This is a genomic window from Sulfurimonas sp., assembly GCF_028713515.1.
Lineage (GTDB): Bacteria > Campylobacterota > Campylobacteria > Campylobacterales > Sulfurimonadaceae > Sulfurimonas.
On sequence record NZ_JAQTOD010000002.1, the window covers coordinates 1 to 56,007 of the forward strand.

65 protein-coding genes and 2 tRNA genes (1 of these 67 only partly in view) are annotated in these 56,007 nt (G+C 35.3%); 27 read left to right on the top strand and 40 right to left on the bottom strand.

Going from position 1 to position 56,007, the window contains the following annotated elements:
* Position 1: 1 nt before the first annotated feature.
* The 4 genes from PHV22_RS04115 to PHV22_RS04130 all read right to left on the bottom strand — a co-directional run bounded on the left by PHV22_RS04115 (position 2) and on the right by PHV22_RS04130 (position 3,337).
* Positions 2 to 1,090 (bottom strand): efflux RND transporter periplasmic adaptor subunit, encoded by a 1,089-nt coding sequence (locus tag PHV22_RS04115; protein WP_299945930.1) that lies wholly within the window; start codon positions 1,088 to 1,090, stop codon positions 2 to 4.
* The gene (locus PHV22_RS04120) at positions 1,083 to 2,231 is read right to left on the bottom strand and encodes a TolC family protein (protein ID WP_299945933.1); all 1,149 of its coding nucleotides are present in this window, start codon (positions 2,229 to 2,231) and stop codon (positions 1,083 to 1,085) included. The genes PHV22_RS04115 and PHV22_RS04120 overlap by 8 nt, the downstream gene beginning before the upstream one ends.
* The gene (locus tag PHV22_RS04125) at positions 2,228 to 2,551 is read right to left on the bottom strand and encodes a hypothetical protein (protein ID WP_299945936.1); all 324 of its coding nucleotides are present in this window, start codon (positions 2,549 to 2,551) and stop codon (positions 2,228 to 2,230) included. Before PHV22_RS04125 ends, PHV22_RS04120 begins: the two co-directional genes overlap by 4 nt.
* A 402-nt stretch (positions 2,552 to 2,953) precedes the next feature.
* On the bottom strand, positions 2,954 to 3,337 hold the full coding sequence (locus PHV22_RS04130; protein WP_299945939.1) for a DUF302 domain-containing protein: 384 nt from the start codon (positions 3,335 to 3,337) through the stop codon (positions 2,954 to 2,956).
* A 97-nt stretch (positions 3,338 to 3,434) separates the two neighbouring features.
* Between PHV22_RS04130 and PHV22_RS04135 the strand changes: the two genes are divergently transcribed.
* On the top strand, positions 3,435 to 3,743 hold the full coding sequence (locus tag PHV22_RS04135) for a helix-turn-helix transcriptional regulator (protein WP_299945944.1): 309 nt from the start codon (positions 3,435 to 3,437) through the stop codon (positions 3,741 to 3,743).
* Positions 3,744 to 3,785: 42 nt separating this feature from the next.
* Here PHV22_RS04135 and PHV22_RS04140 read toward each other — a convergent pair whose 3' ends face one another.
* The gene (locus PHV22_RS04140; protein WP_299945947.1) at positions 3,786 to 4,580 is read right to left on the bottom strand and encodes a cation diffusion facilitator family transporter; all 795 of its coding nucleotides are present in this window, start codon (positions 4,578 to 4,580) and stop codon (positions 3,786 to 3,788) included.
* 192 nt (positions 4,581 to 4,772) lie between these two features.
* On the opposite strand from PHV22_RS04140, the gene PHV22_RS10185 reads away from it, so the two are divergent.
* The gene (locus PHV22_RS10185; protein ID WP_367187071.1) at positions 4,773 to 5,024 is read left to right on the top strand and encodes an ArsR/SmtB family transcription factor; all 252 of its coding nucleotides are present in this window, start codon (positions 4,773 to 4,775) and stop codon (positions 5,022 to 5,024) included.
* A 317-nt stretch (positions 5,025 to 5,341) separates the two neighbouring features.
* On the opposite strand, the gene PHV22_RS04145 is transcribed toward PHV22_RS10185, so the two are convergent.
* Entirely contained in the window at positions 5,342 to 5,587 is a 246-nt protein-coding gene (locus PHV22_RS04145) for a helix-turn-helix transcriptional regulator (RefSeq protein ID WP_299945950.1), read from the bottom strand.
* 82 nt (positions 5,588 to 5,669) lie between these two features.
* Here PHV22_RS04145 and PHV22_RS04150 point away from each other — a divergent pair, with 82 nt between their 5' ends.
* The 4 genes from PHV22_RS04150 (at position 5,670) to PHV22_RS04165 (ending at position 8,059) form a co-directional block, all read left to right on the top strand.
* Complete coding sequence (locus PHV22_RS04150) at positions 5,670 to 5,945, top strand: EexN family lipoprotein (protein WP_299945953.1); 276 nt, start codon at positions 5,670 to 5,672, stop codon at positions 5,943 to 5,945.
* Positions 5,946 to 5,973: 28 nt separating this feature from the next.
* Positions 5,974 to 6,252, top strand: coding sequence for a hypothetical protein (locus PHV22_RS04155; RefSeq protein ID WP_299945956.1), 279 nt, complete (start codon positions 5,974 to 5,976; stop codon positions 6,250 to 6,252).
* A 32-nt stretch (positions 6,253 to 6,284) separates the two neighbouring features.
* Positions 6,285 to 6,407, top strand: coding sequence for a hypothetical protein (locus tag PHV22_RS04160; RefSeq protein ID WP_299945959.1), 123 nt, complete (start codon positions 6,285 to 6,287; stop codon positions 6,405 to 6,407).
* 149 nt (positions 6,408 to 6,556) lie between these two features.
* Complete coding sequence (locus PHV22_RS04165; RefSeq protein ID WP_299945961.1) at positions 6,557 to 8,059, top strand: hypothetical protein; 1,503 nt, start codon at positions 6,557 to 6,559, stop codon at positions 8,057 to 8,059.
* 86 nt (positions 8,060 to 8,145) lie between these two features.
* On the opposite strand, the gene PHV22_RS04170 is transcribed toward PHV22_RS04165, so the two are convergent.
* A complete protein-coding gene (locus tag PHV22_RS04170; RefSeq protein ID WP_299945964.1) occupies positions 8,146 to 8,877 on the bottom strand; it encodes a helix-turn-helix domain-containing protein in 732 nt (243 codons plus the stop codon).
* Between the two features lie 250 nt (positions 8,878 to 9,127).
* Here PHV22_RS04170 and PHV22_RS04175 point away from each other — a divergent pair, with 250 nt between their 5' ends.
* From PHV22_RS04175 to PHV22_RS04195, 5 genes are all read left to right on the top strand, one after another.
* Entirely contained in the window at positions 9,128 to 10,363 is a 1,236-nt protein-coding gene (locus PHV22_RS04175) for an AAA family ATPase (protein WP_295022305.1), read from the top strand.
* Positions 10,356 to 10,562 carry a helix-turn-helix domain-containing protein gene (locus tag PHV22_RS04180; protein ID WP_295022304.1) on the top strand — a complete coding sequence of 69 codons (207 nt, stop codon included), beginning with the start codon at positions 10,356 to 10,358 and terminating at the stop codon, positions 10,560 to 10,562. The genes PHV22_RS04175 and PHV22_RS04180 overlap by 8 nt, the downstream gene beginning before the upstream one ends.
* Positions 10,563 to 10,795: 233 nt before the next feature.
* Positions 10,796 to 11,917: a site-specific integrase gene (locus PHV22_RS04185; protein WP_295022303.1), complete on the top strand. Its 1,122-nt coding sequence runs from the start codon at positions 10,796 to 10,798 to the stop codon at positions 11,915 to 11,917.
* Positions 11,918 to 12,055: 138 nt separating this feature from the next.
* A complete protein-coding gene (locus PHV22_RS04190) occupies positions 12,056 to 12,328 on the top strand; it encodes a hypothetical protein (RefSeq protein WP_295022301.1) in 273 nt (90 codons plus the stop codon).
* A 3-nt stretch (positions 12,329 to 12,331) separates the two neighbouring features.
* Complete coding sequence (locus PHV22_RS04195; RefSeq protein ID WP_295022299.1) at positions 12,332 to 12,505, top strand: hypothetical protein; 174 nt, start codon at positions 12,332 to 12,334, stop codon at positions 12,503 to 12,505.
* Between the two features lie 12 nt (positions 12,506 to 12,517).
* Here the strand turns inward: PHV22_RS04195 and PHV22_RS04200 are convergent, their stop codons facing one another.
* A complete protein-coding gene (locus PHV22_RS04200) occupies positions 12,518 to 12,949 on the bottom strand; it encodes a hypothetical protein (protein ID WP_295022298.1) in 432 nt (143 codons plus the stop codon).
* Between the two features lie 90 nt (positions 12,950 to 13,039).
* Between PHV22_RS04200 and PHV22_RS04205 the strand changes: the two genes are divergently transcribed.
* Positions 13,040 to 13,393, top strand: coding sequence for a helix-turn-helix transcriptional regulator (locus PHV22_RS04205; RefSeq protein WP_295022296.1), 354 nt, complete (start codon positions 13,040 to 13,042; stop codon positions 13,391 to 13,393).
* 14 nt (positions 13,394 to 13,407) lie between these two features.
* Here the strand turns inward: PHV22_RS04205 and PHV22_RS04210 are convergent, their stop codons facing one another.
* The gene (locus PHV22_RS04210) at positions 13,408 to 14,010 is read right to left on the bottom strand and encodes a mobile mystery protein B (RefSeq protein ID WP_295022294.1); all 603 of its coding nucleotides are present in this window, start codon (positions 14,008 to 14,010) and stop codon (positions 13,408 to 13,410) included.
* Positions 14,010 to 14,390, bottom strand: coding sequence for a helix-turn-helix domain-containing protein (locus PHV22_RS04215; protein ID WP_295022292.1), 381 nt, complete (start codon positions 14,388 to 14,390; stop codon positions 14,010 to 14,012). Before PHV22_RS04215 ends, PHV22_RS04210 begins: the two co-directional genes overlap by 1 nt.
* Positions 14,391 to 14,801: 411 nt before the next feature.
* Here PHV22_RS04215 and PHV22_RS04220 point away from each other — a divergent pair, with 411 nt between their 5' ends.
* A complete protein-coding gene (locus PHV22_RS04220; protein WP_295022290.1) occupies positions 14,802 to 16,109 on the top strand; it encodes a hypothetical protein in 1,308 nt (435 codons plus the stop codon).
* A 51-nt stretch (positions 16,110 to 16,160) separates the two neighbouring features.
* Here PHV22_RS04220 and PHV22_RS04225 read toward each other — a convergent pair whose 3' ends face one another.
* Both PHV22_RS04225 and serB read right to left on the bottom strand, forming a co-directional pair.
* Positions 16,161 to 16,475, bottom strand: a complete 315-nt coding sequence (locus tag PHV22_RS04225) for a hypothetical protein (protein WP_295022288.1) — start codon at positions 16,473 to 16,475, stop codon at positions 16,161 to 16,163.
* A complete protein-coding gene (serB, locus tag PHV22_RS04230) occupies positions 16,475 to 17,098 on the bottom strand; it encodes a phosphoserine phosphatase SerB (protein WP_295022287.1) in 624 nt (207 codons plus the stop codon). The genes PHV22_RS04225 and serB overlap by 1 nt, the downstream gene beginning before the upstream one ends.
* 108 nt (positions 17,099 to 17,206) lie before the next feature.
* On the opposite strand from serB, the gene PHV22_RS04235 reads away from it, so the two are divergent.
* Positions 17,207 to 18,118 (top strand): methylenetetrahydrofolate reductase, encoded by a 912-nt coding sequence (locus tag PHV22_RS04235; protein ID WP_295022285.1) that lies wholly within the window; start codon positions 17,207 to 17,209, stop codon positions 18,116 to 18,118.
* A 27-nt stretch (positions 18,119 to 18,145) separates the two neighbouring features.
* On the opposite strand, the gene PHV22_RS04240 is transcribed toward PHV22_RS04235, so the two are convergent.
* Positions 18,146 to 20,593 carry an EAL domain-containing protein gene (locus tag PHV22_RS04240; protein ID WP_299945974.1) on the bottom strand — a complete coding sequence of 816 codons (2,448 nt, stop codon included), beginning with the start codon at positions 20,591 to 20,593 and terminating at the stop codon, positions 18,146 to 18,148.
* A gap of 109 nt (positions 20,594 to 20,702) precedes the next feature.
* On the opposite strand from PHV22_RS04240, the gene serS reads away from it, so the two are divergent.
* Positions 20,703 to 21,953, top strand: coding sequence for a serine--tRNA ligase (gene serS, locus PHV22_RS04245; RefSeq protein WP_295022281.1), 1,251 nt, complete (start codon positions 20,703 to 20,705; stop codon positions 21,951 to 21,953).
* A 31-nt stretch (positions 21,954 to 21,984) separates the two neighbouring features.
* On the opposite strand, the gene PHV22_RS04250 is transcribed toward serS, so the two are convergent.
* The 4 genes from PHV22_RS04250 to PHV22_RS04265 are packed head-to-tail and all read right to left on the bottom strand — an operon-like array spanning position 21,985 to position 25,058.
* Positions 21,985 to 23,340 (bottom strand): methyltransferase domain-containing protein, encoded by a 1,356-nt coding sequence (locus PHV22_RS04250; protein WP_295022279.1) that lies wholly within the window; start codon positions 23,338 to 23,340, stop codon positions 21,985 to 21,987.
* 1 nt (position 23,341) lies between these two features.
* Positions 23,342 to 24,220 (bottom strand): rhodanese-like domain-containing protein, encoded by an 879-nt coding sequence (locus PHV22_RS04255; RefSeq protein WP_295022277.1) that lies wholly within the window; start codon positions 24,218 to 24,220, stop codon positions 23,342 to 23,344.
* 14 nt (positions 24,221 to 24,234) lie between these two features.
* Complete coding sequence (locus tag PHV22_RS04260) at positions 24,235 to 24,588, bottom strand: DsrE/DsrF/TusD sulfur relay family protein (RefSeq protein WP_295022275.1); 354 nt, start codon at positions 24,586 to 24,588, stop codon at positions 24,235 to 24,237.
* Positions 24,585 to 25,058 (bottom strand): rhodanese-like domain-containing protein, encoded by a 474-nt coding sequence (locus PHV22_RS04265; RefSeq protein WP_295022274.1) that lies wholly within the window; start codon positions 25,056 to 25,058, stop codon positions 24,585 to 24,587. Before PHV22_RS04265 ends, PHV22_RS04260 begins: the two co-directional genes overlap by 4 nt.
* 288 nt (positions 25,059 to 25,346) lie before the next feature.
* Here PHV22_RS04265 and PHV22_RS04270 point away from each other — a divergent pair, with 288 nt between their 5' ends.
* Positions 25,347 to 25,715 (top strand): ArsR family transcriptional regulator, encoded by a 369-nt coding sequence (locus tag PHV22_RS04270; protein ID WP_295022273.1) that lies wholly within the window; start codon positions 25,347 to 25,349, stop codon positions 25,713 to 25,715.
* A 36-nt stretch (positions 25,716 to 25,751) separates the two neighbouring features.
* On the opposite strand, the gene rimK is transcribed toward PHV22_RS04270, so the two are convergent.
* Both rimK and PHV22_RS04280 read right to left on the bottom strand, forming a co-directional pair.
* Complete coding sequence (gene rimK, locus PHV22_RS04275; protein ID WP_295022271.1) at positions 25,752 to 26,684, bottom strand: 30S ribosomal protein S6--L-glutamate ligase; 933 nt, start codon at positions 26,682 to 26,684, stop codon at positions 25,752 to 25,754.
* Positions 26,681 to 27,118: a RimK/LysX family protein gene (locus tag PHV22_RS04280; RefSeq protein WP_295022269.1), complete on the bottom strand. Its 438-nt coding sequence runs from the start codon at positions 27,116 to 27,118 to the stop codon at positions 26,681 to 26,683. The genes rimK and PHV22_RS04280 overlap by 4 nt, the downstream gene beginning before the upstream one ends.
* A 103-nt stretch (positions 27,119 to 27,221) precedes the next feature.
* On the opposite strand from PHV22_RS04280, the gene PHV22_RS04285 reads away from it, so the two are divergent.
* On the top strand, positions 27,222 to 29,564 hold the full coding sequence (locus tag PHV22_RS04285) for a hypothetical protein (RefSeq protein ID WP_295022267.1): 2,343 nt from the start codon (positions 27,222 to 27,224) through the stop codon (positions 29,562 to 29,564).
* Positions 29,565 to 29,573: 9 nt separating this feature from the next.
* Here PHV22_RS04285 and PHV22_RS04290 read toward each other — a convergent pair whose 3' ends face one another.
* The 7 genes from PHV22_RS04290 to PHV22_RS04320 form a co-directional block, all read right to left on the bottom strand.
* On the bottom strand, positions 29,574 to 30,260 hold the full coding sequence (locus PHV22_RS04290) for a phosphatidylserine decarboxylase (RefSeq protein ID WP_295022266.1): 687 nt from the start codon (positions 30,258 to 30,260) through the stop codon (positions 29,574 to 29,576).
* Between the two features lie 23 nt (positions 30,261 to 30,283).
* Positions 30,284 to 32,251 carry an ATP-dependent zinc metalloprotease FtsH gene (ftsH, locus tag PHV22_RS04295; protein WP_295022264.1) on the bottom strand — a complete coding sequence of 656 codons (1,968 nt, stop codon included), beginning with the start codon at positions 32,249 to 32,251 and terminating at the stop codon, positions 30,284 to 30,286.
* A gap of 5 nt (positions 32,252 to 32,256) precedes the next feature.
* Complete coding sequence (locus tag PHV22_RS04300; RefSeq protein WP_295022262.1) at positions 32,257 to 33,087, bottom strand: 50S ribosomal protein L11 methyltransferase; 831 nt, start codon at positions 33,085 to 33,087, stop codon at positions 32,257 to 32,259.
* Positions 33,087 to 33,461, bottom strand: coding sequence for a response regulator (locus PHV22_RS04305; RefSeq protein WP_299945984.1), 375 nt, complete (start codon positions 33,459 to 33,461; stop codon positions 33,087 to 33,089). Before PHV22_RS04305 ends, PHV22_RS04300 begins: the two co-directional genes overlap by 1 nt.
* 70 nt (positions 33,462 to 33,531) lie before the next feature.
* Complete coding sequence (hisA, locus tag PHV22_RS04310) at positions 33,532 to 34,248, bottom strand: 1-(5-phosphoribosyl)-5-[(5-phosphoribosylamino)methylideneamino]imidazole-4-carboxamide isomerase (RefSeq protein ID WP_295022258.1); 717 nt, start codon at positions 34,246 to 34,248, stop codon at positions 33,532 to 33,534.
* Between the two features lie 8 nt (positions 34,249 to 34,256).
* A complete protein-coding gene (gene hisH / locus PHV22_RS04315) occupies positions 34,257 to 34,868 on the bottom strand; it encodes an imidazole glycerol phosphate synthase subunit HisH (RefSeq protein ID WP_295022256.1) in 612 nt (203 codons plus the stop codon).
* A complete protein-coding gene (locus PHV22_RS04320) occupies positions 34,868 to 35,770 on the bottom strand; it encodes a PDC sensor domain-containing protein (RefSeq protein WP_299945989.1) in 903 nt (300 codons plus the stop codon). The genes hisH and PHV22_RS04320 overlap by 1 nt, the downstream gene beginning before the upstream one ends.
* Before the next feature lie 283 nt (positions 35,771 to 36,053).
* Between PHV22_RS04320 and PHV22_RS04325 the strand changes: the two genes are divergently transcribed.
* On the top strand, positions 36,054 to 36,935 hold the full coding sequence (locus tag PHV22_RS04325; protein WP_295022252.1) for a lipid A biosynthesis lauroyl acyltransferase: 882 nt from the start codon (positions 36,054 to 36,056) through the stop codon (positions 36,933 to 36,935).
* A gap of 8 nt (positions 36,936 to 36,943) precedes the next feature.
* On the opposite strand, the gene PHV22_RS04330 is transcribed toward PHV22_RS04325, so the two are convergent.
* From PHV22_RS04330 to panB, 3 genes are read right to left on the bottom strand one after another with little or no spacing between them, the layout of a single operon-like run.
* A complete protein-coding gene (locus PHV22_RS04330; RefSeq protein WP_295022250.1) occupies positions 36,944 to 37,993 on the bottom strand; it encodes an AI-2E family transporter in 1,050 nt (349 codons plus the stop codon).
* Positions 37,990 to 39,003, bottom strand: a complete 1,014-nt coding sequence (gene ruvB, locus PHV22_RS04335; protein ID WP_295022249.1) for a Holliday junction branch migration DNA helicase RuvB — start codon at positions 39,001 to 39,003, stop codon at positions 37,990 to 37,992. The genes PHV22_RS04330 and ruvB overlap by 4 nt, the downstream gene beginning before the upstream one ends.
* Positions 39,004 to 39,789, bottom strand: a complete 786-nt coding sequence (gene panB, locus PHV22_RS04340; RefSeq protein WP_295022248.1) for a 3-methyl-2-oxobutanoate hydroxymethyltransferase — start codon at positions 39,787 to 39,789, stop codon at positions 39,004 to 39,006. It lies immediately after the preceding gene.
* 83 nt (positions 39,790 to 39,872) lie between these two features.
* Between panB and PHV22_RS04345 the strand changes: the two genes are divergently transcribed.
* Both PHV22_RS04345 and trpA read left to right on the top strand, forming a co-directional pair.
* Entirely contained in the window at positions 39,873 to 40,274 is a 402-nt protein-coding gene (locus tag PHV22_RS04345; RefSeq protein WP_295022246.1) for an Hpt domain-containing protein, read from the top strand.
* A 5-nt stretch (positions 40,275 to 40,279) separates the two neighbouring features.
* Positions 40,280 to 41,020 carry a tryptophan synthase subunit alpha gene (trpA, locus tag PHV22_RS04350; RefSeq protein ID WP_295022244.1) on the top strand — a complete coding sequence of 247 codons (741 nt, stop codon included), beginning with the start codon at positions 40,280 to 40,282 and terminating at the stop codon, positions 41,018 to 41,020.
* Positions 41,021 to 41,041: 21 nt separating this feature from the next.
* On the opposite strand, the gene PHV22_RS04355 is transcribed toward trpA, so the two are convergent.
* The 5 genes from PHV22_RS04355 to PHV22_RS04375 all read right to left on the bottom strand — a co-directional run bounded on the left by PHV22_RS04355 (position 41,042) and on the right by PHV22_RS04375 (position 43,413).
* Positions 41,042 to 42,331, bottom strand: a complete 1,290-nt coding sequence (locus tag PHV22_RS04355; RefSeq protein ID WP_295022242.1) for a putative glycoside hydrolase — start codon at positions 42,329 to 42,331, stop codon at positions 41,042 to 41,044.
* A 145-nt stretch (positions 42,332 to 42,476) separates the two neighbouring features.
* Positions 42,477 to 42,553, bottom strand: a tRNA-Arg gene (locus tag PHV22_RS04360).
* A gap of 60 nt (positions 42,554 to 42,613) precedes the next feature.
* Positions 42,614 to 42,838 carry a hypothetical protein gene (locus PHV22_RS04365; RefSeq protein WP_295022241.1) on the bottom strand — a complete coding sequence of 75 codons (225 nt, stop codon included), beginning with the start codon at positions 42,836 to 42,838 and terminating at the stop codon, positions 42,614 to 42,616.
* 4 nt (positions 42,839 to 42,842) lie between these two features.
* Positions 42,843 to 43,070, bottom strand: a complete 228-nt coding sequence (locus tag PHV22_RS04370) for a hypothetical protein (protein ID WP_299945996.1) — start codon at positions 43,068 to 43,070, stop codon at positions 42,843 to 42,845.
* 124 nt (positions 43,071 to 43,194) lie between these two features.
* Positions 43,195 to 43,413, bottom strand: coding sequence for a cold-shock protein (locus PHV22_RS04375; protein WP_295022239.1), 219 nt, complete (start codon positions 43,411 to 43,413; stop codon positions 43,195 to 43,197).
* 378 nt (positions 43,414 to 43,791) lie between these two features.
* Between PHV22_RS04375 and PHV22_RS04380 the strand changes: the two genes are divergently transcribed.
* The 4 genes from PHV22_RS04380 to PHV22_RS04395 all read left to right on the top strand — a co-directional run bounded on the left by PHV22_RS04380 (position 43,792) and on the right by PHV22_RS04395 (position 48,181).
* Positions 43,792 to 44,622, top strand: a complete 831-nt coding sequence (locus PHV22_RS04380; protein WP_295022237.1) for a mechanosensitive ion channel family protein — start codon at positions 43,792 to 43,794, stop codon at positions 44,620 to 44,622.
* 88 nt (positions 44,623 to 44,710) lie between these two features.
* Positions 44,711 to 45,502, top strand: a complete 792-nt coding sequence (locus PHV22_RS04385) for a hypothetical protein (protein ID WP_299946000.1) — start codon at positions 44,711 to 44,713, stop codon at positions 45,500 to 45,502.
* A gap of 122 nt (positions 45,503 to 45,624) precedes the next feature.
* Complete coding sequence (gene uvrB, locus PHV22_RS04390) at positions 45,625 to 47,607, top strand: excinuclease ABC subunit UvrB (protein ID WP_299946003.1); 1,983 nt, start codon at positions 45,625 to 45,627, stop codon at positions 47,605 to 47,607.
* 7 nt (positions 47,608 to 47,614) lie between these two features.
* Positions 47,615 to 48,181 carry a DedA family protein gene (locus PHV22_RS04395; RefSeq protein WP_295022233.1) on the top strand — a complete coding sequence of 189 codons (567 nt, stop codon included), beginning with the start codon at positions 47,615 to 47,617 and terminating at the stop codon, positions 48,179 to 48,181.
* 16 nt (positions 48,182 to 48,197) lie between these two features.
* Here PHV22_RS04395 and pckA read toward each other — a convergent pair whose 3' ends face one another.
* Positions 48,198 to 49,790 carry a phosphoenolpyruvate carboxykinase (ATP) gene (pckA, locus tag PHV22_RS04400; RefSeq protein ID WP_299946006.1) on the bottom strand — a complete coding sequence of 531 codons (1,593 nt, stop codon included), beginning with the start codon at positions 49,788 to 49,790 and terminating at the stop codon, positions 48,198 to 48,200.
* A gap of 158 nt (positions 49,791 to 49,948) precedes the next feature.
* Here pckA and PHV22_RS04405 point away from each other — a divergent pair.
* From PHV22_RS04405 to PHV22_RS04415, 3 genes are all read left to right on the top strand, one after another.
* Positions 49,949 to 50,024 (top strand) — tRNA-Val (locus tag PHV22_RS04405).
* Positions 50,025 to 50,153: 129 nt separating this feature from the next.
* Positions 50,154 to 51,248: a site-specific integrase gene (locus PHV22_RS04410; protein ID WP_295022229.1), complete on the top strand. Its 1,095-nt coding sequence runs from the start codon at positions 50,154 to 50,156 to the stop codon at positions 51,246 to 51,248.
* 316 nt (positions 51,249 to 51,564) lie between these two features.
* Complete coding sequence (locus PHV22_RS04415) at positions 51,565 to 52,428, top strand: hypothetical protein (protein WP_295022228.1); 864 nt, start codon at positions 51,565 to 51,567, stop codon at positions 52,426 to 52,428.
* 279 nt (positions 52,429 to 52,707) lie between these two features.
* Here the strand turns inward: PHV22_RS04415 and PHV22_RS04420 are convergent, their stop codons facing one another.
* The 5 genes from PHV22_RS04420 to PHV22_RS04440 form a co-directional block, all read right to left on the bottom strand.
* The gene (locus PHV22_RS04420; protein WP_299946010.1) at positions 52,708 to 53,394 is read right to left on the bottom strand and encodes a nucleotidyl transferase AbiEii/AbiGii toxin family protein; all 687 of its coding nucleotides are present in this window, start codon (positions 53,392 to 53,394) and stop codon (positions 52,708 to 52,710) included.
* Complete coding sequence (locus PHV22_RS04425; RefSeq protein ID WP_299946012.1) at positions 53,381 to 53,953, bottom strand: helix-turn-helix domain-containing protein; 573 nt, start codon at positions 53,951 to 53,953, stop codon at positions 53,381 to 53,383. Before PHV22_RS04425 ends, PHV22_RS04420 begins: the two co-directional genes overlap by 14 nt.
* A gap of 124 nt (positions 53,954 to 54,077) precedes the next feature.
* Positions 54,078 to 54,743: a hypothetical protein gene (locus PHV22_RS04430; RefSeq protein ID WP_299946015.1), complete on the bottom strand. Its 666-nt coding sequence runs from the start codon at positions 54,741 to 54,743 to the stop codon at positions 54,078 to 54,080.
* Between the two features lie 5 nt (positions 54,744 to 54,748).
* The gene (locus tag PHV22_RS04435; protein WP_299946018.1) at positions 54,749 to 55,924 is read right to left on the bottom strand and encodes a restriction endonuclease subunit S; all 1,176 of its coding nucleotides are present in this window, start codon (positions 55,922 to 55,924) and stop codon (positions 54,749 to 54,751) included.
* On the bottom strand, positions 55,917 to 56,007 hold the 3' portion of the coding sequence (locus PHV22_RS04440) for a class I SAM-dependent DNA methyltransferase (protein ID WP_299946021.1). 1,397 nt of this gene lie beyond the right edge of the window; 91 of the gene's 1,488 nt are visible here — the last part of the coding sequence; its start codon lies beyond the right edge, outside the window — the gene reads right to left on this strand; its stop codon occupies positions 55,917 to 55,919. Before PHV22_RS04440 ends, PHV22_RS04435 begins: the two co-directional genes overlap by 8 nt.

Consider the following 56,007-nt stretch of genomic DNA (forward strand, 5'->3'; position numbering starts at 1 on the left):
CTTATTCCTCGCCAATAGCTGATTTCAACAGCATTGATTTAACGTAATAGCTTTTATCGCTAACGTAGCGTTCACCGGCATTCAACCCTTTAATGGCGATATATTGGTCGTCTTTAGCAATGATTTCCACCACTCTCGCTTCATAGGGGGCTTTTTCTTCCTCATGCTCATCGTTCTTTTCTTTTTTTACGTGCACTTTAGTAACAGTCGGGATAAAGACAACCCATTCGTTTTGAAAAAAGGTAAGCGCCGATTTTTTCACCGCGAGGTAGTTTTTATCTTTTTGGGTATAGATGGTCGCTCCGACATACTGATTCAAATACAAAGATGAAGATTTATCGAGCGAAGCCAATGCACTGATTCGCTGAGTTGCTTCATCAATACTCGGCAATACACGATTGATTTGTCCATATATCACAGAGGGTGTATTACTTTTCACCAAAACCTTTTGTCCCTTTTGCACCTGAGCCGAATATTTGAGAGGGACAAAACATTGCAGATAAAACGCATCGGCGTTAATAATGATTGCCATCACTTTTTCGTCTTTGATAAACGCACCCACCGGTTCAAGAATCTCACCGATCCGTCCTGATGCAGAGGCATAGACATAATGGGAATTACCGCTGTTTGTCAGTGATGATGGATTAACGTTAGAACCTTTGATCTGGACTTCGATCCCTTTGATCTGAGAAAGCAGTGCATCCCGCTCGATTTGTTTGGTCGTCATCTCCTGCCGCGAGAGCATCCCCCGTTCATACAACGCTTTATCGGACTGAAAATTTTTATCGAAATGAGCGTATTGGGTTTTTAACGACTGATAATCGATGGAAAGTTTGGAGAGGGCAACCGAACGCAACCGTGCGATTTTATCCCCCTTTTTAACCGTATCACCGGCACGGACGTAATATTCTTCGATGTACCCTTCCAGCGACGTTGTAATAGCATGTTGGTCATTCTTTTGCTGAATCACTTTGGCGTTTACGTCAATCGTGGCACCAAATGGTCGTGATTGCACCGTTTCAGTCGGTATCTGTACGGCACCGAAAAGTACTGCTGAAAATAGTAGTACACTCGTTAAAATTTTACTCATTATAAGCCCCTTGTAGGTAGTTGTATTCGATAGTGGAACGATTAATTTGTGATTGGAGAGAAATGATCTCTTCTTGGGTCGCAATACGGCGATTTTTGATCTCATAGAGTTCTAAAAGATTAACATTAGCAATCGCATAGGCATCCTGATACATCCCCAAGAGTTCTTGCGCATTTTTAAGATTTTCTTTGCGTTGTTGCAAAAGTGTTTCCAGAGAGGTGATCTCTTTAAGCAAACTTTTTTTTCGAAGCCCAAGACGATCATTTTGCGCTTTGAAAAACAGTACGTTTTGGCGTATTTGAAGTTCTTGAATCGATTTTTCTTCGCGCTTCGTGTTGAAAATCGGCAAAGGGATCGAAACTCCTGCACGGTAAATATTTTGATCGGGCTCTTTTTCATATTCTGTGAATACGCCAACCGATTCGATGATACGGGTTTCGAGTTTTGCCTGCGAGGCTTTGAGGTCATTTTCCGATGTCAATAACGCTAAATCAGGATTTGATTTCTCATCCCCAAAACGAATGAAATTAGTATCCGCGTCAATTGCAATTTCTTCACTAAATCCAGCGTATTCACGTAATGCGTCATAGCTTTTTACTGCTTCTTTTTGGGATTCAGCGCGGTTGGATAGGGCATCGGAATACGCAACATCGGCTTGGAGCATTAGTGCTTTGGATAAAGAACCTTTGGCATAACGCTCTTTAGAGACGTTATTGATGCTTTGAGCGATTTTCAACTCTTCGTTGGCAAGATTCAATAGTTTTTGAGCTTGTGCATAATCGACATACAAAAGTGAAAGCTCTTTGATAAAACGGGATCGTTCAACCGCAACATTGGCTTTAGCATTGGTTGATAACGATCTGGCTATGCGTTCTTTGTCTTCACCTACGCCCCATACGCGAACCGGTTGATTGAGTCCCAACCGATAGCCATTATCGGACTTAAATCGGGATCTTTCCACTTCGAGGGTAGGATTCTCATAACGGGTCAGTTTGCTTCCTTCAAGTATGGCTTGATCAGTCCTTAATGATGAAGCATTCAAATAGGGACTTTTTTCGATAGCCTGTTCTAAAAAAAGATCAAAACTCTCTGCCATAACTGCCGCTGAATACAACGACAAAGAAAGAATAATCTTAATCATTTTTTTTCTTTTTTCAGGAAGGCACCGTCGAGCGCATTGACTTCCAAACGATAATTCGCAGTGTATACATCGTAGTAGAGGATTTCGCCTCTGTGGGTTAATTTTTTACTGGTAATTTCTTCTCCGGTCTCTTTTTGAACCAACTGCTCCAACTGTTTTTCATCGACTTTATGAATTCGGTGCATTTCCTGTTTGGCTTGAAGCTGTGCGGAAGGGCGAGAGTTAGAGGTGTGAATCGACATATGTTCCCGTGCAGTCATTTCCGCTGATTGAGCGTGTAATGCAAAAATTAATGTGCAAAGTGCGAATAATATTTTCATGACTAATCCTTTAATACTGTTAATAATTTGCCTAAAAGGCTGTTTTAATGATTATTGTTTTTTGAAAAATAGGAAAATTAAACGGCTATTGGAGGACGAAAATTAGAAGGGGGATTATGGCTGATATAATACTCAGAGTTATAAATCGGTGCAAACGTATGGCTCTCAAATTCGACAAGTTGTGTCTGAGCAGGGAGAATAAAGCTGATATGAAACATATATCGAATATCGCATAAATCCCCACAATGCGTAGGTTGAGAAAATTCTTGAACATATTGTTGGATGCTACAATGATCTTTCTCATTGCTCTCAATAACAAAATCATTCACAATTGAGAAGCTAAAGGAGAGCAACAGCAGTATCGTCCAGAAATTACGTTTTTTCATGATGGATGATTATATACTATTCCCAGCTGTTTATCAATGCCTGAAGTTTGCTAAAAAGTCCTGTCATATGGCTTTTTATCGTTTCCTCAAGATTGAAATTATGCACTATATCTTCCATACCTATGGTGCTTATGACCGTTTGACCGTTATCGTCATAAATTGAGATGCGACAGGGGAGAAAAATAGATACTTCCGGATGCAAACCAAGAATCGCTTGTGCACCGCTTGGATTGCATAGCTCGAATACGGTAATATCCCTCTCAATCGGAAACCCTTTTTCCTGTAGAAGATCTTTAAAATTGTACTCTTTGAGCACACCAAAGCCATACTCTTTTGCTTTTGATGTCATTTGCTCTTTAATCGCACTAATCGAATGCTTTGTCTCGTGCTTATAAATCATTATTCACTCCTCTTTTTATTCCTGACTACGTTATAATTATATAATTAGAAAGTTATATAACTGAATTGTTATATAAATATACTTAGAAGAAGGTTAGATGGAAAGATTGATTCAATTAGCAAAAATCTTCAGTGATATCAATCGTCTTAAAATTTTGATATTGGTTTTAAGAGATAGCGAAGCCTGTGTCTGTGAAATTTGCGATACATTAGAACTGTCACAGCCGCTTGTTTCACGACATTTGAAACAAATGAGGGAAGCCGATATTCTTGAATCACGCCAATCCGGTACGTGGGTTATTTACTCTTTAACGGCGAACCCTGACTCTGCTTTAACGTGTTGGATCGAAGAGGCGCGTAAGCAGGTTCCCTCGCTCCCCAAACTAATTGCTTGTACTACAAAATAATTTTTTTATTATCATCCGTAATTAGCTTCGTATTGTCAATTACTACTTCAATTTAAGAATTCTAATCGCACCACTTAAAACAACAAAACCAATAATTATTCCTATAATCCAGTCAGGTAGAGGACTATTAAAATACATCACTAGAAATCCAGCTACAATAACACCTAAATTAGCTATTACGTCATTAGCTGAAAAGATATAACTAGCTTTCATATGAGCACCTTCCTCTTTTTCTTTTCTGATAATAAACAGACTATATACATTTACAGCCAAAGCCAGTAGAGAAATGGCTATCATCGATTCTGCTTGAGGATAATAACTATAATAAACTTGATAACCAACACGTCCAAAAGCAGCTAAAGCTAATACGATTTCAACTAAACCAGCAAAGTGAGCTGCTTGCAATTTATGTTTCGCTGCTTTTCCAACAGCAAAAAGAGCTATTCCATACACAACAGCATCTGATAACATATCTAAGCCATCAGCCATCAGTCCGGCTGAGTTATCTAACCAACCAATGATTCCCTCGATAAAAAACATTAATCCATTTAAAATGAGTAAAATCCAAAGTATTTTTTTTTGATGAGCATCACTTGATTCCTCTTCATTATCAGAACTGCTTAATTCATTAGAAATTATTTCTGCTCCAAATTCAAGTGGTATCAATGTTTCCAGAACAATTTGAGGTTCTTCAGAATGGGTAATTATTACTTTTCTATCAGGAATATTAAAATTAAATCGTGAGATAGATAAAGAAGATAAAGCCAACCTAATCATTTGTTCTTCAGAAGGGCAATCCATTTTTGGAACAAAAAAAGTAGTTATATTTTTTGACATATTTTATATCTCACTTTGTGATATTTTTAATTTAATCATTAGAAATTAGGATCTATTTTAATATTGTCGTGCAAACTTAATTAAAAACATCATCACTGGTAGGCTGAAAAAAAATATTCAACCCTTCCTGCCTTAACTAGGCTATAATTATATAACTGTATTGTTATATATCTATCCTTAGAAAAATGTTATATGGAAAGATTGGTTCAATTAGTAAAAGTCTTCAGTGATATTAATCGGTTCAAAATACTAATTTTAGTTTTACGAGAGCAGGAGGTCTGTGTATGTGAGATTTGTGACACGTTAGAACTTTCACAGCCGTTTATTTCCCGTCATCTTAAGCAGATACGCGAAGTCGATATTCTTGAATCAACGCAAGAAGGAAAATGGGTAATTTATTCTTTAACTGAAAATCCTGATTCTACATTTAATATGTTGGATTGAAGAAGGACGTAAACAGATAGCTTTCTTGCCCCAACTGATTACGTGCAATAGCAAATAGGGTCTAAAATCTACAAAGAAATTCTTCCCTTATACTGTCAACTTTTTAAAATATAGAAAAACAAGTGTTTTCCGCACACTTACCCCTGCTCTGCATTTAAACACTAAAATTCGCAATAATCTATACGAAAAACTCTGTCGAATAATATTTGTATACGGAAACTCGAAAATTAGGATTTTCGTTCTACGCTGGAATGATTTATGGTACCAAATAGTAACTTTTCATTGAAAATTACAATACTTAATTTCTTTACAAAAGTTCACGAGTCAATCTCAAAAAATTTGCATATATCGACATCAAGAGCTATAGAGATTTGATAGAGTTGTTGGATGTTGAAGTGCTTACGTTTACCGATTTCGGCAAGCGATATGATCGTAGTGGTGCTATGTCCTATCTCGTGCGATAAGTCCAACTGTGTGAACCCTTTTTCTTCTCGGTACTTCTTAACATTTTGCCCGATTTTGAAATGCAGTTCTTCGATAGGGAGTGTTTTTCGAGACGACATACAAGTAACTTCCCACTGGACTTTAGATTGTTCTAAGTTTATAGCAGTTACTATCATCAATCAACTTCCTATAGGACTTACAATGAAAGTGTCATATATTTATTTCGCGGGTATTTTATTTCTTTTAACAGGGTGCGGACAAGACGTACAGAGTGTAGATTATTACAAAGCGCACCTGGACGAAGCGAAAGCGGTAAAAGAAGAGTGCAAAATCAAAAAAGATAACGGTACTTTAGAGGGAACACAACTCAGCCCCTCACCTGAATATCAAAACTGTATGAACGCTTCATCGGCTCTATTTCGTAGCGGTGGTTTAAAACCGATCAAGGGCGATGAAAAAGTCCTCAAAACATGGTAATTAAGGTTAAACAAAAGGTTCAATATAAATGAGAGCATGGTTAAAAGAAGTATCAGATATTAGACAAAGTGCCGAACTCTTAAAAGACGTACATTATATTACCGAAGATGGGGATATCACCCCTCCAAAATTTATCAATTTTGAATTTATTACAGAAAAACAAGCCAAAAAACGTGGTATTAACCCAAATGATATTGAAGTTAAGCGAGTAGAAAAATATGGCAAAATACTAATGACAGTTACAGCCTATATCCTATTAGAAAACAAAGAAACAATTGTTATTTTAGATGGTAGCGATCATACATAAATAGTGCTCAATTTTTTGAATAAGGATGACAAATGATCAACAAAGATATAGACGAAGAACCCACGCAATTAGGCGGTGGCGATCCCTTACTTTTGCGGATCGTCCTTACTCTTTTAATGCCTATTTTTTGGATTATCGATAAGTTCAAAAAGTAACCTCCCCGCTCCCCTTGCCTTTCCAAAAGAATACCCTTGTGGTATAATTTTGCAACAAGTACCTATTAAGGTGCGTAGTTGCAACTACGCACCTTACAGTACGGTTGTTTTTCAAGCACCACAAGGGTACTCAAAAAAGGAAAGAGCAGATGGCAAAATCAGCGACGTTTTCCGTTCTAAAAGCGAGCGCACATTCGAGTGCTCACAACTCTAGGGAAGATAATCCAGAGTATCTGATCGGCACCAAAGAGGGAGCAGAAAACAGCTACGATCTCCGTCACTCCGACAGCAATTTTCTTGAACTGGCTAAGGTCAAATATCAAGAGGTTACAGGTCAAAAAATGCAACAAAAGCAGATTGACGCACTTATCAAAGAGACCGTTTTATCTCTCGAAGATCATCACACCGAAGCCGACGTTCAAAAAGTGTTCGATACCCTGAACGAAAAATACGGCGGGCACTACATCACTGAATTGTCAATCCACAAAGATGAGGGACACTTCGAGGACAAAAACGGAGTGACGTATTACCCCACGAAAGACATACTCCAAAAAGAGGACGGTTGGTACATTGTTCCTCTTGCTCAATCCCTCGAAATGAAACCAAGCTATAAACCCAAAGAGCATGAATTTAGCGAGAAAGTGGACATCAACGATTTCAAGCCGATACACAACATCCACGCCCACGTCAAGTTTTCAATGTTTGACTTGGAAACGGGCAAAACGGGGCGAATGAAGCACAACGAATTAAACGACCGTATCAAGACAGCGGCACACGTGCTAAAGCTTGACTACAACCCCGAAAAAGGGAGCAAAAAACGTACACCAGTTGAACAGATCAAGACACAACACAAAGCGGTACGCAACGAGAAAATAAAAGCCCTCGCTAAGGAGATAAAATCGGAGCAATCGCTAGGCGAAAAATACGATAGCCTACCAATAGCGGAACGGTTGGAAATGCGCCAAGAGATGAGAGCGATCATCGGGAATGGCATTGAAACGGACACCCTCAACAAACGCCTCGAACTCTCCGAGAAAGAAAACAAGAGCCTCAAAGAGGAGATACAAGCTCTCAAGGAGGCGCAGAAAGAGGAACGGGCGCAACTCAAAGAGCAGGGAGCCACGAGAGCGGATTACGCAGTGATGGAAGCCAAATATAAAGAGCTTCAAGCACAGCTTAAAGAGGGAAACGCCCCGAAAATCGACACTATCAAGATTTTTGAGGAGATCGAGGAGATCACGAAACCGATAAGTCACCCATTAGGCGAAAAAGAGCTTATCAAAAAAGATGAGAACGGGAAAGAAATCGACCCTATCGACGAGATGCTAAAAGCCTCCTACACAGCCGTGGAGGAGAAAGGCTTGATCTACACGACCACGAAGCAAGTGTTCGATAAGGACGTGTTCATTCAAAAGGTCAGAGAGCGAGAAAATGAGCACCAAAAAATTCATAAAGAGAAAAACGGGCTTATCAAGGCATTAGAATACGGCAAGGAACGAATGAGAGAGGCTGTTAAAAGCATTTTTAACAAATTTACGGGGAAATCCATCTCCGAAGTGCAAAAAGAGCGTACAGAGATTTTAAACGCTCAAAAAGAGCGGGAGAAGTTAGAACGCCAAAAAGAAGATCGAGGAAAAGGATTTGAACGATGATATAATTTCTGATTGTAGGGATTTTATTCGTTCTCTTTACAATTTTTAATCCATCGTTTAGAGATACTATTGAGAGATTTTTCTAATTATCCAGTTATCTTTTTCATTACAGCAACATCAAACGCGCTATTTCTTTTTGAAATTTTAGGGATTAATGTCTTTAAACTTTCATGTATTTTTACTGAATTTGTAACCAAAAACTCTGCCTCTTCCGCACTTAAATCTTCTGCCCATGCTTGAAATGCCATCTTCTCAGATTCCTTAAATGCAGGCTTAGATAATAATGGATGAAGAAAATCCCCACTGATTAATTCTTGAATTTTATCGTGTGCATTATCGCTCTTTGTTAGATTGATTTTACCAAGCATTTCATCCAATAACATCAAAAATCTACCTTCTGTTACATTAAATAGAAGGCGTTTTATTCTCGTAGAAAAATTATTAGTCATTTTACTTTTACTAACTGCATACTTATTTAATAATTTTTGAATAATTTCTTCGATAATAAAAGTCTCAAGTAACACATTGAATCTTAACATGCCCTCCTCCGTAGTTGTTGCTATTTCAATTGCGGCAATAAGAGTTGGAAATTCAGAAAAACGAAAGAGCTCATGATCTTCTTTAGCAAGAAGCCAATCAACGGATATGTTATCACAAACAGATTTACCAATAATTGTCTCCACTGGTAATGAATTACGTGTGAGCCATGTATTCAAAGTCGAATAAGGCACATCCAAAATCTTTGCAAGTTCAACATTGCTTTTCGCATTAAGAGACATTCTAAGGCGTAGTAAAAATAGTTTTGTATCAATTTTCATAAGACATTCTTCTATTAAAGCTCTTCTAAGTATATATTGCTCATAATTGTAATTAATTAACTTACAATAATGAGCAATATTATCCGTGAATCAAAATGAATTATACCTCGTTTTGAGTAAATAGTGTAAATCAATAAAGTGGAGGGATTATCAGAAGTTGGCAGTAAAAAGAGTAGTTGAATCAAGCAGTGTTCGAGCACTCCTTGATTCCTAATTTGACCCCCGTTAAGCAAACAAGGAAATATCAAATATGGATATTATAGCAAAAATTCAACAGAGAGTTAAAGAGCACGAAGCGATCAAATCGCAGATAGCTAATCTCGAAGAACTCACACAAAACGAGTTTATAACCTTTGATGAAATCGAACAAATCCATCAAGAGATTTTAAAACTTCGGAGCCGTCTTCAATCTGAGAACATTGAAGGAAGCGAAAAAAAACTAGAAGGCGTACTTGATCAATTCGATCTTGATATTGGAAAAATTGAAGTGGCTGAAATTCAATACCTTCTTGATAGTGTTGTCGTCAAAGCAGATATTTTGATGATTGCGGCAAAACCTGGGCAAGGCAAAAGTCTTATGGCATCGGCTATATGCAATATGGCACTTTTGGATAAAACAGTTGATCAGGTCGTCTATATGGATGCTGACAATGGAAGCGCAACACTTAATGAACGTGGTATCCCACAGATCAAACAACGACACGGAAAAAAGTTCCGCTACATTCACGAATCAAACTCAACTAAAATCCAAATGTGGCAACTTATCAAGATGCTGAAAACAACGAACTTGCACGATACTTTAGTAGTCATAGACTCGATAAAAAATTTTATGGGCAAAGGCGACCGTGACAAGAATAAAGATGTCTCCGAAATTATGGATATTTGGAAGGGATTACGAAAACAAGGGGCTACCGTCATTTTCCTACATCATACCAATAAACCACAGCGTGATTTTCAAGAACTGCAATACGCGGGTTCAAGTGCCTTTGAAGAGGATACCAGCAATGCCGTTTTATTGAAATACAACGAATTTCGTAAAGCATTCATTTTTAAACCTCTCAAAAATCGTGTGGGCAAACTTGAAGAAATCGCCTTTCAGTATCAGGATCAAATACATACCCTCACAAAAGTTGATTTGGCGTGGGCAAAAGAGACCAATGAAGATGAAATGATGCGTATAGAGATCATTGATTTTATCGGTAATTTTGAAGGTAAACCCAACTACTCGGAGATCATGAAATATATCTCTGATATGGGATTCGCCAAGGATCGAATCAATCGAGTCATCCAAGAGGGGAAAGGTAAATACTGGATTGCAGAAATACTCAAAGAGCAAAACAATAAAAATGTTTTTGCTTTGATTTCCTCTAATAAACCATCAGATAACTCAGATAAGTCCGATAACCCCATAAATAGGGCTTTTCAAAATCAGACAACTGCATCCAATACATCAGATAACTCAGATATAGGAGAAAAATATGCTTGAAGATTACATAACAGACCATGAAGTCATGGTGAAATTTGGATTTTCCAAAGGAACACTTGCCAATTATCGTAGTGAAGGAAAACTACCTTACACAAAATTCGGACCTTCGATTGTCTATAAAGTATTGGACATTGTGGATTTTTTGGAGAGAAATCGGGTACATAAAAATACCGGCAAACGAGAGCAAAAATGTATCTAATAGCAAATACTATCAAGATAATCCAAAAATTGGCAGCACTACCATGAAACGTTTTCTTAAATATGAAGCAGCAGCCGAATTTCTCGATGTATCAGGTTCATATCTTAAAAAGAAAATTCACGACGGAACATTCCGTTTAAATGTCCATTATTTCAAACCTAACGGCTCAACAGGTATAATACGATTTGACGCTATTGAGTTGGAAAAGTGGATGCGAGGAAAGGATATCGCGCATGAAACTTTACAGCAGAGCGGGGACTCTGTATCTGACGTACTATCACGGGTTCGACCGAGTCCGAAAAAGTACGGGGCTACCTGATACAAAAGAAAACCGCAAGTTCATTGAAAACAAAATCATACCTGAGTTGAACTTTGAGCTCAAGTATGGTCAAAAAGAGATAGAAAAAGTCATCCCAAAGTTTGATCACTATGCGGATATTTATCTGAGTGAACAACAAAACCGTCTCAAAGAGCATACCTTTGGTAAATACACTCGAATACTAAAAAATGAGATTATCCCTTTTTTTGGCGGTCAACAGATTGACCAAATCAAGACAACCGATGTGCGAATATGGGTTAATAAGCAACTTGAAAAAGTGGTAACAAAAACCGTTGCCGAAAAGCTTACGATCATTCGTATGATCTTTCGCTATGCGTTTGAGGATGAGATTATCAACCGTAATCCAGTCGATGCGATCCGATTACCTGCACGGGTGAAGCCTGATATTGAACCGTTTACGGTGGAAGAAGTCGCACTCATGCTTAATGGGTCTGAGGATTGGTATCGAAACTATTTAGCGGTTGCGTTTTATACGGGGATGCGGATCGGTGAGATTCTGGCACTAAAATGGTCTGATATCGACATGAACAAACGAAAAATTCATGTTAGACGGTCAATATCGCAAGGATCGGAAACGACACCAAAGACTATCGGTTCAGTTCGTCAAATACCGATCTTTGACACCCTTTGGTCTTATCTTCAAGATCAATACCGATATACGGGATTGTCAGGTAGTTATCTATTTGTATCAAAAACGACGGGATCAGCGTTTAACGATGCGACCTCCCTACGCGATGCGCGTTGGATACCGATGCTCAAACGATTAGGGATACCCTATCGTCAGCAGAAGAATACACGGCACACGTTTGCCGTTCAAATGCTAAACAGCGGAACGATGAAGATCACCGATATATCTCGTCTTATGGGTCACACTTCGACACAGATGCTTTTGACACGATATGCAAAATTTATTAAGTCAGAAGAGATAAAAATCGAAGAAAAATTTGATTTGTTTGGGCTCAAAACGGGCACAAATGAAAAAGAAGTTATAGGGAAAGCCCATAAAATAGGCTAAAACCGTGGTACCAGTGGGCGGACTCGAACCGTCACGACTCGCGCCACCGGATTTTGAAATGTAAGTGTAGCTTTTTTTTCGATTAATTATTCTAACTGCAATATTGAATATGTATATTCTAAGATACTTAGAAAATTCTTGTTTGCAATTGTAGATCATAATATAGGCTTTACTTGCTCATTAAATGGGACATATGCAAATGCATATATAAATCATCAGGAAGCTCTTATCGTATTAGCCCAATGCAGAAGTCATGGTCGAGGGGATCCAAAACATTTTTATGAAATTCTAAATGACAACTTACCAACAGTGACTTTTACACAGATTGCTACGAAACAATATCAATCAATTACCCAACATGCTGTATCTGCCTTTGAAGATAGAATATATTTCAATCATTGGCGAATATAAAATATGTCTGATAAACAAAGAAAAAAAACAGAAGAATTACTAGGTTATCAAGTTGTCATATTTTGCGAAGATAGTGGTGTTATTCCTGTCTTTTATCCACATCCTACCGATAGAACATTAAATGTTGCTATTAATTTTAGACAAGACTATAGTAATCATGGAATAGAACAGGAATAATAAATTATAATATTATTTAGTCTCCGCTTCTTCTTTCATAATATCTCGTTTATATAATACTTTGACATTTTTTTGAAATAAGTTTTTTTCTATTTCATAATCTGGGTCATATGTTGCTAAGCGATGTGCTGCTAAGGCTACACTTGCTAATGCTATCGCTGGAAAAGCGATAATTGCTGTACCAGCAGCAGCTCCTACACCGGCAATAGCACCGGCAGTAGCAACTCCTCCAACGCCTGCAGCTCCAGCCACAGCCCCCCTATAACTTGTAAGCACTCTACATTTCAAATTTTGTTTTTCAATAGCGCCTTCTAACTTATTGACAACATGACTCATATCTTTAATTGCCACAATTTGAAATGACTTTTTTGATTTGATTAATGCATCAATTTTTTCAGTACTCAACTCGTCTGTTGTAAAATTTTCTATATCTGCTAAGTTCATTCATTTTTCCTTATAGAGGACGTATTATTTTGTTTTATTTAACTAACTATAGAAATATACTTATAGTAAGTTTAACCATAGGTATAATCAATGAAAGAATGCTCTCTTACAGAGAATGATATTAGTGCTGTTTACAAACAGATAGGATTAAATGTCAAAACTATAAGAAAGTCAAAAAAAATTTCTCAACTGTCTCTTTCATTAGCAATTGGTCATAAAGCAGTTGGAACTATATCAATGGCTGAACTATGCTTGAACGGCAAACACTTTAATATTGAACATCTCGTGAAAATTGCAAATGTTCTTGAAGTAGATATATGTGAATTTTTTAAAAACATTGATTTTAAAGAACAAACTTCCGAACAAGCTCAATCTCAAGACCAACGACAAAAGCGACCAATTAAGCGCTTTGGTGGATTAAAAGTTATTAAAAAAAAGAAGTGAATTTTTTTATATTATCAGTAAGTCTTTTGATGCATCAAAATTAAATCAGAATAATCGCTTTTATCTGCTTTTCTTAAAGCCTCGATATATTCATTCCTTTTTGGATTTTCCGACGCTAATAAGTCTTCCTGCCAGCGCACAGGCATCTTGCCATGCTGTCTGAGGTAAATATTAGCCAACATCCTGCTCCATCTGCCGTTGCCGTTTTGAAACGGATGTATCTGCACTGCTCTATGATGAATACGTGCTGCTGCTTCAAAGACATCATAAGTTTTATTTTTTTCCCAATACGCTATATCATCACAAAGCTTTTTTAATTCCATTGGCACCAAATACGCTTTTATTCCTATTGATAATTCTATTTTTCTTAACTGCCCTGCCCATTCCCAAACATCTCCAAACATCTCTTTATGCAGATCCATCATCCAGCCGTAGCTAAAAGAAGCTTCCCTCTTCGATGGCGGAGCAGATAGGTACTTTAACGTTGCGTTGGCAATGTTTTCGGCTTCTTTTTCATATATCTCTTTTAAAGTATATAACTTATTCTTGGAAAGCTTTAGCCCTGATACATCATCAAGCGGTGTAGCACCGTCAATAGGTTTTGTGGAATCAATCATTATGCGATCCAAAGCCTGTCTTGATATTGACCTGTCAAGAATTCTCTTTCAAATTTATGGATAATTCTGTCCAAAGCTTTTTTCTCTAAGCCCTGTTTTTCTAAAGCTGATGTACTTTGAACAAGTGAAGCCATAAAAGTAGCTTTCTCTTTTGCTCTATGCATTTTAAGTTCCTTTAGAGGTACCACTTCATTCCCTGCAAAGTCTAAACCTAGCAGGCTTGTAAGTTTTTCTATAGTACTCAACTTCACATCATCTCCTGCGAAGAATCTATTTGTAGTGCGGATGCCTATCCCACTTATTTTTGCCAAATTCTCAATTGTAATATTCAGTTCTTTTTTTCTTTTTTTTATTTTTTTAATCAAATCAATTCTAGTCATATTCGATCCTTTTTATAATTATGCCATAAATGGCATTAAAATATAAGATAACATGTCATAAATGGCATAGTAATTATATCTCTACTTTCAAATACATGCTAAAATAACAATTATTACTTGTAAATGGCTGTTGAATGCACCACTACAATTAAATTGTACAACTTTGTGTACAACAATTTCAAAAATGATAACAAAATCACTTATTTAAGTACAAGTTCTATTTCCCACAGCTCCACCATCAATTAATCTCAAAACACTAAGCAATACACCCGCTACTAAACACAAATCTTTTATATATTCACTTAGTATAAAGGCAAGTGGCCCTAAATATTCAAAAAGCACATTCCGCACATTGATAAAGAAAATAAATTAGGAATATTTATTGCTTTATGATTAGTAAAAAGTAGCCTTATGCACTATATTTTAACTCTTATTTTAATATCAAGTTTTTTATTTGCAAAATCGTCTGGTTTTCCTCTTGTTATAAAAGAACCTTACGGTAATGCTCTTTTTGATGTTACACAAGATTATGATAGAGAAATTAGTGCAGTTGGATTTATAAAACATTACAAAAAAAGCTCTTCAAACTCACAGAAAAGCTACTCCAACGCTTTTGACTACCTCTCGAGCATCCAACCTAGCTATGGCTCTCAGATGCATCTTATAAAAGTTGATGGGAACGCTAACATAACTCTTAGAAAAACAGTAAATCTGAATGAGTTCAACGAAGCTGTTTCTATACTTAAAACCCCTACAAATGGGTACTTTGCAGGAGGTCATTCACAAGACGGCTCACTTTTACTTTTAAAGCTTGACTCCGAGGGTAATATTGTCTTTAAAGAGAGTTTCGGAACAAGCCAATATGATAAAATGAGTAAGCTTGTAGCGCTTAGAGATGGTGGAGTGCTGGCAGTTTGCTCCTCTGCAACTTCCAAATCACCAAATGAAAATCCATTTGGAACTGGGCTTGGCTCCATTGATATATATTTAGTACGATTCTCTAGCGATGGTTCTAAAGTTTGGAGCAACAAGTATGGCGGTGGATATGATGACATTGGTATCGATGCCGCTGAGACAAACGATGGAACTATTGTTGTTTTAAGTCAAATCAAGCGCACAGGGTCTAGTAGTGCCAGCATCATGAGGATTTCTCAAAATGGGGATAAAATATGGATGCAGAGCTTTGGCGGCGAAAAGATGGTTACTCCATATAAAATATTAAAATTAAGAGAAAATAAATTTGTCATATCTCTCACTCAAAAAAATGAGATAAACAAAGAGCAAATCAGGCTTATAAAATTTGATATTGAAAAAAATATAGAGATTGACAAGGTGATTGATAGTGTCTATGATAGCGTGCTAATGGATATCAAAGAGTATTCTGATTCTAATATTATAGGTGTTGGCTATACTAGAGATAAAAGCGACACAGATGCGCTTGCTATGGCTTTTAATAGGGATTTTAGAGTGCTCCATCAAGAACATTATGGAAACTCAAATTACGACAAGTTTAATGCAGTCTCAATCCTTCATAACTCTCAAGCTATAGCCGTTGGCGTGCAAACTGACAACAGTTCCCAAGAGGGAAATATGTGGATGGTAAAACTTGGTAAAAATTTAAAAGCTCCTCAAAGTTCTGCATTGGTAGTCAAAAAAAGAGTAATTGTTAAAAAAGCTACCACTAAAAGAAAAATCAAGAAGAAGTGTAAGTGTTGCTAAATGCCTCTTTTGGAGGATTTAGGTTTTGTATTATTTAGGGGGATTAATTTTTTATTCATCACCAGAAGAGGCTACTAAATAAGAACGAACTTTATCTTGTTTTAGTTTTTTATATAGTTTAAATTTAGCTTGTCTCAACTCTTCATCACCACAAGAGAACTCCTCTTTCATCTTTAAATCATCAACTCCAGCGCTATCCATTGCAAAAAGTCTTAACTCTTTTTTTGTAAGTTTTGCTTTTAGTGCGCCATAGAGTTCTTTATCATCTTCTATAAGATTTAGACTATCAACTTTGCAGTATTTCACTAGCATCTCTCTAAAACTATTTTCGCTATTGTACTGCTTCCAGACACTGTTTTCTAACATTATATTTTCTCCAATATTTGTTTTAAATCTTTAGTTTCTACAACTATATTTGCCTCTTTCTTGAGAATCTCTCTTGCGCAAAAAGCAACCCTTGTCCCTGCATGTGCAAACATTGAGAGATCATTCGCACCATCTCCACACACCAAAGTTTCATCCTCTTTTATCCCTAGCATATTTTGAAGTCTAACCAGCATGTCACCTTTAGAGTAGTTAAACATCATATCCCCACCGACAAGACCTGTTAATTTTCCATTTTTATGGTGAAGCACATTTGAAAAATCTGCATCATAACCAAGTATATTTTTTGCATAACCAGTAGCAGTTCTAAAACCGCCGCTGAAACAGACGACTTTCATGCCTCGCTTTTTCAATTCAGCAATTGTCTCTTTTGCGCCATTCATATATGGAAGATTGTGAGAGATTTTTTCAACGATAGTGTAGTCAAGCCCTTTAAGCAACCCTACTCTTTGTTGAAGTGATTCAAAAAAATCAAGCTCTCCACTCATAGCAGCTTCAGTAATTTTACTAACCTCTTCACCAAGTCCGAGCTCGTTTGCAAAAAAATCTATTGTTTCACCATCCATAAGCGTAGAATCAAAATCAAATACAGCTAGTTTCAACATCTATGTCACTCTCTTTTGTTATAATGCCGCAATTATACCAGCGCTAACTAAAAAGATGATTTTTTTATTTATTATTGCGCTTAACAATACCACGACGCAGGATACTTTTTGTTTGACGAAATTATAAATAAATTAAAGACTGGCACATTCATTACCCTTGAGACAACTCCAGGTCACTCTCCTGTTTTTTCTTCTACAATAGACAAAATAGCCGAACTGGGTCTTGATAAGCTCGTAGATGGCTTTACGACAACCGATAATCCGTTAGCAAAACTAAAATACAACTCCCTCTTTGCAGCAAAGATGCTACAAGATAGATTTGGCAAACCAGCAATTGCAACAATGAGCATGAGAGACAGAAACAAGATTGCTCTTCAGTCTGATCTTCTGGGTGCAAACGAGGTGGATATTAGAGCCATTTTAGCCCTCACTGGGGATCCTGCTACAATTTCTGACCAACCAAATACAAAAGGTATTTTTGAGGGCGATAGCTCAATGCTTCTTGATATCATCTCGTGCTTTAATAGCGGGATTGACTATGCAGGCAAGCCTCTGGGTGCTAAACCAAAACAGCTCTACCCTTTTGCCGTTATAAACTCTTACGCAAAAAACCCAAAAACACTACAAAAAAAGATGCAAAAAAAGATAAAACATGGGGCAATTGGGATAATCACACAACCCGTTTATAATGCAGAGAATGCTAAATTACTTATAGAACTTATGGAAGCGGCAAACAGAGATTGTTGCAAAGAGAAGAAAAGCGCTGAACTTATCTTGGGAATTTTTCCTATAACAAAACTCAGAACTGCTCAATTTCTATCTTCCCATGTGCCAGGCATAAATGTTCCAAACAGTTGGCTAGAAGCGCTAAGAGTTGCTAATGAAATTGGAGCAGAAGAGGAGTATAGAGTTGGATTTGAACTCAGTAAAAAGCTTTTTAATGACATAAAAGAGATTCATCCAAAGATTCATCTAATGACTGCAAATCAGTTTCAGATAGCTAAAAACATATTGGTTTAAAGATTCAGTATCTCAAACCAATCTGCTCTAACCTTTAAAATTAGAGATAAATTCTATAAATTTATCTAATTCCAACGGCTTACTAAAATAGTATCCTTGTATATTATTACAGTTTAAAAACTTCAATGTATCAACATGTTCTTTAGTTTCAGAACCCTCGGCGATGACATCTTTCCCTAAAGATCTTGCCATTGCTATAATCGCAGCGACGATAGATCTGTCATCCTCATCTTTGTCAATATCCAAAACAAAACTACGATCTATTTTGATTGTTTTTGCCGGTAATTTTTTAAGATAACTCAGTGATGAATAACCAGTTCCAAAATCATCTATCGAGAGTTTAAAACCTCTATCATATAAGCTATTCAAAACTAACAGTGCTTTATCAATGTTATTCATAATATGAGTTTCTGTGATCTCTAGCTCAACATAGCTCTTGTCTATTCCTGCCCCATAGGCAATAGCGCAAATATCATCTACAAAAGATTCTTCCTCTAACTGTTTACTAGAAACATTAATTGATACTGTTAGCATATGACCATTCTCATGAAGCCTCTTTGTGTCACTAATAGCTTGTTTTGCAACCCATAGCCCAACTCCGTTTATCAAACCTGTATCTTCACAGATTTGGATGAATTTGTCTGGTCCCACAAGACCTTTTTTTGGGTGTCTCCAGCGTATTAGCGCTTCCATCCCATAGACAGAGTTTGTTTCTAGATTTATTTTTGGTTGATAGACTAGAAAAAACTCATTTTTCTCTATTGCACTTCGCAAATCATTTTCCAAATATACACGCTCTGTTATCTTAAGGTTCATGGCTTCCGCGTAGAACTTGTAACCATTTTTTCCTGTTTCTTTTACATGATACATAGCTGTGTCGGACGCTTTAATCAATATTTCGTATGTTTTTCCATCATCAGGATAAACGCTAATTCCCATACTTACACCTGAATATAGCTTATTTCCCTCAATTTCGACTGGAGCAGCAAACTGCTTGATAATTTTATCAGCAACTGTGGCAATATCTGTGATAGAGTCAATATCTTGTAAGAGAATCGTAAACTCATCACCACCTAAACGGGCAAATGTGTCTTGCTTTCGGATATGACTCTTTATCAAATTTGAGACTTCGATCAAAAACTTATCACCCACATGATGTCCAAGAGTATCATTTATATTTTTAAAGTTATCCATGTCTATAAAAAGCAGAGCCATTTTTTTGTTATTTCGTATTGACTCAGGCATTGCGCTGACTACATGCTCTTCAAACAGCACTCTATTTGGAAGTTTAGTAAGCGAATCATAGTATGCAAGGTTATGAATAAGATCTTGCTGCTGCTTTTTTTCACTTATGTCATTGTTTACGGATATATAATTTGTCAGTATCCCATCGTCATTATGCAAGGCGAGAATATTGAGCTCTGCTGTATATATTTCTCCATTTTTTTTGCGGTCAATAATCTCACCTTCCCACTCGCCTTTTTTATTGATATCCTCCCAGATATTTTTATAAAAAGAGCTATCATGCCAACCCGAACTTAGTGCATGTGGAGTTTTACCCTTAATATCCTCAAGCGTGTATCCAGTTATCTTAGTAAATGCACTATTTATCTTAATGATACGCTGTTTTTCATCAGTAATAAGAGCACCATCATTCATTTTTTCAAATACAGCAGAGGCCAGAGAGAGTTCTTTTTGTACAACTTTTTGTTTTGTTATATCATGTACTGTGCCGATTGATTTTATTGGTTTACCATCACTGCCGAACTCATGTTCGCATCTCTCTTCAACAAAACCTATCTCACCATTTTCTCGAACAATACGATGCTCAACATGATATCCGCACTTTGCCTCAAGAGAGTTCATATAGGTGTTGTCGACCAAAGGTATATCATCAGGATGAATATGTTTTAAAAAAGCATCATATGTTGCGCCGAACTCTTGTGGCTTTAACCCAAAAATACGATAAACCTCATCAGACCAAAACAGTTTGTTTGTTACTAAATCCAGCTCCCAATGGCCAATATTTGCAAGTTCCTGTGCCTTATTGAGTCCATCTTGAAGTTTTTTATATTTTAACTCTTCCTCTTTTTCTTTTGTGATATCCCAAAAAACGCCGAGTAGTGCAAAAACCTCACCATTAGAATAGAGTGGCGTTTTAACTGTTCTAATTATTCTTTTTTGTTCTCCAACAAAAATATCCTCCACTACATCAATTGCTTCTCTGTTGTTAAAAAGAGTTGTGTCATCTTTACGATATTTCTCTGCTATATGTTTTGGGAAAAAATCATAATCACTCTTGCCAACGATAGTTGATGGTGTTTCACAAACCAGGTCAGCATAAGTTGCATTGGCATATAGATATATTGAATTAAGATCTTTTACGAAAATATTTTGTTTAAGGGAGTCAAGAATTAGTTCGGCAGAAAACAATTTTTTGTTTAAATTCATCATAGGCTCTTTCAAATATTTCATTTTTATACTGTATTTTATCACATATTAATCACGATTTATTTAGCTTTTGCAAATAGTTTTACTTTATTATATTTTGATATAATCTCGCCACTTATTTACTGGGAATACAATGATTGATTTAAAATTATTACAAAAAGAGTTCGATAGTATTAGCGCAAAATTAATGCGCAAAGGTGTTAATGCAGAGCTTATTGAAAATTTAAAAACAAAAAATGAAGAACTTAGAGTTGCTAAGATAAATTTTGAAACTCTGCAAGCTTTACAAAACAGTATGAGTAAAGAGTTTGGCATCTACATAAGGGAGAAGAGAGATGTTAGTGAGCTGAAGGCTAAAGTTGATGCGAACAAAATCAACATAACAGAGGCGCTAGAGATTCAAAGATTCAAGCAAGAAGAGCTAGAAGCAGTTGCTATGTCTATCCCAAATATCCCTGATGACGAAGTTCCAGACGGCAAAGACGAGAGTGAAAATGTGGAGATAAAAAAAGTTTTATCGCCTAGAGAGTTTTCATTCTCTGCAAAAGAGCATTGGGAGTTAGCTGAGAAAAATGGATGGATAGATTTTGAGAGAGGTGTAAAACTAGCAACTAGCCGTTTTAGTGTCTCTTTTGGAATGGGTGCGAAACTTGAACGAGCACTTATAAACTTTATGTTAAATTTCAACTCAAAAAGAGGCTTTCAAGAAGTTAGCGTTCCAGTGATTGTAAACAGAGCTGCACTTGAGGGCACTGGACAACTTCCAAAGTTTGAAGATGACCTTTACAAGATAGAAAATCAAGAGCTGTTTTTGATCCCAACAGCCGAAGTTCCTGTTACAAATCTTTATCAAGATGAGATTCTAAACGAAGCTGAGCTTCCAATCAAAATGACAGCTTACACTCCATGCTTTAGAAAAGAAGCAGGCGCTGCTGGTCGTGATACAAGAGGAATGATTAGGCAACATCAATTTCACAAAGTTGAACTTGTCGCCATCACAAAGCCTGATGATAGTGATAAAGTTTTTGATGAAATGGTGAGCTGTGCTTCTGATCTGCTACTAGCACTAGAGCTTCCTCACCGCTTGGTAACACTCTGCTGCGGTGATCTAGGCTTTGGCGCGGCTAAAACTGTTGATATAGAAGTATGGCTCCCTGGACAAAACTGCTATAGAGAGATTAGTTCAATCTCAAACACTAGAGAGTTTCAAGCTAGACGAGCAAAAATAAGATTTAAAGAGATAGACAAAAACTCTTTTGTTCACACCTTAAATGGCTCATCTTTGGCAGTTGGCAGAACTTTGGTTGCAATTATGGAAAACTGTCAAAACGAAGATGGAAGCATAACTATTCCTAAGGCTCTTGAGCCATACCTAAACTACTAATTTTAGTAGTTTAGGTAAGCAAACACCACCCTTATCTTTTCTTTATAATAAAATATATATATTTCTGTTCACTCTGCTTAGGCGTTATATGGAGGTACTCTTCACTATCTATTAGCTCCAATTCATCCGTTAATTCAGACAACATGCCTGAGTGATTGTACTGGACTATATCAAGGCCCGCACAGCTAAGAGGCCCATCTACTCTAAAAGTACTGATTATTGCGACTCCTTTATCTTTTAGAGAATCACTTAATACTTCAAAATATTTAATTCTATCTTTTTTGTTTAGTAAAAAATGAAACACAGCTCTATCATGCCAAATATCAACTTTCTTATCTGTTTTAAAATTTAAAATATCATTACATTCAAATTTTATATCGTCACTATCTATTCTTGATTGTACTATATCAAGCGAAGTTTTAGATGTATCAAGTAGAGTGATATTTTTGTATCCATCATTGATTAAATTATCCACAAGGTGTGAAGCTCCACAACCTACATCAATTATATTGGCATCACTCTTTGTATATTTTTTGATAAGTTCTAAAGATTTTTGCGGTGAAGTTTGATGCCAAAGCACTTGTGTATAATCCGCACTTTTAAATATGTTATCCCAATGCTCTCTTCTTAACTCTTGTAATGGAATTTTAGTAGCCATAAAAGTAGCCCCTTTAGTTGTCTCTGCTGTTGTGTAGTGAGTATGCCCCGTGCAAGCCACATCTTTAAATCCAGCCTTTTGGATAAGCTCTATGAGCTCACTCTCTCTCATAGTTCCAGCTACACAGTTTGCCCAATCTTTTTTGCTGGTATCGCAACAAGAGTTCTCTTCGACTAAACAACAGTTCTCTTCATCCATCGAAATATCTATCATATCAGCAAAAAATATTTTACCATTTGGCTTTAGTACGCGATATATTTCAGCAAAAACTGACTCTTTACAAGATGTAAGATTTATAGCACCATTTGATATAACTACATCTACGCTTTCATCTTCCAGATTAATATCATCAAAATTACTCTGCAATATTTTTACATTCTCGGCATTAATCTCTTTTGCATGGAGAGTGGCGATTTCTACCATTTTTGGAGTAATATCAACACCAAAAACTTTTCCTCTTTCTCCAACTAAAAGCGAAGCAATAAGCAAATCAACACCAGCACCACAACCAAGATCTAAAACAGTATCACCTTTTTTAATCTCTGCATTTGTAAAAGGATTTCCAACAGCTGCACAAAATTCCCAAGCTTTGCTCGGAATTTTATCTATCCACTCCTGCTTGTATCCATGCGCTAATGCATTTTCCAAACCCTTATCCCAGCCAAAATCTCTATTTGGACTTTGAGCCAACTCTGTATATAGTTCTATTATTTTAGTATAATCAGCCATATTACTCTTTTATCTTTTCACATGGATAACCAGCTAATTTCCAAGCATCAAATCCACCTTTTAAGCTATACACATGCTTATAACCAAACTCTTTAAGTGTTGAAGCAGCAAAAAGACTTACTAATCCAAATTTTCCATAAACAACAATAACTGCATTTTTATCTTGCAACTCCTTAAAAGCACTAAAGTATAATTTTCCATATGTTATTGAGTAACTCTCCATCGCATCAATCCTATAGCCATCTTTATGACTTGGTTCTCTTATATCAACAAGTGTAACATCATCGCCATTATCCAACATTTTTAAAAGTACCGGTGGTGATATCTGCTCAACTTGAGCTTGTTTTTTTGCCATTAAAGCATCTAAAGTTTTATAACCTGTGCCGCTACATGCAACTTGTCTGTATGGTGTAGGGTCTGTGGTTTCTTTTTGTATATATTTTAATATAGGTAAAGAGCCAATATCTGCTTCTTCATTTTGCCTCTTATCTTCTTGCGAGTCTGTTGTTGTTGAGCTACATGCTCCAGCTGAACAACTTTGCGCACTTGCCGCTGAAGTAAAAAACCTATCTCCCCATAAAGGAAAACTAAGCATAGCTGTCGTGAAAATAGTTACCATAGCTAAAAATATTTTACTTGAAAAGAAACCAATTTCATCACAATTACACCCTATCTCTTTGCTTGGTCTTAGCTTGTCATACCAAGCATAAATCAGCACTGCTATTGTAAATCCTACTAAATAGTTATGATATGGTGCTAACCACGAAAAAGATGAGACTAAAGAGCTAGAACCTGCCAGTACTGCTAAAACTGGTGTCATACAACATAAAGAAGCTGCAATCGTTGCAGCAATAACTGTTATTATATTTTTATTTATCATAGATATTTTTTCTTTTAAAAAGTGAGTACTTTATCGCTAACTATTACCCAATCGGCTAAGATTTGCATAGATGAAGATACTTTTTCATCAAAATATGGTTCATTTTTAAAAAGTCCACAGCGTGCGTTACAAGTGCCACATGCCTGAAGATTTATACCATTAACATACATTTTTTTTAGCATTTCAACTAAATCATAATCATAACCCTCTGGTTTAGTTGTTTTATTACGAGCTAAATCAACAGCATCATTCATTAAAAATATATTTACACTTTCGCCACTTTTGTAAAGTGTTTTAGCTAAACGCAACGCATTCCATGTAACATCCGTTCCATCATAAGGCTGATGGTTTAAGATTATTGTTGTCATCTACTTTTCCTCTCTAATGTTGTCATACCTAGACCTGTTCCAATAGAGTAACCAGCTTCTGCCCACCCTTTAAGTCCACCTTTTAAAGTAGTTGCATTTTTATAACCCATCTCTCTTAACACTTGTGCAGCAAGTGCTCCACGACCACCTTCACGACAATATGTGACAATAATCACACTCTTGTCTTGGATGAGCTCATTAACCTTCCACTCTAAATTTCCACGAGTGATTGAGATAAACCGCTCTTTATTTAACTCATTTGAAGGGATACTTCCTTCTGCTCTTTGTTCACTCTCCCTTACATCAAGAATAACAACATCTTCCTCTTCATCAAGTAGAGATTTAAGTTTTTTTGGTGAAATTTCACCAACCTCTTGTTGTGCTTTTTTTATTAAATCCATTTTACTCATAGACTCAGCCATCAACATTGTTGTAAACAACAGCGCAACTATCAGTATTAAACTCCTCATACATTTCCTTTGTATTTAGCTAATTTGCTAAATTGCTTTTAGAAAGTATATAGACTGTCTTCTTAATACAAAGTTAATTTACTAATTTGCTAAATAGGTCTGTTTTAGTTATTATTTGATGTTACGCACTAAAGCGAACAAGTCCGTTTTAGTGGGAGAGACTACAGTCCCTTCCAGCCCCCTAAAGCTACGAAAAACGAGTTTTCGAGAATTACAAGGTGTTTTACACTCTTTTTTACAAAAGTGCGTAATATTGGTTATTATTTTACAAAATACAAAAGGCTATAAATGTTAGATATGAACGATAAGATAAAAATATTTAAAGCATTAGGCAACGAGACAAGATTTAAAATATTTAAAAATATATTTAGCGGTGGGTATGCCTGCTCTATTGATAACTCCAAGCCAAAAGATGACATTATCGCGCAGGCTACTTGTGTGACAAGCATTGCTGAGCAGTTTGATTTTGCACTTCCTACAATTTCACGACATCTTAAAGATATGAGAGATGCCAAAATCATCACAATGACAAAAAGTAAAAATAAAATCTATATCGAGCCAAATATAGAGACCATAAAAGAGATAGCGGAGTGCTTTGAAACTTTAATAAGAGAGTATGAAAATGGTGCCATCTACCAGTACGACAACACCAAATAAGAGGCGATTTTGCTTCTGCTTAGTTATGTTTTGCCTCTAAGCCCCAATACTATCCCTCTTTATCTTTCTTTTCTTATCCGATTCACTAGATTTTGGAGTTACATTCTTTTCAATATAGTCCATAATTTTCTTAGCTATATTGATTTTTGTAGATTTTTCAATCCCCTCCAACCCTGGAGATGAGTTTACTTCCATCACAAGAGAACCTCTTGCTGAAGGAATCATATCTACACCACAAATACCAAGTCCCATAGCTTTTGCGGCAGCAAGGGCAGTTGCTCTCTCTTTTTTTGTAAGAGTGTGAGCCACTGCACGACCCCCTTGATGCAAGTTAGACCTAAAGTCGCCCTCAACTCCTTGTCTTTTCATAGCACCAATGATTTTACCACCAACAATAAAGACTCTAATATCTGCTCCTGCTGCCTCTTCTATATACTCCTGAACAAGAAGATTTACATCCATTCCATAAAACGCATCAAGAACTGATTTGGCAGCTTTTTCCGTATCAACCAAAACAACTCCAACACCTTGAGTTCCCTCTAAGATTTTTAAAACAAGAGGAGTTCCACCACTTAACTCTATAACATCTTTTGAACTAGATTTGTTTGATGCAAACACTGTTCTTGGCATATCTATGCCATGCTTAGAGAGTATCTGCAAACTTCTAAGCTTATCTCTGCTTCTTGCAATTGCTAGATTTCCAGAGGTACTAAAAACATCCATCATCTCAAAGTGTCGAACCATTGCCGTACCATAAAAAGTCTTACTAGCACCGATTCTTGGAATAATTGCATCTGGTATAGGTAACTCTTTACCTTGATAATTAACTTTTAGCTCCCCTTTTACAATCTCTATTGAGCATCTCAAGTAATCAACAACCTTAACTTCCCACCCTTTATTCTCCGCCTCTTCAACCAATCGCATAGTTGAGTAGAGTCCTTTGTTTCTAGACAATATATAAACTCTCATATTTCCTCTTTTTTGTTATCGTCTACTATATACTCTTGCTCTACATCAACTAAAAATCTACCACTTAAAAACTTTTTACCTATCAGCATTTGGTACTTCATATCCGAACGATTGCCTAATGATATTACAGTTTTATATCTCTTTCCACCAAACTCTACTGCTATTTTGATTGATGGTCTATATTGAACCTCTCCATTAGAGCTTCTAATCTTTTTCATCTTATATAGCGGCATCTTTATCACCTCTTGGGTAATAAATTTATTTTTTTCATCCAATATTTTAAAATAGACAAAATTATCATTATCAACTGAAATTTCATCACAATGCAGAGAGTTTGAGTCGGCCCCTGTATCAATTTTTGCTTTAATATTGTGTAAATTTAAATCCACGATTGAAATAAACTCTTTTCTGCCTATGATTTTTTTTATGTTCATATATACCTCATTATTAAGTAAAAATTATACTATCATTAAACAAAAATACAATCACTTATTTATGGCACTTTTTTTGCTTCTAAAATTAAAAATAGGGTGGAAAATGTCAGAAAAAACAGAAGAAGAAATAATTATTATAGAGAATTCAAATGCTTCAAGCAGCGAGATTCCTTCTGATGTACCGGCACCTAAAACAAAAAAAACAGTAGATAAAAAAATAATTATTATAGCGGCTTTAGTCCTATTTGCTTTGGTTGTAGTTGGGCTTTTAACATATCTTTTAGTACAAAAAAACCATAAAAAAAATGAGGTAACTCATACACAGAAAAATTATGAAACACAAAATCAAGAGGTTGAAGAGGTAATTGAGCCAAGTAAATTAGAAAATATGATTGCAAAAGCTGATTATCTCTACTCAACTGGCTCAAAGAGTGATGCTCTTTCTATCTATGAAAAAATTGCACATTTTAGCGAAGCTGTATCCGCTTACAACCTAGGCGTAGCACAACTCAAAGACGCTCAGTATGAAACAGCGCTAAGCTCATTCAAGATAGCAATACAAAATAATGAAAAAAGTTGCGTTAGTGCTATAAATGCCGCTGTCTGTGCTTTATATCTAAAAAACAGTGATAGCTTTAAATACTATATTGACCTAGCTTATGCCTATCTACCACAAGAGAGCGGATCACCACTGTACTCTTACTATTACGCCCTTATAAACTACTATAAAGGCAACTACTATGAGGCATTAAGTGCTCTAAAAAATCCGACAACAAAAGAGTATATAAAAACCCAAAACAGTCTAAATACAAATATTAACGCTCTACTAAACAACAACGCAACAGCAATTGAATATATTGAACAAAGTCAGGAATTTGGCGACAGTTTTAATCTTGGATTGCTATACGCAAGAGTTGGAAATGTGGCAGAAGCCAAAAAGAACCTACAATCTTCAATGCAGAACAATATAGAGCCGTTAAAATCTAAGTTGGCTCTAGCTTTTGTATATCTAAAAGCTGGACAAATCTCAGAAGCAGCTGCGGAAATAGATGGCGCCACTGATAAATTTGGAGATGAAGTCTATAAGCCATATCCAATAAAAGTCAAGTTAAAAGAGTCTCTTTTTGATGCAGCAAAAGCTCAAGCAAGATACAGAGAAATTTTAAACACAAGTAAAACTATTGAGTACCAGAAGATATTTTATTACTCTCCATATAAAGTTTTTAACGCAAATCAAACGATAGACTATATACGAAAGGGGAACGCAAATATATTTGTGGATGATACTGAGTCCGCTCAACACTATCTAAAAAAAGGAACACAGCTCTCGAATGTAAACATAGGAATCACTCAGGCTATAAAAAAAGCTCTCTCTTTTGACATTAGAGAATCAAACACAATGCTGCAAACCCTTGTAAAAATCCAGCCAAAACACTCTGTTTTACGATACAATCTAGCTCTTACCTATGCTCAAATGGGAGATATAGTTAACGCACATGAACAATTTCTGCGTTCGTATAATCTTGATGCAAAAAATTATATGTCTGGAATTTATGCAATTATGTGCTCTCAATTAATCAACAAGGAAAACAAGAAACTGCTCTCAATTATTCTAGAATCATTGGAGCATGAAGGCACAAAAGAAGAGATTGACCTAGCAAAAACAGTTCTTGCAATCAGTCAAAATGATTTTCTTGCAACATCAGACTGGAAATATAACAAATACAAAGAAACGCCGCTAAACCTCGCCATAAAAACAATCATTGCTATTAAATTAAATGACCTAGATGTTGCTAAAAAATCATCCCAAAGATTAACTGCACTTTTACCAAACGAGATACTCTCACATCTCATCTACATTGATGCAAATTTTGAAAAACTTCCGACTAAAAAATATGCGAGTGAGGTAATGAACTATCTGAAAACAAAAAAATTTACATTTGATGATCTCTATTATGGCCCTTTTATAACCCGCTATCTCTTTGTGCAACAAAACTTAATAACAGGAAAATTATATTTCCTAAGAGAACAGTTAAAAAAAGCCCTAGAGTCAACAACTAAAAATAGCCATGAAATCATCAGCGCTCTTGCTTTAGCATCACTTTATGATGGTGCTTTTGAGGAGTCGTACACCCTGTATAATAGTTTAATAGATGATCTTAATGTAAAAGACGCGCACACTCTATTTTTAGGCGCGGTTGCTTCAACGGCAGCAAATCATCATGAAAACGCAATAGCACTACTAGAGTTATCTAAACTAAAAGATGCAAATATGTATGAGAGTAAATATGCGCTTGGGCTACTCTATATTGAATCTAAAAATAATAAAGGAGCAGTTGCTCAACTAAACAAAATAAGCAAGATTGGCTTTAGCTCAGAATTTTTTAGCTTTGACATAGACACTGAAAAATTACTCTTTAGCAAAACCAATATAACAAACAATTAAAAATTACAGCTATAAAGCTTCTTCTGGGGCACTAAGTAAAGGCACCTCTTTTAGCGTTGGCTCTGAGGTGAAGAAGCCTATAAGAGAGTTTGAAGCTATTAGCTCATCACCTATATTTATGTTTAATCTAAAGTTTCTAGGCAGATAAAGTGTGGTTGTTCCATTTAACATAAACCCATATCTTGAGCCTTGAAGTAGTGTTTGAGACTCTACATTTTTTATCTCTATGTCGACAAAACTCTCTTTTAGTCTATGTAGAACTTTAAGACTATTCTCTTTTCTGTCAACAAAAACCAACTCAACACTCTCATTTAAACTCTTATGCAGCTCATTTTTTGAGGATAATCTTGCGCCATGACTTACTTTAACAGATTTTAATAATGCCATAAATGGGACTCTCAGCAGAGAGACTTTTCTATAAGAGCCGTCTATTTCAACTTTGTACATATACTTATCATCAAGCAGCTCATCGATTGAGACAACCAAACCATCAACCGGAGATGCAACGCTATCTTCTTGATAGAGCAGTTGTTCTCTCTCTGGATTTCTAAAAATATAAACAAAAAACACAACTACAATAAACAGAATAAAGCTAAGATATGTGAAGTCAAATAGCTTAAAAACAAAGAACAATAAAACAGCACCAGCTATATAGTTCCAACCCTCTTTAGCAATTGGGAGTAGATTTTTATTCATATCTTGTATCTCTTTAATATCTTTTATTTTTTATCTGAGAGATGTGACATCTCTGCATCTTCGCGAAGTTCTTCTTCTATATCGTCAGTAACTTTTTTTACTTTTGATTCAAGTCCACTGCTTTTTTCAAAGTTAATAATTATATCTCTAACTTCGACCCCTGTAATATTCTCTTTTATATAAAGAAGTTTAACTATCTCTTCGACTGCATCCCTATAAATCTCAAGTCTCTCAACAACAGCAACATATCTCTTGTCAAGTGAAGTTTTAATGAACTCATCCATATTTTCAGCCATTTTTTCACTGAACTCTCTTGTTGCTTGACCGCCACCGCCCAAGAATGACTGTCGGCTCTTCTCTAGCACCATAAGCCCAGCAACATCACTCATACCATAAGTTTGCACCATCGATTTTATGATGCTAGTTGCTCTCTCAAGATCATTTCCAGCACCCGTTGAGATTTCACCAATGAACACTTGTTCTGCCGCACGACCACCGAGAAGAACATCAACTTCTGCCCACAACTCATGTTGTTGCATCATGTATTTGTTCTCTTCTGGAGTATTTAGAGTATATCCAAGAGCAGCAAGTCCTCGTGGAACAATAGATACTTTTGAAACTTTCTTGGCTCCATCTGTAGTCTCCGCCAAAAGTGCGTGTCCGCTCTCATGGTATGCTACTATTTTTTTCTCTTTTGGATTGATTCTGCGAGTTTTTTTAGAAAGTCCTGCGATTGCCCTCTCGACAGATTCGTACAGATCTTGCTGTTTAACGCTTTTTTGACTTTTTCTACCAGCCAAAAGTGCCGCTTCGTTTACAATATTTGCCAAATCAGCACCAGCTAAACCTGCCGTTAATCTCGCAACTTCTTCAAGCTCAACATCATCATCCATCTTAACGCCCTTAACATGAACCTTAAGTATTTTTACTCTTCCTTCAAAGTCAGGCTTATCAACCAAAACTTGTCTATCAAAACGACCAGGTCTAAGAAGAGCTTGATCTAGAATTTCAGGTCTGTTTGTAGCTGCTAAAATTATGATAGGGGTGTCGGTTCCAAAACCATCCATCTCCGCCAAAAGTTGATTTAGTGTTTGCTCTCTCTCATCATTTCCGCCCATGATCCCACCAGCAGCACGACTTTTACCAATTGCATCAATCTCATCTATAAAGATTATACTAGGAGCATCTTTTTTTGCCTGCTCAAATAAGTCGCGAACTCTCGCCGCTCCAACACCAACAAACATTTCGATAAAGCTAGAACCAGTAACCGAGAAAAATGGGACATTTGCTTCGCCAGCGACAGCTTTAGCTAAAAGCGTCTTACCAGTTCCAGGAGAACCTACCAAAAGAACACCTTTTGGAATTTTTGCACCGATCTCCACATAACGAGCAGGGAATTTAAGGAAGTCAACTATCTCTTGAACTTCCTCTTTTGCCTCTTCTACGCCGGCAACATCATCAAACTTAGTTTTTGGTTTTTCTGAGTTAATCATTTTTTTGGAATTACCCATTCCTAAAATACCGCCACCCATGCTTTTTTGCATACGGCCAGCAAAAAACATCCAAATTCCGATAATTAGCAAAAACGGAAACAACCAACCAAACATCTCTGTAAACCAGTTGCTCTCGCTAAACCCAGTATAACTTACTCCTTGTCTATCTAGCTCTTCTACAAGCTTAGTATCACCTGGCACTATTCTTGTTGTATACAAAACTGCGCCATCAGTCGAGAATGCTTTGATGTAACTCTGCCCAATTTCTACTTTTTTTAGGCTCTTAGAAGCCACAAGAGATTTGAACTCAGAGTAGTCTACTTTCTTGGCTTTTGCGCTTAAGCCAGTAGCCCCACTCTCTTCATTCGTCGTATCTCCACCAACAACTAATTTGAAAAGAAGAATAACAACTATTGAAAATATTGCAAATGTAATTAGTGGATTTTTATTAAAAAAATTATTATTGTTATCTTTATTATCATTGTTTTGATTGTCCATAATCTCTATTTATCCTGCTTTAATATTAATGTAACCCATTCGTCTTGAGCTATTTTTTCTTGAATCTTAAAACCTTGATAAAATTTTAAAACTTTTGCCTCATACTTGTCCAAAATTCCAGAGAGTATTAGTATTCCATCTTGTTTTAAAACACTTTTTAGATCATTTGCTATAAATGTTAATACATCCGCCACAATATTTGCAACAACAATATCATAACTATTTTTTGCCAAGCTACATGAGCCTTCCCAGATATTTTCAAATTTCACTTCATTGATTTTTGCATTTTGTTCACTATTTGAGACAGAGACTATGTCGGTATCACAAGCATCAACAATTGCCCCAAGCTTCATAGCTCCAACACCTAGTATTCCGCTTCCACAGCCAACATCTAAAACTCTATCACCATCTTTTACATATTTTGATATTGCTCTTAGGCATGACGCAGTTGTTGGATGATGTCCTGTCCCAAAAGCGAGTGCTGGGTCTATTATTATATTTATAAAGTCTGCACTCGGCTTATCCCAAGTCGGATGTATATAGAATTTATCGATTTGGATCGGCTGAATACTCTTTTGATACTCATCCACCCAGTCGCTACTTTTTAGTTTAGTCTGAACGCACTCAAGCTCTATATTTTGACTAAGCGCTTTTTGTAATGCCTCGGTAAACTGCTCTAAACCCCAAATAATTGTCTCTAAATTTTCATCACTTCTTATTATGAAACCATCATCGTTCTCTTCAAAACCAATTGGCAAGGTGTCTATTAAAAAGTCTGAGAAGAGTGAATGATGAGAGGATACTTTAACAACTAATTCGAAATAATACTCTTGCATTACTCACTAATTCCAAGAACGGCTGCAAGTTTTTCTTTTAAAACCTGCGGAGTAAATGGCTTAACTATATAGTTATTTACTCCTGCTTTTAGAGCAGTAATAACTTCAGCTTTTCCACCCTCAGTTGTGACCATAATTATTGGAAGATCTGTAAAGCGAGAATCTGCACGAACTTTTTTTATAAGTTCAAGGCCGTTCATCTCTGGCATATTCCAGTCAGTAATCAACATATCTATGTCAGGATTAGCATTTAAAACGCTCCAACCTTCTACTCCATCACCACCCTCCAAAACATCTTGATGTCCAAGTCTTTGAAGAGTATTTTTTATTATACGACGCATTGTAGAGCTATCATCAACAACAAGTAATTTCAAATGAAATCCTTTTCTATAATATATTTAAAATTAAGTGGATAATAATAGCAAAATATTATTTACTTTACGATTAAGGTTTGCCTAACAACTTGAACATTTTAGGTAAATCAATAGTGCCTTCATAGTATGCTTTTCCAATTATCACTCCATCTACTTCACCTGTCATAATCAAAGCTTCTATATCGTTTTCATCTTTTACTCCGCCACTAGCAATTGTACTCACACCACTAGCACGAGCAATATCAAGCGTAAACTCTACATTTACTCCACTAAGAGTTCCATCTTTACCAACATCTGTACATATTATTGCATCAACTCCAGCATTTGCAAACTCTCTTGCTAAATCGGTAGCCCTCATACTACTAACTTCTCCCCACCCCTCAACTGCGACAAAACCATCTATCGCATCAATGCCTACGGCAACTCTATATTTTGATGCCATATCCTTAATAAATTGTGGATTTTTAACCGCAATAGAGCCAAGTATTACCCTGTCTATACCGATTTCAAACATTTTTTTAATCGTAGCTTCATCTCTTATGCCGCCGCCCAGCTCTAGTTTTACACTGCAGTTTTGTCGTATTTTTACTATCTGCTCTAAGTTTTTAGGCTCGCCTGCAAAAGCACCATTTAAATCAACAAGATGCACCCACTCAGCACCCATCTCCTCAAATTTTTTAACAAGCTCCCATGGTTCATCAGAGTAGATTTTTGCACTCTCCATCAGGCCTTTTGTAAGTCTTACTGCTTTTCCGTCTTTTAAGTCAATTGCTGGATAGAGTGTCATTGTATTCCTTATAAATTAGTAAAATTTTCTAATATCTTAAGCCCATTTTTATGACTCTTTTCTGGATGTGGTTGAAGACCAAGAATGTTATCAGATGCAACAGCCGATGTAAACTCATATCCATACCTAGTGCGACCTATTATGTCTGCTTCGTTCAGACAGTTCACATGATAACTATGCACAAAATAGAGATAATGCTCCTTATCTAATCCATTAAAAAGTGGATGCTCTTCGGAGAAGAGTCTGTTCCAACCCATATGAGGTACTTTAAGTGGAGTGCTAAATTTTGTTATATCAAAATGCGTGACGCTACCTTTTATGAGGCCTAAGCCTTCACTGAAACCGAACTCTTCACTGCTATCAAAAAGAAGTTGCATGCCAAGACAGATACCAAGCATATATTTTCCACTTTTTGCATATTCCCTTATAGATTCAACCATATCTCGTTCTCTTAGGTGTGTCATTGCATCACCAAAAGCTCCAACACCTGGAAGAAGTAGCTTGTCATAATTTTTAAATTTTTCTGGGTCACTCTCAATGACTGTTTTTTTACCTAATTTAGCAAATGCGTTTTGCACACTTGCTAAATTTCCCATATTATAGTCAACTATAGCTATCACTACTGAATCTTTGTTTTTGTAAATTTTATATATACTGCAAGACCCACAAGAAGCGTTGAAACTCCAGCAATTATATACATGGCATACACAAGTTTTTCAGGATCTGTTAGGGCGAACTTAAAGACCAGCATAAGTGCCTCAATAGAGAGAGCTATAATGATAGAACCCAAGAACCTAACCATAGTCTTATGTGGTCCCGAAACATTATGCTCTCTCTCTCGTCCCATAATCTCCTCTTCAATAAGCGTTTTTGCAAGATCAAAAATAGCTAAAGAGAGCGTTAGTAAAATCGTAGCTTCAAATACATTCTTAGCCTCAAAATGAGAAATAGTAATTTCTTGAATAAAAAAGCTCTGCACTCCATTTAAAAATAAAAGTAGTGCAACAGCCATAAGTGCAAAAGCAAAAATAGCATAAGCGTATTTAAAAAGATTTGAGAAAAATGTATCAAAACTATTTTGATGAGAAATTTTCAAAACCTCGTCAAACGGCATATCTAGACATGCGATATATTTAAGATCTCCATTTTCACAATATATTGGTTGGGATGCAGTAACACATAACTCTCCAGTTATAAGAGACGGGTATGGGTCAGTTATAGTACATCTTCCCTCTTTGACTGCGCGATAATAGTAGGCACGGTCAGCGCGAATCTTTCCAATATCTGCATCAATTTGCTTATTTGAGACAAATGTAGGAGAGAGTTGAACTCCTTTATAGTCCAAAAGATATACACCATCACATTTTTCTAAATCACCTTTTATTGTTAAAAGATGAGGAATAATCATATCTTCTGTGATTGTCGGTAATTTGTTTGGTATATTTTTAGAAAACAGATAACAAAAATAGGCTCTTGCTTTCGTGCGATTTTTGGAAAAATCTTGTATGTCTGATGGAACCATTGTGTCTCTTTCCTTGTTTTTTAAGATACAAAAGCAATAGGTATCTTTTGCTATGAAAACTATATAGGCATCAAAAAGCCTATATTGGGCTTTTTTTGAATATTGGCGCCATTATACCAAAGGCAAAATAATAAAAACGACATACTTTGATATAATCTCTTTTTTAACTAATGCCACAAGCTAGAGCTACGAAAAACAAGTTTTTCTAGAACCGAAAGAGTTTTATGCTCTTTTTTTTACAAAGATGTACAACATCGACTTTAAATACTGGAGCTATTCATAGATGGGATTCAAACTATTTTTACTGCTTGAAAAATTTTTAATGCTTCTTCCAAAAAAAATAAGAAAAAATTTCTTTGTTTTACTAGCAAATATTGCATACAAGCTATCCTCAAGATACAGAAATGTAGGATTTATAAATTTAGATTTTGTGTTTGGCGAGAGGATGAGTCAAAAAACAAAAGAAGAAATTGTCAAATACAGCTTCAAAAATCTTCTTTTAAATTTTTTGCATCTCATGGAAATAAAAAAAATGAGCTTGGATGAGCTAGAAAAAAAGATAACTGTTAAGAATATAGAAGCAATTAACAGGCTAAATGGTCGCTCTATCATATATGTTACACCTCACTACTGTGCATGGGAACTTGGCGCGGTTGCAACCGGAGTTTTTGTAAATCCTCTCACTGCTGTTTTTAAAGAGATGAAAAACAAAGAGTACCAAGAGTGGATGTTAGATGCTCGCTCTTCATTTGGGAACAAGTCACTAGAAAAAGCAAATGTTGTAAAACCTCTTATTAAACTCATCAAAAAAGGTGAAGCTTGCGGAATTGTGATAGATACTGGAATAAACAAAAGAGAGGGCCTAGAGGTTAGATTTCTTGGGAAGATAGTCCGTCAAACCTCAACACCTGCTTACTTAGCCAGAAAATATAATGCTGCAATTATCCCCGTAACCATAAAGACTGACGATGAAGAGAACTATACTCTAATGTTTTTTGATGAGATAGAGGTGGAAAAAACAGAAGACGAGCAAGCAGATATACTAAAAGCAACCCAACTTCAAGCAGATTGGCTATCTTCTCTTATACAAGAAGAGCCAAAATTTTGGTTTTGGATACATCGTAGGTTTAAGGGCGAATATCCAGAAATTTATAGAAAAAAATAAAATTATTTTTAATTTTTTCTATATCCATACTCTTTAGTTCTTGCCTCAAAAAGTTGCAGCAGAGTTAAGAAAAAGGCTGTTATCGCAGGTCCTAGAATCATACCCCAAAACCCAAATGTCGCGAGTCCTGCAATAATGGCAAAAAAGATAACAAGTTCATTCATCTTTGCATCGTCATCTTTTAGAAGTCTCTTATTTAGCTCTTTTATAATCAATGGTTTTATAAAAGTATCAGCAACTACAGAGATGACAACAATCGTATAAAGAGCTATAAAGATAGCATTAGAACTATTTCCCACTGAAAATTCAAAAAGGCTAAATGGTAGCCACATAATAGCTCCCCCTACAACCGGAATCAGAGACGCAAAACCATACATTATGCCAAACAGCAGACCATCATAACCAATATATGAGATAGCAAATCCAAAGAGTATCCCCTGAAAAATTGCATTTACTATGATTGAGTAAAAAACAACACTCATAACAGAGGATAACTCTTTTGCCAAAAGCGTTGTCTCTTTAACAGACATCTGAACTACTCTTTTTAACAATTCAACCACAAAAGCACCGTTATATTGGGCAAAGAAGTAAAAAATTATAACAAGAAACGAATTTTTCAAGTATGCCATACTAAATGAGCCAATATTTCCAGTCAAAGAGAGCGCATATGCTGTAATTGAATCCATATTTATATGCTTTATCTCCTCCAGCATATAGGGCTTTAAAAACAGTAGATATTCTGGAGGGTTTGCTATAAAATCTCGAATCACTCTCTCTATATTTAAAAAAATAGCTGGGTCTGCTTGATTTAATTTTGTAGATAGTGTTACTAAAAAATATCCAAGAGGAGCAAAAAGAAGAAGAGCAAGTAAAAAACTTGAGGTAAGTGCTGCCAAAAATTTTGACCTTAATGTTTTTTCAAAAAAGTTTTGTATATTTGATGTTGATATCGCCAAGAGTGCTGCAATCACGATTCCAAGCATAAATGGAGCATACAGAAGATACATCCAGTAGAGCGAAACAGCAAAAAGAAGTGCTACAAAATATTGTGGTTTCAAAATAGGGTTCCTGCTTGAGTGGATGAGATTTGGATATTTAGAGCTTCATATGTATTTTGAGTAGCTCTTCTGCCTTTTGCTGTTCTCTCAAGGTATCCATTTGCAATCAAGTAAGGCTCTAAAACATCTTCAACCGTCCCCTCGTCCTCACTAAGAGCAGCTGCAATCGTACTAAGTCCCATTGCTCTGCCATTTGATGAAGCCAAAAGAGTCAGCAACCTTATGTCCATCTCATCAAATCCATGTGAATTTATGCCGAGCTCATTAAGCGCGTATTTTGCCCTAAAAGAATTAATCTCAAACTCATCTGCCACATCGGCAAAATCCCTAACCCTGCGAAGAAGTCGAAGTGCGATGCGAGGCGTACCCCTGCTTCTTTTTGCTATCTCCTCACACGCCTCATGAACGATTGTTTTGCTTAGCTTACTTGAAGCTTGCATGATAATTTTAGAAAGTTCTTCATGGGAGTAAAATTGCATTCTAAAGTTCATCCCAAATCTATCTCTAAGAGGATTAGAGAGCATTCCCGCCCTTGTTGTTGCACCAACTAGAGTAAAGCGAGGCAGATCTATCTTTACTGTTTGTGCGGCTGGACCACTTCCTATGATGATGTCTATCCTAAAATCCTCCATAGCTGAGTAGAGTATCTCTTCAACAGCTGGTGATAGACGATGGATCTCATCTATAAAAAGGATGTCGTTCTCCTGCAAATTAGTAAGCAAGGCTGCTAAATCCCCACTTTTTTCTATCATGGGAGCAGCAGTTATCTTAATATTTGTGTTCATTTCGTTTGCTATAATAAGCGCTAGCGTGGTTTTTCCGAGACCTGGAGGACCAAAAAAAAGAACATGATCAAGCGCTTCACCTCTTTTTTTACTAGCTTCTATGAAAACACCAAGATTTTTTTTCACTTGATCTTGCCCGATATACTCATTCCACGCACTCGGACGGAGAGTTATTTCACTGCTCTCTTCAGATTCAAACTTCTCTATCTCCATTAAGCGTTCCATCTAGTAGGTGTGTTCCTCTTTTGGAAATTCTCTGCCCTTTACCTCATTTGCATAGTTTTGTATTGCAGTTTTAACTAGGTTTGAGCCATCTAAATATTTTTTTACAAATTTTGGTGTGAACTCTTCAAAAAGTCCCAGCATATCTGAAAAAACAAGAACCTGCCCATCAACGCCAACTCCTGCACCGATGCCTATAACTGGTATTTTTACGCTAGCGGCTACTTTTGTTGCAACTTCAGATTTTACACCCTCAATAACCATACAGAATGCCCCTGCACTCTGTATGGCTTTGGCATCTTTTATGAGCTGCAGCTCCTCTTCATCTGTTTTACCCTTAACCTTATATCCACCCTCGCTACGAACTGCTTGAGGAAGCAGGCCAATATGCCCACAAACAGCTATACCATTTTGTGTAAGATACCTAACTACTTCCGCTTTACTCTCACCACCCTCTATCTTTACGCTATGTGCCGGGGTTTCTTGAAATACTCTTGTTGCATTTTTAAGAGCTTCTTCCTTATTGGTATAAGTTCCAAATGGCATATCACAGATTATAAAACTATTTTTGGCTCCCATACATACGGCGTTGGTGTGGTATATCATTTGCTCCAAGGTCGCGCTAAGAGTGTCATTTCTGCCTGCAAAACTCATATTTAAACTATCACCAACAAGTAGCAAATCAGCATATGGTTCAAACAATCTAGCAAAAAGCGCATCATAAGCAGTTATCATAACTAACGGCTGAACACCTTTTGCTTTTTTAATAGAATTTATTGTCATTTTCATAGTCACTCTTTTTTGCTCTTTTTTAATAAAAAGTATTTTAACTAATTATTGCTATAATTTTGACTATATGGGAGAATTATTTTATGGGCATAAGAAGTGATTTAGACTCTAATTTTGATTATGAAATTGTTGATGAATTTTTAGATCATTACGGAATGATGGTAGAGTCCATGGAAACTATAATCATTGATCTCTCTAAGCCGCAGATGTATGACAGAAGCGTAAATGAACTTTTTAGGATTTTTCACAACATTAAGTCTGCATCCAGCTATCTAAAGATTGAACAGATGTCAAAGCTCTCTGCTTTTGTTGAAGAGCTACTTGAGCAGATAAGAACAAATCACAAGAGTGTAAACGATGAAACAGTAACATGGCTACTAAGCATCAGTGATATGTTTGCGATATGGAAAGACGATTTAAAGCTAAATAATGAACTTACTCATGTAAAATATTCTCTACTTAAACTACCAGATTTGGAAAAATAACATAAATGAAAAAACTAGTTGCATTCATAACCTCTGGCTATCCAGAGAAAAAATTTACTATAGATCTAGCCTTAGCTCTTAGCGATAGTGGTGTAGATACGCTTGAGCTTGGGGTTCCATTCTCTGATCCAGTAGCTGATGGTCCACTTATAGAAAAAGCAAATCATAAGGCACTGGAACTTGGCTTTAAGTTTGAGCATTTAAGAGAGATATCAACAGCCGTTGCACCTAAAATTGACACCCTATGGATGGGATATTTCAACAGCTTCTATCAGCAAAGCATGGACAAACTTATTCCATACGCCAAATCTATTGGAATAAACGGCTTGATTATTCCAGATCTACCTCATGAAGAAGCACTACTTTACAAAGATCTGTTTGATGTCAACGAGATAGTAAATATTAGTTTTGTCGCCCCAACAGATAGTGATGAAAGAATTAAAGAAGTTGTAGAAAATTCCAAAAAATTCATATACATGGTTGCATATACAGGGATAACGGGCTCTGGCGTATCTGAAGATTTGAAACCATTTTTGAATTCAATAAAAAGATATACAAAAACTCCTGTTTTTGTTGGCTTTGGCGTTAACAAAAAAACAGCCAGAGAGAGAGTGAAAAATGCAGATGGTGTTATTGTTGGGAGCGCATTTACGGAGATACTCTTAAAAGATCAACTAAGTTATACACAAAAAATTGCAGAGTGTAGTGAGCTAGCAAAGGTATTAAAAAACGAGATCAACAGTTAAGCGTCCATCCCCCCAACTACACTACTGCTTAAGTGTAGGTAGTTGATCCATCTTGGGTTCGACACAGGCCGTTAAGCTCTTCTCAATAGCTTTAATTTTTAGTTTATTTAGCCCAGCATAGCTATAAGCATTTCTAGGATTCCATAAAATCCAGCCACAACTTCCAAAGTCATCACTCGCGCGAATCTGATCTCTAATCTCTTTTTCACCGTATATGCGTCTGTCATAAGCGTAGTCACGAAAAGCCTGTAGCCATGGCCTGAAAGATAATGGACTTTTATATGATCTCTTAAGTGCTCTATCTAGTGAGAGTTTAACAATCTCATAGTTTGCAGCAACTGGATTTCTAAATCCTGGGATACCATGATTAAAACCAGACGGATATAGCATCGGAGAGATATAATCAACATAGGGCATTATAGAATCAACCCTTTGCCCTATATCAAGATCTGCATCATGCCAACTAACATACCCAAAAACATCCGCCGACATGAAGACATTATAGGGAGTAAGAGCCATTCTTGCATACTCTAAAAATCCACTAATCGCCTTAACTCTCTCCGCCTGAGAATTTTCAACTCCAAGCTTTAGCCCTTTTGCGTCCGGAAAACGAACATAGTCAAACTGTATCTCATCAAACCCAGCAGCAGCTGTTTCTTTTGCAATAGAGACAATGTACTCCCATCCCTCTCTCTGAGATGCATCCATCCAGCTTAAACCCTCTTTATCTTTATAAAGAGTTCCATCTTCTCTCTTTATGCCAAGACGAGAGAAAGCCGTCACGAATGGCGTATCTTTAAAGCAAACAATTCTGGCGATTGTATAAATTTTCTCTTTTTTGAGATTAGCTATAAAAAGTTTTAAATCTTTAAAGACAACAATGTTTTGCGCACCAATTTTATTTGCAATTTGATTGTCCGTCCTATATGCTACTTGTCCACGATCCATCTTTATGTCAATAACAAAAGCATTAACCTCTGTTTCACGAGCAATCTCTTTTGCATTGCTCATAATTTTTCCATTTGTGGCACCTAGACTAGAGAGATAGATAGCTTTTGGAACAAGAGCGTCAAGATACATCTTTCCACCGGTGATATAAAACTTTCTATCATATCCTACCGCACGAACGCCTATATATTTTGAGTAAGGAATAGCAAACGAACCATTACTGTCCGTCTTGTACTCTTTAGAATCCGAAACAATAATTGCATTTTCTATTGGTTTATTGCTTTTTTTATCAAACACAATTCCAGTAGTCATTGCCCCAAAGAGAAAATTAACAAACAGAACAAGAAATAAAAATATTTTCACCACATCTCACTTATAAATAATTTTGCGTATCGTATCAAAAAACTAGGAAATTGTGACAAGTAATATAGTTTAAATTTAGTTTTAAATTAAAAAAAGTAAAGATTGTGAATTTGAGAATAATAAATTTGATTATTGCATGTTTAGATGGTGCGCCCGAAGGAATTCGAATCCCTGACCGCCGGTACCGCAAACCGGTGCTCTATCCAGCTGAGCTACGGACGCACATTTTCTTCATTGAAGAGACCGGAATTATAGCACTTTTAGCTTACAGTTGTATAAAATTTACTCTATGTCCTCAAATTTCTTTGTAATTTCATTGATTCTTTGTTCTTGTAGAAAAAGTTCATGATTTTTTCGTACATACGCCTGAAGGAGAATCTTTAAATCATTATTGCCTTCCATGTTGAAATCTTTTCGCATTTGTCTTTCTAAAAAAATAGCAAAATTATCCTCAACATCTACATCAAAACGACGCCCACCAATGTTTAAGCCTAACTTTTTGCTCATTTATCTACGCCATCATGCTTTCTATTTTTTCTACTATCTGCTCTATTTCTAAATCTTTCATGGCGCTTTCTTCTGTTAGTCTCTCTATTTCTCTATCTTTTTTTTCGCACTCATTTTTAATTTGTGCAGATTCTTGTTGAACTTTCTCATTTTCATCTTTAAGTAGGTTGTATTTTTGGACTACATTTGATATTTGATCATTTAATCTTGTTAGGGCTGATTGATTTGGCATAAAGAATCCTATTTATTGTATTACGCGAATTCTATCATAATTTAATTTGTTCTAAGATTTATTTTGATTGATTTTTTTGTGAGATTTAGAGGATTTATAGGCGGAAAACCGCCTATGAGATTAGTTACAGTGCAGTAACATTTTCTGCTTGTGGACCTTTTTCGCCTTGACCAACTTCAAAAGTCACTTTTTGACCTTCGTTTAATGATACACGACCATATCCTGTGCTATTAATTTGACGAAAGTGTACAAATACATCTTTTCCGCCATTTTCTTGCTCGATAAATCCGAAACCTTTTTCACTATTGAACCATTTTACTGTTCCGTTAACTAATGCTGCCATTTTTCTACCTCTTTGTGTTAATACACCACTATTAATGGTGGTTGAAAATCTAATATGAAGCTATCATTGGAGTGATTGTACTGCCTAATTAAGGTTACAATATAAAACAAGCCAAAGATGAAATTCGAATCATCTTTCATTGGACGAAGTATAGCTTAAGAATAATTAATTTACAAGTCAAGAGAAATATTTAATTGAAAAATATATTTTATAGAGTCTAAATACTTTGTATAGCTTAAGAATAATTAATTTACAAGTCAAGAGAAATATTTAATTGAAAAATATATTTTATAGAGTCTAAATACTTTTTTTATATGGTAAATTAAGATAATATTTGGATTTAAAACTAATCTACAAAAATAAAAAACAAGGCAACAAATGAGTGAGCAACTGCGTGGCATAGACAAATTCTATAGTATTATGATTGAGTTTTTTGCAAACTATAGCCTACAGATAATAGGTGCGATTATAATCTTCACAACAGGTGTTTTTTTATCAAAATATATTTACAAATTTACACTTAAAATTCTTCTTAAGTATAATCTTGACGAGACCCTTAGTGGTTTTATAGCAAATTTCTTTAAAATTATCGTTATCTTAATGATGGGCATTTTGGCGCTTGGGAAACTTGGCATATCTATAGCTCCTTTTATAGCCGCCATCGGCGCTATTTCTCTTACTGCAGGACTAGCACTTCAAGGTAGTGTTTCAAACTTTGCAGCTGGCTTAGTTTTAGTGGCAACCAAACCATTTAAAATAGGTGATACCATCACAGTTAAAAATAACTATGGGGAAGTTGATGAAATAAAGCTAGCCTATACTGTCCTCGTTAATGAGAATGAAGAAAAAATTACTATCCCTAACAAATACATGATTGGTGATGTTTTAATAAACTCATTTAAGTATAGGATTGTTGAGGGAAGCATTAATATTTCGTATGACAGCAATATTGCGGATTGTATAAAAATAATTAAAAATATTTTACAAAATAGCAATAATGTCAGCAATGAAAACGAATCAATCGTCGGTATTCATGCTTTTAGGGATAGTGGCATTGAAATAAATTATAGATATTGGGTGCCAACAAAAAGCTTTTTCAAAATTCAATATGAGATAAATTTACTTCTTTTAAAAGCCTTAAATGAAGCAAAAATAACTATTCCATTCCCTCAACTAGAGGTAAAGATTTTAGAAAATTCAATAAAATAGTCGTATAAAGTCTTGTAAAAGAGTGATTTAATTTTATAAGCTATACTTTTACATAGCGAATATACAATAAAGTGAGTGGATTGATATTATGAAAATATTTATATACACCACATTGTTACTTACAAATATGCTAGGAAATACACTAGATTTTGATAGCACTTATACTCCTGGGTCTCAGTATTGCAATCCACTGTTTCAAAATATACAATCTAGTAGTAGAAAGTGCCATGAACAATCATTTTATCACACTCAAGATCTAGGCTCATTATTAAAAGGATCCACTTCTGTTAATTATGCACTTGAAAAAGATATGACTAACGAAAGAGTCTCTATGGTTGCTAACTACTCCAGAAATGGCTTTATTGCACAACTGCAAAACTCTCAAGAAAAAGACACAACAACAGATGAAGGTTACTCAAGCGACACCACAATAAACCTAATATATCAAGATAAACTATTGGAAAATTTTACAACAACTGTTTCACAAAGCTTTTTTTTACCCACACAAGCAACAAACATAGAAACAAATCCGGCAAGCTACACAAGCACCCTTGAAACACAATATTTTATAGATAGCACCTATGATATTTTCACTCAAAGCAACTATACTTATCTGAAAAAATCTTCGAGTGCACTACTGAGCAATCCTTATAATTTTGAGACAGGAGTAAGCTATAAAAATAATAAGCGTTCATCACTAACGGCTTCTTACTCACAAGTAAAAGATAAGAGTAAATTTGCAAAAACTAGTAAAATCTCAACACTCTCTTTTAAGCACAAAATCAATAAAAAAATTAAAACTTCCCTAACAATCCATAAAAGTTTAGCCGCATGCCCGCAGGAGGACAGCGCATCAGTCAAAATAAACTATGCTTTTTAGTCTATCATGACTAGTTATTGTTTGTGGGTGCTGATTTACAGATAAAACATAAAAGTTCTATTCTAGATGGTTGTCTCTTTGTGTAAATTTTTTATTTCCTACATTTAGCTACAATTTCATCAATGAAAAATCAGTCAAAATTTAAAGTAGTTTCCCCATACTCTCCAGCAGGTGATCAACCAACAGCCATAAAAACTATAAGCGATTCCATACTTAAAGGTAATCGTTATCAATCGTTAGAGGGCGTTACTGGAAGTGGTAAAACTTATACTATGGCTAAGGTCATAGAGAATGTGCAGATGCCAACTATCATCATGACCCATAACAAAACTCTTGCAGCTCAGCTTTATAGTGAGTTTCGTCAATTTTTTCCAAATAATCATGTTGAGTATTTTGTAAGTTATTATGATTATTATCAGCCGGAAGCCTACATCCCACGGCAAGATCTTTTTATTGAAAAAGATAGCGCCATTAACGATGAACTTGAGAGAATGAGACTCTCTTCAACTGCAAATCTGCTTAGTTATGATGATGTTATCGTTATAGCATCTGTCTCTGCGAACTATGGTTTGGGAGACCCTGAGGAGTATGAAAATATGGTTCAGTCGGTCTCTATTGGCGATGAGATAGCACAAAAAAAGCTTCTTTTGCGTCTTGTAGAGATGGGCTATAGCAGAAATGATACATATTTTGACAGCGGTCACATACGAGTCAATGGTGAAAGTATAGATATTTATCCGCCATATTTCGAGCAAGAGGCTATCAGGATTGAGTTTTTTGGGGATGAGGTAGAGTCAATCTATACTTTTGATATTATCGACAACAAAAAACTAGAAGAACATAAGCAGTTTACAATCTACGCAACTTCGCAATTTAGTGTGAGCCAAGAGAAGATGGCGGTGGCGATAAAACGCATAGAAGAGGAGCTGGATGAGAGGTTGGCTTACTTCAAGGCAAGCGGAAAATTGCTTGAGCATCAGAGGCTAAAACAGAGAGTTGAGTTTGACTTAGAGATGCTCCAAACCACTGGAATGTGTAAGGGAGTTGAGAACTACTCAAGACTTCTAACAAACAAAAAAGCAGGCGAAGCACCGTACACTCTACTTGATTATTTTGCACTTCATCATAAAGATTATCTAGTGATTGTGGATGAGTCTCATGTTTCGCTTCCACAATATCGTGGAATGTACGCAGGAGATAGAGCCAGAAAAGAGGTTTTGGTCGAGTATGGTTTTCGTCTTCCAAGTGCGCTTGACAACAGACCGCTTATGGCAGATGAGTACATCAACAAGGCGCCTCACTATCTTTTTGTCTCAGCAACTCCATCGGAATATGAACTAGAGTTATCAAGCACGAAAGCGAAACAAATCATCAGGCCAACTGGACTTCTTGACCCTATCTTAGAGATAAGAAAATCAGACAATCAAGTTGAAGATATACATGATGAGATAAAAAAAATCATAGTCAAAAACGAGAGAGTTCTCATAACTGTTCTAACAAAAAAAATGGCGGAAGCACTGACAAAATATCTGGCGGATTTGGGTATAAAAGTTCAATACATGCACTCCGATATTGACACGATAGAGAGAAACCAGATTATCCGCTCACTTCGTTTAGGGGAGTTTGATGTGCTTATTGGGATAAATCTTCTTCGAGAGGGTTTAGACCTACCAGAAGTTTCTCTTGTGGCAATCTTAGATGCCGACAAAGAGGGATTTTTAAGAAGTGAGACCGCGCTTGTCCAAACCATCGGTAGGGGTGCTAGAAACTCAAACGGAAAAGTCATACTTTATGCAAACAAGATAACAAATTCAATGCAAAAAGCCATGGACAAAACAACCGCTAGAAGAGAGGTTCAAGAAGCGCACAATAAAAAGCACGACATAACGCCGACCACAACTATGAGAAAGCTAGATGAAAATCTTAAAGTTGAAGATTATGGCGAAATTTACCAGAAAAATAAAAAAATGGATAAAATGCCGGCGTCAGAGAGAAAAGCTCTCACAACAAAACTTATGCTTAAAATGAAGCAAGCAGCCAAAGAACTCAACTTTGAAGAAGCTGCGAGACTTCGCGATGAGATAGCAAAACTAAAACAACTATAGGAAAGACATGGAAGATATATTTGGAAATTTAGCAACTTACGGTTATGTAGGACTATTTTTATACTCACTAGGTGGCGGATTTTTTGCTCTGCTTGGTGCTGGAGTTCTCTCGTACATGGGAAAGATGGATCTTACAACTTCCATAGCAATAGCATTTTTTGCAAACGCACTTGGTGATTTTTTACTCTATTATATGGCGAAATACCAAAAGAGCGTTATGATGGAGGGGCTTAGAGCTCACAGAAGAAAATTAGCCCTTGTTCATGTTTTGATGAAAAAGAGAGGTTCTTGGATAATTATAATTAAAAAGTTTATCTATGGACTAAAATCGTTAGTGCCAATAGCAATTGGACTTACAAAATATGATTTTAAAAAGTTTGCAATATTGAATGTTTTAGGAGCTGGTATCTGGGCTCTATTTTTTGGACTTGGAAGCTACTACTCTGGCGCTTTTTTGGTAAGAATGGCTGGGTTGGTTAGCGATAAACCTTGGGTTGCACCTATTGTTTTAGTCGTAGTTGGTGGTAGTTTATGGCTTTACATGACAAAAGCGACAAAAAAGAAAAAGAGATAAATAAAAAGAGGATTTCTTAATCCTCTTTTACTATTCTAGGACCTGCAGCAGAGTAATCAAACTCACTATTTTCTAGTTGATATTTTTTAAAGTTTTCAATAAACATATTAGCAAGCGTATCTCTTGTTTTTTTGAATTCGCTCTCATCTTTCCATGCATTTCGTGGATTTAGAATCTCTGAATTTACATTATTTAGCGTTTTTGGAACTCTTAATCTAAAGGTTTTAGTTGTCATAAACTCACTGTTTTTAATGCTTCCATCTAAAATAGCATCAATACAAGCGCGAGTATCTCTGATGCTCATTCTTTTTCCAACACCATAAGCGCCACCAGTCCAGCCAGTATTAACTAAATAAACATTAACACCATATTTATCTATCTTTTCACCTAAAAGTTTCGCATAAACTGTTGGATGTAACGGTAAAAATGCCTCGCCGAAACATGAGCTAAATGTCGCAACAGGCTCGGTTATACCTCTCTCTGTTCCAGCAACCTTAGCAGTGTATCCACTTAAAAAGTAGTACATCGCCTGTTCTCTTGTAAGTTTTGAAACTGGCGGTAAAACACCAAATGCATCTGCTGATAAAAATATAATATTTTTTGGATGATCGGCACCAAGTGAAGGCTCATGGTTGTCTATAAACTCAATCGGGTAAGAAACGCGAGTATTTTCGGTCTTCGAATCATCACTATAATCAACTTCTCCCTCTTCATTCATAGCTACATTTTCAAGCAGGGCACCCTCTCTTATGGCGCAAAATATTTCAGGTTCACTATCTGGATCAAGGTTTATTACCTTGGCATAACATCCACCCTCAAAGTTAAAAACACCATAATCATCCCAGCCATGCTCATCGTCACCTATTAATCTTCTTTTTGGATCTGTTGAAAGAGTTGTTTTTCCAGTTCCACTTAACCCAAAAAATAGTGCTGTGTCACCATCCTTGCCAACATTTGCGGAACAGTGCATAGAGAGTTTGCCCTCAAGTGGTAACCAGTAGTTCATCATAGAAAAAATTCCTTTTTTCATCTCACCACCATACCAAGTTCCACCAATAATTGCCATGTTGTTTTCAATATCAAACATTACAAATACTTCAGAATTTAACCCGTGCTCTTTAAACTTCGCATCTATAGCCTTACAAGCATTTAGCACAGTAAAGTCTGACTTAAATGTTCTTAGTTCCGATTCTGTTGGACGAATAAACATATTTTTTACAAAATGAGACTGCCAAGCTATTTCAGATACAAAGCGAATAGATTTTTTTGATGCCGCACTTGCTCCACAATATACATCTGTTACATAAATATCTTTATTTGACAACTGTTCTTTGGCTACAGTGAGAAGTTCCTCAAAAACTTTAGCATCAACCTTTTTATTTACATCTCCCCAAGCAATATATTTGTTTGATGGATCACAATCAACAAAATATTTGTCTTTTGGGCTACGGCCTGTAAAAATTCCAGTATCAACCGCTGTTACACCTTTTTTTGTGATAGCGCACTCACTATTCTCAAGTTCGTGTTGAATTAGCTCATCATAACCGATGTTATGATAGATTTTACCAATATTTTTTATCCCTATTTCTTCCAACTCAGTCAAACTCATTACTTACCTTTTGAGCACTTTTTAATTAACGCGAATTATACACTCAGTAAACATAAATTTAGTGTAAAGAAAAGCTCTTCTTTAAAATCTTAATAGCTTTTTTTATGATAAAAATAAGAAAAATTAGTTTAAGTATTTTTTGATAGAATTCTGCTCTTGCTCGCATAACTCAGTTGGTAGAGTGTTACCTCGACAAGGTAAAAGTCACTGGTTCGAGTCCAGTTGTGAGCACCATCATTTATTACTACTAACTGCTACTTTTAGCACTCCTTATGTTTTACTTGTTATAATGTCAATATATCCTTTTACTACTAATTACTGATAAAAAAGTGTGGTAGAATCTTTCTGATTTGAAGTTTGATTATGTCCAAGCTAATTAAAACAAAATTTGCAGGTGTTTATTATAAAGAAGATAGCCAATCAAAGGTAAGAACTTATATCGCTAGAATTAAAATTGTCGGTCTAATAGATACTGAGCAAATAGTCGGCTATTCAAATGACGCAATAAGAACAAATCCATCTATTGCTTTTCAAAAAAGAAATGAATTAATACAAAAATTAAAGAATGGTGACTCTATCAGAATTCAGGACAATCCAACACTTAAATCATATTTTAATGAATATATGAACTTTAAAGAAAGTGGCTCTTTATTATCTCCGCAAAAAATCACTATATATAAATCATTCTTTAGCAATCATATACCACAACAACTAAAATCCAAGAAACTTAAACAGATCACAAAAGATGATTTTCAAAAAGTAATAAACACTATGGTTAGGAATGGTAATAAGCCAAGTTTCATAGAGACTATAAAGACTTGTTTCTCTCCAATATTTAATGATGCAATTGAAAAAAACATTATCACAAAGAACATAATTAAAGGTCTAAAGTTTCCTGATTATGATGCTAACAAATATTTTACACTGCCAGATGATAAAGCTAAAGCTCTAGTTGAAGAAATAATGAAAATAGCAGACAATCAATACAGACTTATGTTTATGTTTTTATTGCGTGGTAGAAGAGCTGGGGAAGTACTGAGTTTAGATTGGTCTAATATAAACTTTGAGAACAAAATCTATACAATCAAAGACTCTCAGTCAAAAATTAGAAAAAACCTTACTTTTGCACTTGATGATGAGTTGATTGAACACTTTAAATATTTAGAAAGGAAAGAGAGTGGATTAGTATTTGTGTCTCCTAAAACTGATAAAGCTTTTTTTACCTTTCCCGCAAGGCTATGGAAAAGAATAAAGGAAAATGCTGGTATTACTGACATGAAGCTACATGATTTTAGGCACTTACTAGGTTTTACTCTTGTTAATAACAATGTACCATTAGAATATATCTCAAAAGCTCTAGGACATTCCAAAATCACTACAACACAGAGATATAGTAATCAAAAAGAATTAATGGCTAAACAAGCCGTAGATACATTTTTAGGCATTATTACCCGATAAACACAAGATAGTATTTAACTTTTGCTGTTCAAAAACTTCTTAGAGTTTATGGGAATCCGTAAAATTTACTTTTTGAACACTTTATGGAACACGCAAAGCTCACTTGAGTATTTTGTGTTCCAAATATAAGAGATTGTTGAATTAATAAGCATCTGCTTATAAGAGAGATTAAAAATTATAGTGTAGAGTAAACTTATAATTATTCATAATCGGATGATGATTTTCTAATAAATTTTTTTACATGGGGCTAACATATTATAAGCAAAGAGTTAGTTTAAAAATGTATAATGAAATAAAAATATTATAAGGTGACACAATGTTGAAATTTTCTTTTATGCTATTTGTAACATTATTATTTCATGGGTGTGTAAATCCTATTCCTAATCAAGAAAAAACAACTTTTTCCTTGTATCACGATTCAAATCTTAAAAATGGTAAGTTTATTCAACATATACCAGAGCTTAATACCATTAATGTAGCGGAAGTAGGAGAAAATATCTACGAAAAACAAAACTTGTATTTTTATGATACAAAAACGGTTCAATTAAAAGATGCCTCTACTGATTATATTTCGGATAATCTTACCTTGCAAGATATTATTTCTGGAAAAAATAAAGAAAAATCCATTGAAGTTCAAAAAAATGCAGCATTAACTGGCATGATAAATAATTTTGTAGACAATATTACACCAAACAGTATTACTACGGAAGAAGGTTATATAAAGTCTAAAAAAGTCACAATTAATGATGTCCTCCGGATATCTAATGATAAGAAAATGTATGCACTCTGTGGTTTTAAAATGAATGAATTTCAGTATGGAGAATATTGTTTTTTAGACTTGAATAAAACAGGAACTTTTAACTATATCTTTGACGATTATTATGAGAATGCGTATAAATTAGTAAAGCCTGTTCCTTATTACACAAAACGAACACCACCTACTTTTGTCGAGGATTCTTTTAAATATCTTGTGTTGTATCAAGGAAAAATAGGGAATCAGATAAAAGTGTCTTTTAGAGAATTTAAAGATAACTTAGCAAGACCTGCATTTACACAAGATATAGAATACGAGATTAATTCAAATGGTACAACGATGATAGGATTTAAAGGTTTAAGAATTGAAGTATTAGATGCCACAAATATCTCAATAAAGTATAAAGTAGTACAAGATTATAAATAAAACTTTTAATACTACTGTAGAGGTTTCTTATAGAAAATTTTCTAAAAAATATTATTAGCATTCTATTAATGCTACAAATAATTTAGACTGTTACTTAACCTGTAGGTTTTGGAACTTTCTTAGAAATACTGACTCAAAATTGAATATGATATAATTTTAATGACTATCGGTTACTGACACAAAACTCTGAACGGTCTCACTGATATCCATGTTAACTAATTTGACGAGAGTGTTCAAAATATTTAACGGTCTCCTTATCTATGAATTTTGTACTTACATCTACGCTTGTAACTCTTTTATATTTGCCTGAATAATCTCTTTCGCTCTGTTTGCTATATCTAAATACTCATCACCTTGCGGCTCTATTTTTTCAAGTTCCAATTTATATAGATCCAAATTGAGAGAATCTAAACTTTGGGTCAATTTATCTAAATCTTCATAAGCTATAAATCTGGATTCAATTAGGTCTTTTAATATGTTATCATTTTTTGAAATAGCAACTGCTAAATCAAAAATATCTCTTGTTAAATTGTCTTCTTTTCTCCACTTGACCTTTTTAGCGATTATATCCTCAATACTTTCATAGTACAGCTCAAAATCAAGCGGTATTATTGTGTTTAAAACAGGTCTGTTTATGATTGCTTCATTGAGTAAAAAATCTACTTTTATGCCATCTCTGGTTTTTAGTTGCACATGATTATTCATACCATCAAATCTGTACTCAGTTTGGTCAAACAGAGTTGTCTCATCTATATACCACTTAGGATTTAAAAAATCAAAAACTTGAGCTTCAGTTATAAAAATATCTACATCAAAAGATTTTCTATGATTGAAATGAAACATAGATAAGGCTGTTCCACCACCAAAGACCCACCAGTTTTCAAGGCTAACTTGATTTTCAATACCTTGTATCAATTCATAGTAGACCTTATTTAGTGTCTCTATCTGTATTTTAAAGTTCTTCAAATAACCACTCATACTCTTTTATTGCCTTTACGTTAAACTGATCTAAATAATACTCATAAACTCTTTTTATTACATTTTTTTTAATACCGTAAAGCTTACAATACTTAACAACATCTTCATAAGAAACCTCTTTAAAAAGTGTTGATATAGCATAATTATATTTTTTGTCTATTTTCTCACTTGTAAAAATTTTATATAGATCATCAACACTATAGTGCATCTTTTTGTCACTTATAGAATTGTTAATTGTAGACAATATCCACTTGGCAGTATTTAGCTTTATTTCCTCTTCATTTATAACTTTAAAGGGTTTAATATGAGAATATTCATACTTGTCATTTGCAAAATCATACTCCAACTGCTTCATTAAAATAAACTCTGGTTTTATATTAAAAAACTTTGCAAATTTTTTTGCAGTATGTATTGTAAAACCTCTTTTATGCTGATATAACTCACTTATAGTTTTTTTACCAATATCAAGTGACTTACATAATTTATCTTGAGTGATTTTATTTGGTTCAATATACTTTTCTCTTATAAAATCTATCGGTGCTATCATAATTCATCCTATAACAATAATAAGTACTATTAAAAAAGTTATCATATATAGATAATAAGTACTATTAATAATGTTATCATATATAGATAATATTGTCAATGTTACAGCTATGACATATCTGGTTTTAAGCCAACTCTCTCGCAAATAATTTTTTAGCTTCTGGTATTAACCATTCTAAATGTAGATAATAACTCTCATAGCCCTCAATATCATCAGGGTTGAGATGAATAACTAGTTTTTCTAAAAACATATTTACTGTTTTTAGCCATTTCTCACTACCTTCTACAATGTCAAAAATTGTTTTTATCTCTTCACTATCCAAGTGAATTAATGTACTTTCAGACTCAAGATATCTAAGTATCTTGTTATAGCGTTTTATCCGTTGATTTATATCTTCAACTGTATGAGGTAACGGCTCTCTCTGAGATAAAGCGTGCAAACCTTGATTTAAATTTATGAGTAACTCTTGCAAATTAAAAAGTAGTTGCAATACATATTCTTGGCGTTTATGTATCTCATTTAATCGCTTCTTTTCTTCCATAAGTGCTGAATGATTTATGGAACGCATAACAGAAAAAGATGCTGTAAATGCTGCAATGAGTATTGCGAAAGCTCCAATTAACATAGTCGGTTCATCTACAAACCACATAGCAATAAATAACCCTACAAGCGTTAAAAATCCCACCCACCATAAAACTTTTAAAACACCGTCTACACAATCTCTTTTCTTAGTTAGTTTTTGTATTAGCTTGCATAACCACCCAAACTCAATATCTTTTTCAATTCCCATATAGTTTATAATTCTCCTCTGAATGCACTGTCTAAGATGGAAGCTTTCAGGGCTTTGAGGCTATCCATCTTCTCTTTTTGGAGCTGTTTTATTTTTTCTGTTTTTTGAGAGATTTCGTCTAGGTATGTAACTACTTTTTGTTGGATTTGGAGGGGTGGAAGTGCAAATTCTATCAAATTCATTTTACCTTGACTCATTTTTGGTTGAGCAGAACCTGTTATATAGCCACTTATATCTGTACATGCAAAAGCATATTCCATAAACTTATTTGTTGATATATTTTCTTTTGCTTTTACAATATGGGCATGGTTATTTACCCAAAACTTGCCATTTGCAATAAATGCAATAGGATATTTTCTTACTGTTAAATTTGCCCCATCTTCACTTATAAGTAAATATTCACCTTCAAAAATATAATCATTTACATAATCTATTATTCCACTTGCTCCATAATATGGGTATTGTCCGTTTATATTTTCTCTATCAGTTGATTTTATTGGTATTCTTTTTCCGTCATAATTATCAACTATTTTATTTAAAGGTTTCTTCTCATACTTATCTTCCAACTCTCCAAAGACATCATTCAAAACACTTCCCATAAATGCGTTGGCTTCGTCCATGTTTTTTTGATGCAGGGCTATTGATTTATCTATTTTTTCAAAGAGCAAATCCAATTTTGAAACTATTCTCTGCTGTTCTGGGAGTGGCGGGAGGGGGATATCAAGATTCTTAATTGCTTCTGACGGTACTCGTTGTCGTCCTGTTGCTCCAATCATTGTACTTACAAGATATTCATTTATTGAATTACTACGAATAAAATAATTTAAGTATAAAGGTAGCAAATGCTCAAGAGCATGTAACGCATAAACTTCAGTAGTTGCATATCCACCGTTGATATCTTTAGGTACGATTGTAACTTTATTGTTTTGTGTACAAGGAGTTATTTTTCCTACTAAGATAGCGTCCTTTTGAAATTTAACTTTTCCTTTAGAAACCTTAGCAAAATCTTCGAATTCAAATTCTGTATTGCGTCCACCTTGTTCATCAATATTTGACATGCCAATAAAAGGAACTTTTCCTTCTGTTATAGTTGGAGAAAAACCCTTTTTACAGCCTATTTGAACTATGTCAGGTAATTTTCTCCACTCCCACCCATCAGGAAGCTCATACAACTCACTCATTGATATCTTTCCCAATCAATATAGCCTCAATCTCATCCATCAAATCATTTATTTCGCTGTTATTTAGCTTGATATTTTCAACC

Bases quoted from the DNA above. Each gene is read 5' to 3' on its own strand.
- PHV22_RS04145 (WP_299945950.1), bottom strand. From the start codon at position 5,587: ATGTCGTCTCGAAAAACACTCCCTATCGAAGAACTGCATTTCAAAATC.
- PHV22_RS04130 (WP_299945939.1), bottom strand. From the start codon at position 3,337: ATGATTTATAAGCACGAGACAAAGCATTCGATTAGTGCGATTAAAGAG.
- PHV22_RS04140 (WP_299945947.1), bottom strand. From the start codon at position 4,580: ATGTCAAAAAATATAACTACTTTTTTTGTTCCAAAAATGGATTGCCCT.
- PHV22_RS10185 (WP_367187071.1), top strand. From the start codon at position 4,773: ATGGAAAGATTGGTTCAATTAGTAAAAGTCTTCAGTGATATTAATCGG.
- PHV22_RS04220 (WP_295022290.1), top strand. From the start codon at position 14,802: ATGCACTATATTTTAACTCTTATTTTAATATCAAGTTTTTTATTTGCA.
- serS (WP_295022281.1), top strand. From the start codon at position 20,703: ATGATTGATTTAAAATTATTACAAAAAGAGTTCGATAGTATTAGCGCA.
- trpA (WP_295022244.1), top strand. From the start codon at position 40,280: ATGAAAAAACTAGTTGCATTCATAACCTCTGGCTATCCAGAGAAAAAA.
- PHV22_RS04375 (WP_295022239.1), bottom strand. From the start codon at position 43,413: ATGGCAGCATTAGTTAACGGAACAGTAAAATGGTTCAATAGTGAAAAA.
- PHV22_RS04370 (WP_299945996.1), bottom strand. From the start codon at position 43,070: ATGCCAAATCAATCAGCCCTAACAAGATTAAATGATCAAATATCAAAT.
- uvrB (WP_299946003.1), top strand. From the start codon at position 45,625: ATGAAAAATCAGTCAAAATTTAAAGTAGTTTCCCCATACTCTCCAGCA.
- PHV22_RS04425 (WP_299946012.1), bottom strand. From the start codon at position 53,953: ATGATAGCACCGATAGATTTTATAAGAGAAAAGTATATTGAACCAAAT.
- PHV22_RS04345 (WP_295022246.1), top strand. From the start codon at position 39,873: ATGGGCATAAGAAGTGATTTAGACTCTAATTTTGATTATGAAATTGTT.
- PHV22_RS04385 (WP_299946000.1), top strand. From the start codon at position 44,711: ATGAAAATATTTATATACACCACATTGTTACTTACAAATATGCTAGGA.
- rimK (WP_295022271.1), bottom strand. From the start codon at position 26,684: ATGAGAGTTTATATATTGTCTAGAAACAAAGGACTCTACTCAACTATG.
- ruvB (WP_295022249.1), bottom strand. From the start codon at position 39,003: ATGGAACGCTTAATGGAGATAGAGAAGTTTGAATCTGAAGAGAGCAGT.
- PHV22_RS04255 (WP_295022277.1), bottom strand. From the start codon at position 24,220: ATGATAAATAAAAATATAATAACAGTTATTGCTGCAACGATTGCAGCT.
- serB (WP_295022287.1), bottom strand. From the start codon at position 17,098: ATGTTGAAACTAGCTGTATTTGATTTTGATTCTACGCTTATGGATGGT.
- PHV22_RS04325 (WP_295022252.1), top strand. From the start codon at position 36,054: ATGGGATTCAAACTATTTTTACTGCTTGAAAAATTTTTAATGCTTCTT.
- PHV22_RS04175 (WP_295022305.1), top strand. From the start codon at position 9,128: ATGGATATTATAGCAAAAATTCAACAGAGAGTTAAAGAGCACGAAGCG.
- PHV22_RS04250 (WP_295022279.1), bottom strand. From the start codon at position 23,340: ATGGCTGATTATACTAAAATAATAGAACTATATACAGAGTTGGCTCAA.
- PHV22_RS04120 (WP_299945933.1), bottom strand. From the start codon at position 2,231: ATGATTAAGATTATTCTTTCTTTGTCGTTGTATTCAGCGGCAGTTATG.
- PHV22_RS04265 (WP_295022274.1), bottom strand. From the start codon at position 25,058: ATGAGGAGTTTAATACTGATAGTTGCGCTGTTGTTTACAACAATGTTG.
- PHV22_RS04150 (WP_299945953.1), top strand. From the start codon at position 5,670: ATGAAAGTGTCATATATTTATTTCGCGGGTATTTTATTTCTTTTAACA.
- PHV22_RS04225 (WP_295022288.1), bottom strand. From the start codon at position 16,475: ATGTTAGAAAACAGTGTCTGGAAGCAGTACAATAGCGAAAATAGTTTT.
- PHV22_RS04290 (WP_295022266.1), bottom strand. From the start codon at position 30,260: ATGAATAAAAATCTACTCCCAATTGCTAAAGAGGGTTGGAACTATATA.
- pckA (WP_299946006.1), bottom strand. From the start codon at position 49,790: ATGAGTTTGACTGAGTTGGAAGAAATAGGGATAAAAAATATTGGTAAA.
- ftsH (WP_295022264.1), bottom strand. From the start codon at position 32,251: ATGGACAATCAAAACAATGATAATAAAGATAACAATAATAATTTTTTT.
- PHV22_RS04380 (WP_295022237.1), top strand. From the start codon at position 43,792: ATGAGTGAGCAACTGCGTGGCATAGACAAATTCTATAGTATTATGATT.
- PHV22_RS04160 (WP_299945959.1), top strand. From the start codon at position 6,285: ATGATCAACAAAGATATAGACGAAGAACCCACGCAATTAGGCGGTGGC.
- PHV22_RS04165 (WP_299945961.1), top strand. From the start codon at position 6,557: ATGGCAAAATCAGCGACGTTTTCCGTTCTAAAAGCGAGCGCACATTCG.
- PHV22_RS04320 (WP_299945989.1), bottom strand. From the start codon at position 35,770: ATGGTTCCATCAGACATACAAGATTTTTCCAAAAATCGCACGAAAGCA.
- PHV22_RS04240 (WP_299945974.1), bottom strand. From the start codon at position 20,593: ATGAAATATTTGAAAGAGCCTATGATGAATTTAAACAAAAAATTGTTT.
- PHV22_RS04215 (WP_295022292.1), bottom strand. From the start codon at position 14,390: ATGACTAGAATTGATTTGATTAAAAAAATAAAAAAAAGAAAAAAAGAA.
- PHV22_RS04125 (WP_299945936.1), bottom strand. From the start codon at position 2,551: ATGAAAATATTATTCGCACTTTGCACATTAATTTTTGCATTACACGCT.
- PHV22_RS04135 (WP_299945944.1), top strand. From the start codon at position 3,435: ATGGAAAGATTGATTCAATTAGCAAAAATCTTCAGTGATATCAATCGT.
- PHV22_RS04185 (WP_295022303.1), top strand. From the start codon at position 10,796: ATGAAACTTTACAGCAGAGCGGGGACTCTGTATCTGACGTACTATCAC.
- hisA (WP_295022258.1), bottom strand. From the start codon at position 34,248: ATGACACTCTATCCAGCAATTGACTTAAAAGACGGAAAAGCAGTAAGA.
- PHV22_RS04205 (WP_295022296.1), top strand. From the start codon at position 13,040: ATGAAAGAATGCTCTCTTACAGAGAATGATATTAGTGCTGTTTACAAA.
- PHV22_RS04365 (WP_295022241.1), bottom strand. From the start codon at position 42,838: ATGAGCAAAAAGTTAGGCTTAAACATTGGTGGGCGTCGTTTTGATGTA.
- PHV22_RS04285 (WP_295022267.1), top strand. From the start codon at position 27,222: ATGTCAGAAAAAACAGAAGAAGAAATAATTATTATAGAGAATTCAAAT.
- PHV22_RS04300 (WP_295022262.1), bottom strand. From the start codon at position 33,087: ATGCAAGAGTATTATTTCGAATTAGTTGTTAAAGTATCCTCTCATCAT.
- PHV22_RS04280 (WP_295022269.1), bottom strand. From the start codon at position 27,118: ATGAACATAAAAAAAATCATAGGCAGAAAAGAGTTTATTTCAATCGTG.
- PHV22_RS04210 (WP_295022294.1), bottom strand. From the start codon at position 14,010: ATGATTGATTCCACAAAACCTATTGACGGTGCTACACCGCTTGATGAT.
- PHV22_RS04435 (WP_299946018.1), bottom strand. From the start codon at position 55,924: ATGAGTGAGTTGTATGAGCTTCCTGATGGGTGGGAGTGGAGAAAATTA.
- PHV22_RS04155 (WP_299945956.1), top strand. From the start codon at position 5,974: ATGAGAGCATGGTTAAAAGAAGTATCAGATATTAGACAAAGTGCCGAA.
- PHV22_RS04395 (WP_295022233.1), top strand. From the start codon at position 47,615: ATGGAAGATATATTTGGAAATTTAGCAACTTACGGTTATGTAGGACTA.
- PHV22_RS04170 (WP_299945964.1), bottom strand. From the start codon at position 8,877: ATGAAAATTGATACAAAACTATTTTTACTACGCCTTAGAATGTCTCTT.
- PHV22_RS04430 (WP_299946015.1), bottom strand. From the start codon at position 54,743: ATGGGAATTGAAAAAGATATTGAGTTTGGGTGGTTATGCAAGCTAATA.
- PHV22_RS04115 (WP_299945930.1), bottom strand. From the start codon at position 1,090: ATGAGTAAAATTTTAACGAGTGTACTACTATTTTCAGCAGTACTTTTC.
- PHV22_RS04195 (WP_295022299.1), top strand. From the start codon at position 12,332: ATGTCTGATAAACAAAGAAAAAAAACAGAAGAATTACTAGGTTATCAA.
- PHV22_RS04180 (WP_295022304.1), top strand. From the start codon at position 10,356: ATGCTTGAAGATTACATAACAGACCATGAAGTCATGGTGAAATTTGGA.
- panB (WP_295022248.1), bottom strand. From the start codon at position 39,789: ATGAAAATGACAATAAATTCTATTAAAAAAGCAAAAGGTGTTCAGCCG.
- PHV22_RS04270 (WP_295022273.1), top strand. From the start codon at position 25,347: ATGTTAGATATGAACGATAAGATAAAAATATTTAAAGCATTAGGCAAC.
- PHV22_RS04200 (WP_295022298.1), bottom strand. From the start codon at position 12,949: ATGAACTTAGCAGATATAGAAAATTTTACAACAGACGAGTTGAGTACT.
- PHV22_RS04410 (WP_295022229.1), top strand. From the start codon at position 50,154: ATGTCCAAGCTAATTAAAACAAAATTTGCAGGTGTTTATTATAAAGAA.
- PHV22_RS04260 (WP_295022275.1), bottom strand. From the start codon at position 24,588: ATGACAACAATAATCTTAAACCATCAGCCTTATGATGGAACGGATGTT.
- PHV22_RS04415 (WP_295022228.1), top strand. From the start codon at position 51,565: ATGTTGAAATTTTCTTTTATGCTATTTGTAACATTATTATTTCATGGG.